General features: G+C 62.3%; 51 protein-coding genes (1 of these 51 running past the window's edge). 24 read left to right on the top strand and 27 right to left on the bottom strand.

The window, feature by feature from the left end:
- A protein-coding gene (locus tag GM668_RS04970; protein ID WP_155437847.1) for an anti-sigma factor crosses the window boundary here: on the top strand, positions 1 to 464 show its 3' portion. Its footprint begins 259 nt before the window's first position; only the last 464 of its 723 coding nucleotides appear in the window; its start codon lies off the left edge, out of view; the stop codon is at positions 462 to 464.
- A gap of 8 nt (positions 465 to 472) precedes the next feature.
- Here GM668_RS04970 and GM668_RS04965 read toward each other — a convergent pair whose 3' ends face one another.
- The 5 genes from GM668_RS04965 to GM668_RS04945 all read right to left on the bottom strand — a co-directional run bounded on the left by GM668_RS04965 (position 473) and on the right by GM668_RS04945 (position 6637).
- A complete protein-coding gene (locus tag GM668_RS04965) occupies positions 473 to 2488 on the bottom strand; it encodes a TonB-dependent receptor (RefSeq protein ID WP_155437846.1) in 2016 nt (671 codons plus the stop codon).
- A 10-nt stretch (positions 2489 to 2498) separates the two neighbouring features.
- Entirely contained in the window at positions 2499 to 3650 is a 1152-nt protein-coding gene (locus GM668_RS04960) for a HupE/UreJ family protein (RefSeq protein WP_155437845.1), read from the bottom strand.
- On the bottom strand, positions 3647 to 4825 hold the full coding sequence (locus GM668_RS04955; protein ID WP_155437844.1) for a hypothetical protein: 1179 nt from the start codon (positions 4823 to 4825) through the stop codon (positions 3647 to 3649). The genes GM668_RS04960 and GM668_RS04955 overlap by 4 nt, the downstream gene beginning before the upstream one ends.
- Before the next feature lie 64 nt (positions 4826 to 4889).
- Positions 4890 to 5132: a hypothetical protein gene (locus GM668_RS04950; protein WP_155437843.1), complete on the bottom strand. Its 243-nt coding sequence runs from the start codon at positions 5130 to 5132 to the stop codon at positions 4890 to 4892.
- 11 nt (positions 5133 to 5143) lie between these two features.
- A complete protein-coding gene (locus GM668_RS04945) occupies positions 5144 to 6637 on the bottom strand; it encodes a DUF4331 domain-containing protein (RefSeq protein WP_155437842.1) in 1494 nt (497 codons plus the stop codon).
- A 210-nt stretch (positions 6638 to 6847) separates the two neighbouring features.
- Here GM668_RS04945 and GM668_RS04940 point away from each other — a divergent pair, with 210 nt between their 5' ends.
- Both GM668_RS04940 and GM668_RS04935 read left to right on the top strand, forming a co-directional pair.
- A complete protein-coding gene (locus tag GM668_RS04940; protein WP_155437841.1) occupies positions 6848 to 7981 on the top strand; it encodes an alpha/beta hydrolase family protein in 1134 nt (377 codons plus the stop codon).
- A gap of 35 nt (positions 7982 to 8016) precedes the next feature.
- Entirely contained in the window at positions 8017 to 8688 is a 672-nt protein-coding gene (locus GM668_RS04935; RefSeq protein ID WP_155437840.1) for an SOS response-associated peptidase, read from the top strand.
- A 10-nt stretch (positions 8689 to 8698) separates the two neighbouring features.
- Here GM668_RS04935 and GM668_RS04930 read toward each other — a convergent pair whose 3' ends face one another.
- The 3 genes from GM668_RS04930 to GM668_RS04920 form a co-directional block, all read right to left on the bottom strand.
- Positions 8699 to 9133, bottom strand: a complete 435-nt coding sequence (locus GM668_RS04930) for a DUF4431 domain-containing protein (RefSeq protein WP_155437839.1) — start codon at positions 9131 to 9133, stop codon at positions 8699 to 8701.
- Positions 9130 to 9834 carry a hypothetical protein gene (locus tag GM668_RS04925; RefSeq protein WP_155437838.1) on the bottom strand — a complete coding sequence of 235 codons (705 nt, stop codon included), beginning with the start codon at positions 9832 to 9834 and terminating at the stop codon, positions 9130 to 9132. The genes GM668_RS04930 and GM668_RS04925 overlap by 4 nt, the downstream gene beginning before the upstream one ends.
- 119 nt (positions 9835 to 9953) lie before the next feature.
- The gene (locus GM668_RS04920) at positions 9954 to 11513 is read right to left on the bottom strand and encodes a S10 family peptidase (protein ID WP_229498944.1); all 1560 of its coding nucleotides are present in this window, start codon (positions 11511 to 11513) and stop codon (positions 9954 to 9956) included.
- Positions 11514 to 11722: 209 nt separating this feature from the next.
- On the opposite strand from GM668_RS04920, the gene GM668_RS04915 reads away from it, so the two are divergent.
- From GM668_RS04915 to GM668_RS04890, 6 genes are all read left to right on the top strand, one after another.
- Positions 11723 to 12238, top strand: coding sequence for a DUF6622 family protein (locus GM668_RS04915; protein WP_155437837.1), 516 nt, complete (start codon positions 11723 to 11725; stop codon positions 12236 to 12238).
- 43 nt (positions 12239 to 12281) lie between these two features.
- A complete protein-coding gene (locus GM668_RS04910) occupies positions 12282 to 12530 on the top strand; it encodes a hypothetical protein (RefSeq protein ID WP_155437836.1) in 249 nt (82 codons plus the stop codon).
- 53 nt (positions 12531 to 12583) lie between these two features.
- Positions 12584 to 13036: a thioredoxin TrxC gene (gene trxC / locus GM668_RS04905; protein WP_155437835.1), complete on the top strand. Its 453-nt coding sequence runs from the start codon at positions 12584 to 12586 to the stop codon at positions 13034 to 13036.
- Positions 13037 to 13316: 280 nt separating this feature from the next.
- Positions 13317 to 15311, top strand: a complete 1995-nt coding sequence (locus tag GM668_RS04900; RefSeq protein ID WP_229498942.1) for a TonB-dependent receptor plug domain-containing protein — start codon at positions 13317 to 13319, stop codon at positions 15309 to 15311.
- A complete protein-coding gene (locus tag GM668_RS04895) occupies positions 15308 to 15871 on the top strand; it encodes a YfiR family protein (protein ID WP_155437834.1) in 564 nt (187 codons plus the stop codon). The genes GM668_RS04900 and GM668_RS04895 overlap by 4 nt, the downstream gene beginning before the upstream one ends.
- On the top strand, positions 15868 to 17736 hold the full coding sequence (locus GM668_RS04890; RefSeq protein WP_155437833.1) for a putative bifunctional diguanylate cyclase/phosphodiesterase: 1869 nt from the start codon (positions 15868 to 15870) through the stop codon (positions 17734 to 17736). Before GM668_RS04895 ends, GM668_RS04890 begins: the two co-directional genes overlap by 4 nt.
- 74 nt (positions 17737 to 17810) lie before the next feature.
- Here GM668_RS04890 and GM668_RS31565 read toward each other — a convergent pair whose 3' ends face one another.
- Complete coding sequence (locus GM668_RS31565) at positions 17811 to 19445, bottom strand: biotin-independent malonate decarboxylase subunit beta (protein ID WP_308506811.1); 1635 nt, start codon at positions 19443 to 19445, stop codon at positions 17811 to 17813.
- A 93-nt stretch (positions 19446 to 19538) separates the two neighbouring features.
- A complete protein-coding gene (gene pdxR, locus GM668_RS04875; protein ID WP_155437832.1) occupies positions 19539 to 20972 on the bottom strand; it encodes a MocR-like pyridoxine biosynthesis transcription factor PdxR in 1434 nt (477 codons plus the stop codon).
- Between the two features lie 117 nt (positions 20973 to 21089).
- On the opposite strand from pdxR, the gene GM668_RS04870 reads away from it, so the two are divergent.
- The 5 genes from GM668_RS04870 to GM668_RS04850 all read left to right on the top strand — a co-directional run bounded on the left by GM668_RS04870 (position 21090) and on the right by GM668_RS04850 (position 24202).
- Positions 21090 to 21539, top strand: a complete 450-nt coding sequence (locus GM668_RS04870; RefSeq protein ID WP_155437831.1) for a carboxymuconolactone decarboxylase family protein — start codon at positions 21090 to 21092, stop codon at positions 21537 to 21539.
- Between the two features lie 9 nt (positions 21540 to 21548).
- Positions 21549 to 21959: a cupin domain-containing protein gene (locus GM668_RS04865; RefSeq protein ID WP_155437830.1), complete on the top strand. Its 411-nt coding sequence runs from the start codon at positions 21549 to 21551 to the stop codon at positions 21957 to 21959.
- Between the two features lie 70 nt (positions 21960 to 22029).
- Positions 22030 to 23259: an MFS transporter gene (locus tag GM668_RS04860; protein WP_155437829.1), complete on the top strand. Its 1230-nt coding sequence runs from the start codon at positions 22030 to 22032 to the stop codon at positions 23257 to 23259.
- A 6-nt stretch (positions 23260 to 23265) separates the two neighbouring features.
- Entirely contained in the window at positions 23266 to 23892 is a 627-nt protein-coding gene (locus GM668_RS04855) for a helix-turn-helix transcriptional regulator (RefSeq protein WP_155437828.1), read from the top strand.
- A gap of 55 nt (positions 23893 to 23947) precedes the next feature.
- The gene (locus GM668_RS04850) at positions 23948 to 24202 is read left to right on the top strand and encodes a hypothetical protein (RefSeq protein WP_155437827.1); all 255 of its coding nucleotides are present in this window, start codon (positions 23948 to 23950) and stop codon (positions 24200 to 24202) included.
- Positions 24203 to 24210: 8 nt separating this feature from the next.
- Here the strand turns inward: GM668_RS04850 and GM668_RS04845 are convergent, their stop codons facing one another.
- The gene (locus GM668_RS04845; RefSeq protein ID WP_155437826.1) at positions 24211 to 24843 is read right to left on the bottom strand and encodes a hypothetical protein; all 633 of its coding nucleotides are present in this window, start codon (positions 24841 to 24843) and stop codon (positions 24211 to 24213) included.
- Between the two features lie 89 nt (positions 24844 to 24932).
- Here GM668_RS04845 and GM668_RS04840 point away from each other — a divergent pair, with 89 nt between their 5' ends.
- Positions 24933 to 25742, top strand: a complete 810-nt coding sequence (locus GM668_RS04840) for a helix-turn-helix domain-containing protein (RefSeq protein ID WP_155437825.1) — start codon at positions 24933 to 24935, stop codon at positions 25740 to 25742.
- Between the two features lie 14 nt (positions 25743 to 25756).
- On the opposite strand, the gene GM668_RS04835 is transcribed toward GM668_RS04840, so the two are convergent.
- On the bottom strand, positions 25757 to 26308 hold the full coding sequence (locus GM668_RS04835) for a DUF1877 family protein (protein WP_155437824.1): 552 nt from the start codon (positions 26306 to 26308) through the stop codon (positions 25757 to 25759).
- 21 nt (positions 26309 to 26329) lie between these two features.
- Positions 26330 to 27517 (bottom strand): multidrug effflux MFS transporter, encoded by a 1188-nt coding sequence (locus GM668_RS04830; protein ID WP_155437823.1) that lies wholly within the window; start codon positions 27515 to 27517, stop codon positions 26330 to 26332.
- Between the two features lie 151 nt (positions 27518 to 27668).
- Between GM668_RS04830 and epsC the strand changes: the two genes are divergently transcribed.
- Positions 27669 to 28598 (top strand): serine O-acetyltransferase EpsC, encoded by a 930-nt coding sequence (gene epsC, locus GM668_RS04825; protein ID WP_155437822.1) that lies wholly within the window; start codon positions 27669 to 27671, stop codon positions 28596 to 28598.
- Between the two features lie 134 nt (positions 28599 to 28732).
- Positions 28733 to 29299: a YceI family protein gene (locus tag GM668_RS04820; RefSeq protein ID WP_155437821.1), complete on the top strand. Its 567-nt coding sequence runs from the start codon at positions 28733 to 28735 to the stop codon at positions 29297 to 29299.
- A gap of 3 nt (positions 29300 to 29302) precedes the next feature.
- Here GM668_RS04820 and GM668_RS04815 read toward each other — a convergent pair whose 3' ends face one another.
- A complete protein-coding gene (locus GM668_RS04815) occupies positions 29303 to 29881 on the bottom strand; it encodes a chromate transporter (protein ID WP_155437820.1) in 579 nt (192 codons plus the stop codon).
- Positions 29878 to 30459 carry a chromate transporter gene (locus tag GM668_RS04810; protein WP_155437819.1) on the bottom strand — a complete coding sequence of 194 codons (582 nt, stop codon included), beginning with the start codon at positions 30457 to 30459 and terminating at the stop codon, positions 29878 to 29880. The genes GM668_RS04815 and GM668_RS04810 overlap by 4 nt, the downstream gene beginning before the upstream one ends.
- An 83-nt stretch (positions 30460 to 30542) precedes the next feature.
- On the opposite strand from GM668_RS04810, the gene GM668_RS04805 reads away from it, so the two are divergent.
- Positions 30543 to 30761 (top strand): hypothetical protein, encoded by a 219-nt coding sequence (locus GM668_RS04805; RefSeq protein ID WP_229498940.1) that lies wholly within the window; start codon positions 30543 to 30545, stop codon positions 30759 to 30761.
- A 327-nt stretch (positions 30762 to 31088) separates the two neighbouring features.
- Here GM668_RS04805 and GM668_RS04800 read toward each other — a convergent pair whose 3' ends face one another.
- Both GM668_RS04800 and GM668_RS04795 read right to left on the bottom strand, forming a co-directional pair.
- Positions 31089 to 31799 (bottom strand): response regulator, encoded by a 711-nt coding sequence (locus GM668_RS04800; RefSeq protein WP_155437818.1) that lies wholly within the window; start codon positions 31797 to 31799, stop codon positions 31089 to 31091.
- Between the two features lie 402 nt (positions 31800 to 32201).
- Positions 32202 to 32831, bottom strand: coding sequence for a phosphohydrolase (locus GM668_RS04795; protein WP_229498938.1), 630 nt, complete (start codon positions 32829 to 32831; stop codon positions 32202 to 32204).
- Between the two features lie 147 nt (positions 32832 to 32978).
- Between GM668_RS04795 and GM668_RS04790 the strand changes: the two genes are divergently transcribed.
- Complete coding sequence (locus tag GM668_RS04790) at positions 32979 to 36089, top strand: NAD(P)-binding protein (RefSeq protein WP_155437817.1); 3111 nt, start codon at positions 32979 to 32981, stop codon at positions 36087 to 36089.
- Positions 36090 to 36101: 12 nt separating this feature from the next.
- On the opposite strand, the gene GM668_RS04785 is transcribed toward GM668_RS04790, so the two are convergent.
- Both GM668_RS04785 and GM668_RS04780 read right to left on the bottom strand, forming a co-directional pair.
- Positions 36102 to 36398 (bottom strand): hypothetical protein, encoded by a 297-nt coding sequence (locus GM668_RS04785; protein WP_155437816.1) that lies wholly within the window; start codon positions 36396 to 36398, stop codon positions 36102 to 36104.
- Positions 36395 to 36775 (bottom strand): YbaN family protein, encoded by a 381-nt coding sequence (locus GM668_RS04780; protein WP_308506810.1) that lies wholly within the window; start codon positions 36773 to 36775, stop codon positions 36395 to 36397. The genes GM668_RS04785 and GM668_RS04780 overlap by 4 nt, the downstream gene beginning before the upstream one ends.
- A 40-nt stretch (positions 36776 to 36815) precedes the next feature.
- Here GM668_RS04780 and GM668_RS04775 point away from each other — a divergent pair, with 40 nt between their 5' ends.
- Entirely contained in the window at positions 36816 to 37742 is a 927-nt protein-coding gene (locus GM668_RS04775; RefSeq protein WP_170305495.1) for an NAD-dependent epimerase/dehydratase family protein, read from the top strand.
- A 12-nt stretch (positions 37743 to 37754) separates the two neighbouring features.
- Here GM668_RS04775 and GM668_RS04770 read toward each other — a convergent pair whose 3' ends face one another.
- The 3 genes from GM668_RS04770 to GM668_RS04760 are packed head-to-tail and all read right to left on the bottom strand — an operon-like array spanning position 37755 to position 42138.
- Positions 37755 to 38081, bottom strand: a complete 327-nt coding sequence (locus tag GM668_RS04770) for a hypothetical protein (protein ID WP_155437814.1) — start codon at positions 38079 to 38081, stop codon at positions 37755 to 37757.
- Entirely contained in the window at positions 38078 to 39151 is a 1074-nt protein-coding gene (locus GM668_RS04765; RefSeq protein ID WP_155437813.1) for a DNA topoisomerase IB, read from the bottom strand. The genes GM668_RS04770 and GM668_RS04765 overlap by 4 nt, the downstream gene beginning before the upstream one ends.
- A 56-nt stretch (positions 39152 to 39207) precedes the next feature.
- Positions 39208 to 42138 (bottom strand): hybrid sensor histidine kinase/response regulator, encoded by a 2931-nt coding sequence (locus GM668_RS04760; protein ID WP_229498936.1) that lies wholly within the window; start codon positions 42136 to 42138, stop codon positions 39208 to 39210.
- 137 nt (positions 42139 to 42275) lie between these two features.
- Between GM668_RS04760 and GM668_RS04755 the strand changes: the two genes are divergently transcribed.
- The gene (locus GM668_RS04755) at positions 42276 to 42860 is read left to right on the top strand and encodes a LysE family translocator (RefSeq protein WP_211923350.1); all 585 of its coding nucleotides are present in this window, start codon (positions 42276 to 42278) and stop codon (positions 42858 to 42860) included.
- A gap of 7 nt (positions 42861 to 42867) precedes the next feature.
- Here the strand turns inward: GM668_RS04755 and GM668_RS04750 are convergent, their stop codons facing one another.
- Complete coding sequence (locus GM668_RS04750; protein WP_371868632.1) at positions 42868 to 43485, bottom strand: YceI family protein; 618 nt, start codon at positions 43483 to 43485, stop codon at positions 42868 to 42870.
- Positions 43486 to 43790: 305 nt separating this feature from the next.
- Positions 43791 to 43982, bottom strand: coding sequence for a hypothetical protein (locus tag GM668_RS04745; protein ID WP_155437810.1), 192 nt, complete (start codon positions 43980 to 43982; stop codon positions 43791 to 43793).
- Positions 43983 to 44025: 43 nt separating this feature from the next.
- On the opposite strand from GM668_RS04745, the gene GM668_RS04740 reads away from it, so the two are divergent.
- Together GM668_RS04740 and GM668_RS04735 are read left to right on the top strand one after the other, a co-directional pair.
- Positions 44026 to 44730: a glutathione S-transferase family protein gene (locus GM668_RS04740; RefSeq protein ID WP_155437809.1), complete on the top strand. Its 705-nt coding sequence runs from the start codon at positions 44026 to 44028 to the stop codon at positions 44728 to 44730.
- Positions 44727 to 45350 carry a glutathione S-transferase family protein gene (locus GM668_RS04735; RefSeq protein WP_155437808.1) on the top strand — a complete coding sequence of 208 codons (624 nt, stop codon included), beginning with the start codon at positions 44727 to 44729 and terminating at the stop codon, positions 45348 to 45350. Before GM668_RS04740 ends, GM668_RS04735 begins: the two co-directional genes overlap by 4 nt.
- Before the next feature lie 5 nt (positions 45351 to 45355).
- Here the strand turns inward: GM668_RS04735 and GM668_RS04730 are convergent, their stop codons facing one another.
- From GM668_RS04730 to GM668_RS04720, 3 genes are all read right to left on the bottom strand, one after another.
- Positions 45356 to 46183, bottom strand: a complete 828-nt coding sequence (locus GM668_RS04730) for a CheR family methyltransferase (RefSeq protein ID WP_170305494.1) — start codon at positions 46181 to 46183, stop codon at positions 45356 to 45358.
- A 30-nt stretch (positions 46184 to 46213) separates the two neighbouring features.
- Positions 46214 to 51106, bottom strand: a complete 4893-nt coding sequence (locus GM668_RS04725; protein WP_155437806.1) for a HAMP domain-containing protein — start codon at positions 51104 to 51106, stop codon at positions 46214 to 46216.
- Positions 51107 to 51407: 301 nt separating this feature from the next.
- Positions 51408 to 53429, bottom strand: a complete 2022-nt coding sequence (locus GM668_RS04720) for a prolyl oligopeptidase family serine peptidase (protein ID WP_155437805.1) — start codon at positions 53427 to 53429, stop codon at positions 51408 to 51410.
- A gap of 178 nt (positions 53430 to 53607) precedes the next feature.
- Here GM668_RS04720 and GM668_RS04715 point away from each other — a divergent pair.
- Positions 53608 to 56321: CHASE domain-containing hybrid sensor histidine kinase/response regulator family protein (locus GM668_RS04715; RefSeq protein WP_155437804.1), on the top strand; the 2714-nt coding region annotated here is incomplete at its 3' end.

Raw genomic sequence — 56321 nt, 5'->3', positions numbered from 1 at the left:
TGCCGGACTGGCTGCTGCGGCTGGGCGATTCACTGGCATTCTGGCGCGGCCTGAGCCTGGTATCCGGCGCTGTGGCGGCCATGCTGGCCGTCACGGTGGCGCTGCGCGGACCGGCTGGGCCCGTGGTGGAACAGGTCGCCACATTGGTGGATGACAAGGCGCAGGCGGCGCTGGTGGTGACGGCCGATACGGCCCAACACACGCTGGCCGTGCGTGTGCTGTCCGGCGCGCCGGTCGCCGGCGACAAGACGTTGCAGCTGTGGGCCATCACAAAGGCCGGCAAGCCCCGTTCGCTGGGCATCTTGCCGGACAATCGCAGCGCCGCACTGGCGTTGACGGCCGCCGCCGTCGGCGACGACGTGGCGCTGCTGGCCGTCAGCCTGGAGCCGAAAGGCGGATCGCCTGACCCGAACGGCCCGACCGGACCGGTGCTGTATAAAGGGACGTGGGTGAAAGTGATGTGATGGGGGCGTCAGAATTGCCGCGCCAGCGTCACGCGCCATGAACGCGGCTCCACCGGGTGGAAGTGGCGGTCTTCCACGCCGCCGTCCGCTTCGCCGGGCAAGCGCGACGCGTAGTAATAATCAATGTCGCTGCCCCGGCGGTTAAACAGGTTGAAGATATCCACCGTCAGCCGGGTTTTCGCATTGAACTGGTAGCCTGCGCGCGCATAGGCCAAGGTCGACGAAGCGGAACGCACACTGTTATTTTCAACCAATGGGCGGGGACCGAAATAGCGCAGGTTGAACGCGCCGAACCATGTAGCCCGGTTGACGGTGGCGCCAAACGACACGACTTTGTTCAACGCGCCCGGGATATGGCTGCCGGCAGGGTCGTGGCCGGCATAGCGCGCGCTGGAAGCGGCCACGTCCAGATCAAACAGCAAGCCTGGCACGGCCACATAGTGATTGTTCCATTCAATGCCATGGCGCCGGCTCGCGCGCGCTGCTTCCGTGTCGCCCGCGTCGCCGGCAAAGACCAGTTCTGAATCCAGTTGCAACCGCCACAGCGCCAGCGAACTTTGCAGCCCGGGGATGATTTCCGTACGTAAGCCCAGTTCCATGCCGCGCGTTGCCGCCAGCGGCGTGGCGCCCGCTGCCCGGGCCACGACGCCGCGCGCATCATTGCTGTGGAAACCTTTGCCGATATTGAAAAAATATTCCGTGCTGTCCCATGGCCCGGCAATCAGCGACAGTTTCGGCGAAAACCGGTTGCCGCCGGCTTCGCTGCCATTGGCGTGGAAGCGGTAGGCGTCGTACCGCAGCCCCGCCACAGTGCGCAGCCATGGCTGCCATTGCACGCTGCTTTCGCCATATACGGCGGCGCTGCCTTCCCGAACCCGGTCTTCTCGCACGGTATCGAGCCGCACCCGCTGCTGCGTGTGATACAGGCCGACAGGCGATAGCCAGTCTTGCCGCAACTGGACGCCGGCCTTGTTACGCAGCGCGATGCCGCCCAGCGTTCCTGGCCAGGCCAGCGATGCGCTGGCGCCCGCCATGGTGCGGCGTTCGCGCTGGTTGAACTGGTCGCCCCGTTCCGTATCATCGAGCCGGTAAGTAAAATCGCTGTACAAATCCAGCATGGAGCGCACCACGTATGCATCGGCTTCCAGCAATGCCGCGCCGCTGCGCTGGTGCAGCGTGGAGGACAGGCTGAAGCGCGACGTACTGCCGCCATCGGTGGGCGCCAGCGAACCATAGCGGCCTATCAAACCGGCATCAACGGCGCGCTGTGGCACCTGGTCGGTGGCGTTCCAGTGGCTGGTGTACGCCATGCCCGTGATGGTGAAATTGCCGCCGCCACGGGCTGCGCTGTAGCGCAGTACGGCGTTGGCCTTGCGCAAGCGTTCCGGGACGTCCCACGGACCATCGTTGCGGCCCAAGTCCAGTGCATAGAGCAGTGCGCCGCCGGCGCCGTTCGTTGAGCCTGCCAGCAGCGCGCGCCGGTAGCCGTTGCTGCCGGCCGTGGCGGAAGCTAAATCCTGTGGCAGCTGGTTGAACAGGCGGAAACGGGCCGACCCTGCGGATGAAAAATCGCCATCGCCTGCAAAATATGGCCCCTTGCGATAATCAATGCGCTGTACCAGTTCCGGTATCAGGAAATTGACGTCGGTATAACCCTGGCCGTGCGCATGGCTGCGCATATTGGCAGGCATGCCATCGACATGGGTGGCAAAGTCCGTGCCGTGGTCCAGGTTAAACCCGCGCAAGAAGTATTGGTTGGCTTTGCCATCGCCGCTGTGCTGCGTAACGATCATGCCGGGGACGAATTCCAGCAATTCACCCGTGCGCAGCGCCGGACGTGCGGCCAGCAAATCCGCATAAATGGCGCCGTGGCTGGCCGCATCGGAAGTGCCGACCGCGTTGTCATAATGGCCCGCGACCGTGATCACTGCGGCAGGCGGCATGTCGCGTACAGCCGCAGCCTGTGCACAGGCAGTGGCCGGGACCGCCAGCGCAGCGAAGGCCAGTGGACGCAGTGGTGCCATGGGGCGCTCCTTATAACAGTGCCTTGAACAGCGGGATATCAAAGGCGCGCTCTGTCAGCCATACGGCCGCCAGTAGTGCAATAGCCAGCGAACCGCCATGCAGCGCAAGCCTGGGATACCACGGGCTGGCCCGCAGATAATAGGCGAGCGGCACGAACAGCGCAACGATGGCCAACTGGCCGATTTCCACGCCAAGGTTGAATCCGGCCAGCGCCAGTGCGCGTGCGCCGGCAGGCAAGCCCAGATCGGCCAGGACACCGGCAAAGCCGAAGCCGTGCAGCAAGCCAAAGCCGCATGCCAGCAGCCAGCGCCTGCCTTGCACCAGCGGGACGACGTTATTGAGCGCGGCAGCAATGACGGAGGCCGCAATGGCCGACTCCACCCAGCGCGACGGCAGCGTGGCGGCGCCCATGGCGGCAGCGCTCAATGTGATGGAATGCGCGGCGGTAAAAGCTGTCACGGTTTTCACGACGTCAGCCAGCGCAGGCCGCAGCGCAGGCGTGGCTTGCCAGCGCTGGCCGCTGCGTACCAGGACGGCGGGCAGCAATAGCGACAGCAAAAATAAAATATGGTCGTAGCCGATCCAGATATGCCACGCGCCGTGCGTCAAATAAGTCTGGAATTCGCGCCATGGATGGGGATGAACCAGTTCAATTGTCTGTTCCGGCTGGTCCGCGCCCAAGATGGCCGTGCGCACGGTATCGCCATATTCGACGCGCAGCAAGCCTTTATGTTGCGCATCGATGTCGGCAAAGGCGCGGTAGCCGATGTGGAGCGCCTGCAGTGGGGCGGCGCACGTTGCCGTGAAGCGCAACACCGTGTAGGCGCCATCCGTGTGCCGGTCGACTTGCTGGCCTTGCGGCGCCAGCCGGCACGGTTGACCGGCTGCCGACAGCTGCAGGCGCGCCATGGCATAGGCGGCGATGGCGCCGTGGCGGACGCGCAATTCATCCCAGGTCAGCTGGCCGTCGCCATCGCCATCGAGGCCGATGGCATCGTCCAGGTCGCGCAGTGCGATATCCCACTGGCCTGCGACATGGCTGCCGTCCACCCGCAGCAGCAGATAGCTGTCGCTGGGTTTGTGCGCGCAGGCCGGCTGGCAAATGCAGCACAGCAGTAAGAGTATCAGTGTGCGCCATGCAGGAAAGCGCCGGGTATTCATGTTGTTTTCCTTAGCTGGCTGGCCAGCGCTTGCAGTTCCTTGCTTTCAAAGCCGGTGCGGACCAGCCATTGCAGCACCGGTTCGGCGGCGGCGGGATTGTGCGCCGCCTGTGCGGCCTGCAGCACGATGCGCGCATCGGCCGCTTCCTTTTGTATGGTCCAGTTTTCCTGCGCCAGCACCAGCGCCTGCTGCGGATTGTTCAGCAAATGCAGCGTAAAGATGGCTTGCTCGCGCTGGTGCACGCGGTCGCCCCGGCGTTGCGCGGCATCGAAGCGGGCCGACAATTCCGTGATATCGGCGCGTAGCCGCTGCGTTTGCCCCAGCTGTTTCAGCGCCAGCGCGTGGCGCAGCAGCAGGGCGTCGGTGCGGACATGGGGGGCGGCCAGCGCCAGCGCCTGCGCGGCATGGCGCTGCGCCAGCAGGAAGTCCGCATAGGCCGCCAGGCAATACGTGTCGCCAGGCGCCGTGGCCAGCGCGGCGCGGTAGCGCAGATCGGCGGCGCCGGCGTTGCCACGCCGCTGCGCCAATTCAGCCGATACGGTTTGCGCCCACGCCATTTCGTCTGCCGGGACGTTTGCGCCGCGCGCCAGTGCGATATCCAGCAACCGTTCGCTGGCGGCAATGCCGGCTGCCGACGTGGCAGCGCCCGCCAGGCATGCCGCCGTCGCCAGATCGTCGGCAAGGGCAGCCAGGTGGGCGCAGCTGGCAGTGGCTTGCGCGTGGTCGCCCGTGACCGCCAGTACGGTGGCGCGCGTCAGCCATGCCTGCGCATTGCTTTTATCCGTTCGTACAATGGCGTCGAGGTCGGCCAGCGCTTGCTGATAGTGATGGGACGATTGCAGCAGCGTGGCGCGCAGCAGGCGGATGGCGGCGGGAGGCGCCGTGTCATGCCACCATGGCGCCAGCGCCGCTTGCGCGTGGCCATAGTGGCGCGGGTCCGCCAGCGCGCGGCCCAGTGCAATGTGCTGCTGCGCCAGTTGTGCGGCCAGCGCCACGTTACGGGGATTGGCGGACAACTGTGACCGTAATGTGTTTAACGCCTGCACGCGCGGATCGGCGCGGCGCGGCAGCGTGGCGATGATTTCTTCACCGGTAGCGGGTGTATACGGCGCCGCAATGGCCGGCAAGGCGGCTGCCGCCAATGGCAGGGCAAGCAGCAGGGTGCTCAGGTTCATGTGGTTCTCCAGGCAGGCTCGCAGGATGGCGGCGCGTGGCGGCGGACGCCACGCGCCGCTGCTGCTACTCGACTTTTTCAGGTTCCGTGTTGTCAGGTTCCGTCACGGAGGCGCCGGCGACGTCGGCAGGTTCCGTATCCGGTGCGATGCCGAGATATCCCTGTACGGCCTTGACGAACGCGTCCAGCATGGTGGCGGGAGGCGTCACCACGGGCGGGTTGGCGGTTGGCGGCGTATCCGTACTGCCACCCCCGCAGGCGGCCAGCGCCAGCAATAAGGCGGCGGCCATCATGTGAAAGATTTTCATGGCAGCCTCCGTTAGCGCTGTGGCGAGCCGGCCAGCGGCGTTTTCAGGTACGGGAAGGCAGCCGTGAAGGCGCTGTCGTCGAGGTAAGCGCCGTCAGTAAAACGGATCGCGCCGGCCGGCGCGTCGGACGGCGCGCAGCCCAGGTTCAGCGTGCACAGCTTGCCCATGACGACGCGCAAGGCAATGTCGACCACGTCGTCGCCAGGGCGGCGGCCATTGGGGAAGCCGGCATTGTCGCCATCGATGACGCCGAGACGCTTTTGCGCGCCCATGGCCACCGGTGCGATGGACGTGTTCAGCCGCAGCATTTCCGATGGCGTGACGGTGGCCGGCTGGTTCAAGCCTTTGACACCCGTGAGGAAGGCCGCCACCAGGTCGTTGCGGGGGAAGTTGGTGGGGGCTTTCGCGCCGGCGGAGCCATACAGCACTTCAATCAGCGCGGGCAAGGTGGGATTGGTCACGTAATCGGCGAATTGCGCATCGCCCGATGGTTTGCTGTGGTTGAAGCGGTCCTTGTCTTTCAAGCCGATCACCACTTCATTCACCAGCGGCATGCCGAGGCGCGACACCTGGGTCCACGCGCCGCCTTCCTTCGATGCACTTGCCGTGGCCGACGGCGTCGGGTTGAGCAGCCGGCCCTGGCGCAGGCTGGCCGTGGTCCAGCCGCCGATGACGGGGTCGCTGCCGCCTGCGGCGGTCAGGCACGATGCGGCCACTTCCAGCGCAATGGTGGTGACGTTCTTGTCGTCCAGGTCATCGCGCGCGGCGCGTTCCGCATTGGCGGCGAATTCCACGGCGGGCGCTTTAATGTTGATCAAGTCAAACGTTTCGCCGAGGTTGACAGCAAACGGGTCCTTGCGCTGGCCGACAAACATGCGGGCCGTCTTGCCGCAGCCGGGAATGTTGACGTCATAAATATGCTTGGCGGCGTACGCGGCGTAATTCGGGATGGTCTTGTTGCCGATGTTGTCGAGCGGTTTGTCAAACGTGGCGCTGCCGCCGCTGGCATTGGTGACGGGGCTGCGCGTGCCGGAACGCCGGTCGCCGCGTACCACGCTGACGGTGTAGGTTTCCCGCACATTGGCGCCGGCAGCGTTGACGTCGGCCACGGCGCCGCCGTTGACCACCAGCGGGATCGACACTTTCTTGCCGCCTACCGTGAATTGCGCATCCTTGTTGGTATTGGCGAAGCGGAACTGGAACGTGAGGTCTTCCCTGGCGTCGCCATTGTTATCGATGTGGATTTCATACAGCGCGTCCGGGTCGAGCTGGAAGAAATTCGGGCCGCCATATGCATCTTGCAGCGGGACGTAGTTGGCGATCAGCGTGACGTAATCGGCGCGTCCCGGCTCATAGCTGCGGAACATGTAGAAATCCGTGGCGTCGGTCTTCGGATGCCGCGTGATGAAAGGCGCTTCGCGGTGGCTGGACGCGATGGCGGCCGGTGCGCATGCAGCGGCCAGTAATTGGGCAAGCAACAGTGCCCGTGCGGTAACTCTGGTCATTTCTACCCCCATGGTGATCGGTGATTGGTCAGGACTGCACCGGCATATACGGGGCGCGTGCGCTACTGGATTCAAAAAAATCAAAATTATTTGTTCGCTATGGCGCGGACATTTTTTTGCGGAACTTTCCCTTCTGGTATTGCCTTGAAAAAAGGCAGGCGGCATCATCGAGACTCTTTGCCTCAATCAATTTCCGGAGCGAATCACCGCATGTTTGCCGCCGTCCGACGCCTTGCCGCCGCCCTGGCCGTGTTATCCGCAGTGCCCGCCATGGCGGCGTTGCCTGCTACGCATTTGAATGAAGAGGTGATCCGTGTTCCGGCAGGGCCGAATCTGGCGGTGTCGCTGGAAACCACCGTGTACAAGCCGGATGGGCCGGGCCCGTTTCCCTTGCTGGTGATTAACCATGGCAAGGCGGCTGGCGACCCGAAATTGCAGTCGCGCGACCGCTTTGTGTATATGGCCAGCGCGTTCGTGCGGCGCGGCTATGCCGTGATGGTGCCGATGCGCACGGGCTTTTCCAATTCCACAGGTAAATACATTGAGCATGGCTGCAACATGACGGCCAATGGCTATACGCAAGCCAATGATGTGCGCGACGTGATCCGCTACGCCAGCCGCCAGGACTGGATCGATGCGCAGCATATCGTGGTGGCGGGCCAGTCGTATGGCGGGCTGGCCACGATGGCGTTGGCCACGCAAAGCATGCCGGGTGTGCGCGGCGTCATGAATTTTGCCGGCGGCTTGAAGATGGTGGGCGGCACGTGCGACTGGCAGGAAGCGCTGGTGCGCGCATTTGGCGAATATGGCCGCCGCAGCAAGGTGGCCAGCCTGTGGATGTATGGCGCCAATGACCAGTATTTCCCGCCTGCGCTGGCTGGCCGCATGCACCATGCGTACACGGGCGCGGGCGGCCGTGCGGAACTGGTGGCGTTTGGCCCATTTAAACGCGATGCGCACACGATGCTGGCCAGCCGCGATGGCGAAGCCGTGTGGCTGCCCGAAGCGGCGCGTTTCATGGAACGCATCGGCATGCCATTCCAGGAGCGCTATGCGCTGGCCGATCCTGGCGCGCAGGCGCCCAGCCATTACGCGGCAGTGGAAGATGTATCGGCGCTGCCTTATCTGGCCGCCAATGGGCGTGTTGCTTATAAAGATTTCCTGAACCGGCAAATGCCGCGCGCCTTTGCCGTGTCGGCCAGTGGCGCGTGGGGCTGGGCGGAAGAGGGCGAAGACCCGCGCCGCAATGCGCTGGCGGCCTGCCAGTCCAAGAGTGCGCAGCCATGCCAGTTATATACGGTGGATGACGCGGTCGTGTGGCAGGGCACGGGCCGCACGGATTAATCGTCACGTTTTTAACATGCTGCTATCATCGCGGCATGTGTGGACGCTTTGATCAAAATGATATCGCGCGGCGCTTTGTCGCCGCGTTCGGCTGGGCCGACGCGGCCATCCGCAGCGAAGCCATGCCTACCGTCAATGCCGCGCCGGGCACCTACCGTCCCATCATGCATATGGAAGACGGGCAACTGGTCGTGGATGATTTGTTCTGGGGCTACCGGGCGCGCTGGGCTGCCGAGAAATTGCCGATCGCCTACAACGCGCGGCTGGAAAAAATCACGAATAACTACTGGGGCCGCTTGCTGAAGACGGGGCGGGCGCTGGTGCCGGCCTATGGCTGGTATGAATGGACAGGCGAAAAAGGCCACCGCCAGCCGTGGCACATCCACCGCAAAGACCGCGAACCCATTTTCATGCTGGCGCTGGCCAACTTCGGGCCGTTCAAGGAACACAAGGCGGAGTCCGGCTTCGTGCTGATCACGGCCGACAGTGCGGGCGGCATGGTCGATATCCACGACCGCCGCCCCGTTTGCCTGAATGCCGCCGATGCGGCCGTGTGGCTGGATCCGGACCTGTCCACCGAACAGGCGGAAATGCTGGCCCGTTCGATGGCGCTGGGGCCGGAAGAGTTTGAGTGGTACAAGGTCAGCCCGGCGTTGAACCGGGCGGGCAATGACGGGGAAGAATTAATTGTGCCGCTGGCGGAGTGAGTGTCCGCTGTTACAGAATACCTTCGATGCCTTTTTGCTTAGCCACGTCGATGTGCTCCACGTCGATTAACACATCGGTATGGTGATGCCCCGTCACGGCCTGAAACAGGCTGCCGCTGGCGGTAACTTTCTTGCCCCGGTAGTGCTTGAGGCTGACTTTTGCCGGCGGGACCATCGTGACCATCGATTGCTGCGTTTCTGTCACCACCCCATCGGCGTCCGACACGCCGATGCAGACAGGCGCATCCAGCTTCAGCAAGCCTTGTGTCTCCCTACGGTCAGTTTTTGGCGTTTCGCCATAGCCCGGCGGACCGTAAAAAGTTTGAATGACGACCATGCCGTGCAATGTGACAGGGTGGTCATCAACGCGCAGGCAGGGAGCTGCCTGCGCTTGAAAAGCCAAGCCCGCCAGCAGCAGGGCGCAAGAGACGGTGAACCGCGTCATGCCTTCGCCGCATTGGCTTCCTTGATCGTCGCTTCCAACGATTTCAAGTTGCTTTGCACCATGCGCAGTTGCGAAGAGTAATCAACGATCAACTGGTACACCTCGCGGTTACGCTCATCGAACGATTTTCCTTTCAGCTGCAGGCGCGGCAGCGCGCCGATGATGGTGGGCCCGTTGACCATGGTGATGCTCTGGGCAATCATCGCATTGCTTTCGCGCTGGTGGGCGTAAATCCCGGAATAGCGATGCAATTCGTCTGCTTCCATCCAGCTGGCTGCTTGGCTGGCCACGGCAACGTCCCACGCTTCGTGCCGGAACGTCGGGAAGGACAACTTGATGGTCATGTCGGCGTCCAACCGCTGCTGCAATTGCACCTTTGTTGCCTGCTCATAGTCAGTCTTGGCCTGGCCGGTTTTGCTCTCGGACTCTTCCAGAATCCCGTGTACATACTCTTTCAGGGCCGCATATTTTTTCAGCTCTGGCTCATTTCCATCAATCGCTTCCCTCAATTCCTTCAACGTGCCGGCTACTTCGGCCTCAATGCGCGCAGCAGCCTGGTGCGCCTGATGCTTGTGGTGCCAGCTGGTCGCGGCATGCTCCAGCCCCAGCGCCGTGAGAATACTGATGACGATCATCGTGTATTCGGCAGTAAATGCTTTGAACGACGCCAGTGCGCCTTTTTTGGGTAATTCCGCGTGCATATTCCATTCCTGATTGTTGCTGCTCAACAATGAGCGGCAACAATCTTACATGAAAGGCATGCAAATTAAGTAATTTTGAGCCGAAAATAAGGGCCGCCGTTGCGGCGGCCCTACGGCAGTCAATATTTGGCAGCTTGGTTGGCCGCTGGCAAGGTCGAGCGGATAAAGTCGCGCAAATCATCCGTGGACTTGGCCAGGTCTTCCGAGCGCAGGTACATCATGTGGCCGCTGCGGTAGCCTTCAAAGCGCAGGCGGTCGCGCAGCTTGCCGCTGGGGTCCAGTTGCCACATCGTGTATTTCGCATCGAAATACGTGGTGGCGCCATCGTAATAGCCCGACTGCACCATGACTTTCATGAACGGGTTCATGGCCATGGCCTTGCGCAAGTTTTCACCGGTGGTATCGTTTTTATTGTCCCACGGGTGCACCGAACCGAACACGTTGTACTTGATGTCCGTCTTGTATTGCAATACGTCGCGCAAGTAATGGTTGATGGCCGGCGTGAACGAATGCAGCCACGACGTCAATTCCGCGTTGTAGTCGACTGTATTGCCGGCGTCGGTTTTATCGATGCCCTTGTAGCGGGAATCGAGGCGGCCCACCGTATAACCCTCGTCGCGCAGCAATTCCTTCCAGAAGAATTCCGTCGGCACCACGAGGTTATGCTGCAGCACGGCTTTTTCACTGATGCCCGCATAGCGTGCGATTTTCGCGGCAATTTGCGCTTTCCTTTGCGCATCGAGGAAGCCGCCTTTGGCCAGCGCGGGGATCAATTCATCGACAGTAAACGCTTCCGCTTCCGGCAACACCTCCTTCAAATCCCTGGCCTGCAAATCGGCTGGCAATTTTTTCTGGTACCACGCGGTGGCCGTGTAGTAGGGCAAATTCAGCGCGTCGCCAACGATGCCGTCGCGCTTCAAGCCCAGTTCGGTTGGTGAAACGAGGATCACGCCATTCAAGTACATCCAGTGTGCATTTTGCAATTCCAGCGCCAGGCCGGCCACGCGCGTGGTGCCATAGCTTTCGCCAATCAAATATTTGGGCGAGGTCCAGCGGCCTTCACGCGATACAAACGTGTCCAGCCATTCCGCGAGATAAGACACGTCGGCATTCACGCCAAAGAATGTGGCGCGGTCTGCTTTCGGATCCAGGATGCGGGAAAAGCCCGTGTTGACCGGGTCAATGAAAATAATGTCGGCCACGTCGAGGATCGAGTGCGGATTGTCACGCACGCCATAGGGCTGCAGCGGATAGCCTTCGTCATCGATGTTCAGCATTTTCGGGCCCGTGTAAGCCACGTGCATCCACACGGAAGCCGAGCCGGGACCGCCATTGAAAGACAGCACCAGCGGGCGCCGCGCCTTGTCCGCCACGTCGCTGCGCTGGTAATACGTGTAAAACAGCGACGCGATGACTTTGCCATCCTTGTCCCACACAGGCTGCGTACCGGCCGTGACTTTATAGGGCACCGCCTTGCCCTTGATGGTGACCTGGCCGGTTTTCGTGACAGCCGATTCCGCTTTCAGCACCCGTTCGAATTGCGCCGGCGCGGCGGGTTTGGCTTCTGCCTTGGTGTCAGGCTTGGTTTCCGGGGCTTGCTCGGCGTAGGCAGTGGATAACGCCATTAACAGGACCGGGAGGACAGGGAGGACAGGGGCGAGACGGGCAATCAGTTTCATGGACAAGCGGCTCCTCGTTGTGAAGCCACGTAGTATTTCACAACAGAAATTGGATAGGTTTCCAATTTACAAACCCGATACATTTTGCCGCAGTGCCCGGCTAACTGGTTTCGCTCCCGTTTTTCCCGGTTTCGTCGCATCGCGGTGGTGGCCGGACGCTGCCGCAGGCAAAGTACACCCATCGCAACCAACTACATACGGAGCACACCATGCTGCAGCAAATCGTCAGCCACACCCCTGTTTATGTTTGGGCCATCCTGGGTTTCCTGGTAGTACGCGGCGTAGCGGCGAGCCGCACCCGCACCGTTACGTACCGCAGCCTGTTCATCATGCCGGCCGTGATGCTGGCGCTGGCGTTGAACAGCATCATGGGGCGCTTTGACGGCGGCGCGCTGCTGGCCGCCGTGTGGTTCGCTGCCATGGCGGTTGGCGCCGCGCTGGCGTGGCGTTTTTCGGATGGCCAGGTGGCTGCCGTGGACCACAATGCTCGCACCGTGCAATTGCGCGGCAGCTGGACGCCGCTGGCCTTGATGATGGCCGTGTTTGCCGGTAAATACGTGGTGGGCGCCGCCATGGGCATGAACCCGGCGCTGGCGCACAACACCAGCTTTGCCATGACGGCGTGCGCCCTGTTTGGCCTGTGCAACGGCGTGTTCAATGGCCGCCTGCTGCGCTGCATGGCCGCCTGCCGTGGCGCCGCTGCCCCGATGGTGCGCGCTGCATGACCGTACAAACCGCTAGACTGGCGTTCCGGATAAAGGAGGCGCGATGGCGGAATGGCTGGAGTGGCTGCAATGGCCGGCAATGGGGGCATCGTTGCTGGCGGCATGGCTGGTGGCGTCAACCAGGGCCCCGCGCCGCAAGGCCGGTTTCTGGGTGTTCCTGGCCAGTAATGCACTGTGGATCGCGTGGGGCTGGCAAGATAGTGCGTGGGCGCTGATTGCGTTGAATGGCTGCCTGGCCGCCACGAATATCCGTGGCATCATGAAAAATGACGAGGCAGGCCAGCGCTGCTGATCGCGGGTTTCTGTTACATTGGCGTCACTTTGTAACAACAAGAATGATTCACCATGGAACCCCAAGTCCCGGAAAACCTGCACATCGTTTGCCCCCACTGCGACGCCGTCAACCGCGTCCCCGCCGTCAAGCTGACCCATACGCCGACATGCGGCGCCTGCCATCGCGAATTGTTTGCCGGCAAACCGGTGGACTTGAGCAGTGCCCGCTTTGACAAGCACATCAGCCGCAGCGACTTGCCCGTGCTGGTGGATTTCTGGGCCCCGTGGTGCGGTCCATGCCGCCAGATGGCGCCATTCTTTGAGCAGGCTGCCATGGGCCTGGAACCCATGTACCGCGTCGTCAAAGTCAATACGGAAGAAGCGCAAGACCTGGCGGCCCGTTATAACATCCGCAGCATACCCACGCTGGCGCTGTTCAAAGGCGGACGCGAGGTCGCGCGCCAGCCTGGCGCGATGGATGCGCGCAACATCATGAACTGGGCCCAGCAAGCCAACCGTTCTTGATATTGCCCCTAGCATATATTCATCAAAAATGCATCTTTGCAACATCCATACCACGTTCTGGATGCTTCTAAGCAACACTTGACCCCATCTTCACGCATTCCCGTGTAACATGCACTTCGCTTGCGGCGGTCTGGCCTGCAGCCCGGCCGCCGGTGCGACGCCACTTGATGGGCGCTTCCAATGCGTCCATTCGGGCTCATCGCAGGGCCGCCAGCTTTCCGCAAACCCTGAAAGAATGGTTATGGTCACGAGGTTGCATATATTGCGAGCCAGTCAGCTGATGCTCGCCTTTGCCGCAGGCGCGGTCGCGTCCTGCGCTGCAGCCAATCCCATTCCTCCGCAAAAAATCAGCCCGGACAGCGGCAGTGATGAACTGGCCGTGCTGCCACTGGAACAATTACTGGAATTGCAGGTTGTCACGTCGGCATCGCGCTTTGCCCAGGCGATTGCCGATGCGCCGGCTGCCGTGGTCGTGGTGACTGCGCAGGATATCCGCGACCATGGCTGGCGCACGCTGGGCGATGCGCTGGCGTCGCTGCCAGGACTGTATGTGACCAGCGACCGCAATTATGCCTACCTGGGCGCCCGGGGTTTCCTGCGTCCCGGCGATTACGACAGCCGTTTCCTGCTGCTGATCGATGGCATGCGCACCAATGATTCCGTGTATGACCAGGCGATGATCGGCACTGACGGCATGCTCGATATGGACCTGGTGCAGCGTATTGAATATGTGCCGGGGCCGGGTTCCGCAGTCTACGGCGCCAATGCGCTGTTTGGCGTGATTAACGTGATTACGCGCAGCGGCAGCAGCGTGGGATCCACGCAGGCATCGGTGGCGGTGGCCAGCTTTGGCGAAAAGCGCGCCCGCGCCACCCATGGCTGGCATGGACAAAACGGCGCCGACCTGCTGTTGTCGGCCAGCGCCTACACGCGGCGCGGCGAAGACTTGTATTTCCCTGAATTTGATACGCCGGACCAGAACCGCGGTATCGCGCGCGGCCTGGATTATGACCGCAGCCACAGTCTCTATGCGAAGGGGACCTATGGCGGCTGGACCCTGTCGGCCGCCTATGTTTCCCGTACAAAAGGCGTGCCGACCGGTTCATTTGGCGCCATCTTCAATTTGCCCAACTACACGCGCGATACACAGGGCTCCGTGCGGGCCGGCTACAGCGCGGAACTGGCGGCGGGCCTGGCGATGTCGGCGCAGGCGTACTGGAGCCGCGCGGATTATTTCAGTATCGGCAGCTATCCGGATGATGCGGGCCTGCCGCAGCTCAACGGCGATGGCGACCATGGCGCCTGGTATGGCGCCGGCGCCCAGCTGACGTGGACCGGCTTGCCGTCGCAGAAAATCGTCGTAGGCGCCGACGCGCAGCGCAACCGCCGGCGCGACCAGTTCAATTACCGGCTGCCATATGTGTCGCAGCTGGACGACCACCGCGCCGATGCGCGGGCCGGCCTGTTTGCCGAAGATGAAGTGCGGCTGGCGCCCGGCTGGATCCTCAATGCCGGCTTGCGCTATGACTGGGACGATACCACCGGCTCCAACGTCAACCCGCGCGTCGCGCTGATCTGGCATGCCAGCGCGCTGGACACGGCCAAGCTGATTTACGGCACCGCCTACCGGGCGCCGAACGCCTACGAACTGTATTACACCTTCCCCGGCGAAGGCGGGCAGCTGGCCAATCCAGCCTTGCAAGCCGAACACATTTCCACCCGCGAACTGATCCTGGAGCACCGCTACGCCGCCCCTGGGTTTGCCCGCCTGTCGCTGTACCGCTATAACACGCGCGATTTGATCGGGCAGCAAACGCTGGCCGACGGCATGCTGCAATTCCTGAACGTGGCCCGCGCCACCGCCAACGGCGCGGAACTGTCGTTCGAGCGCCAGCTGGGCAATGACGTGCGCCTGCGCGCCAGCGGCGCCTGGCAGCACGTGGCGGAAAACGCCGGCGGCATGCCGATTGACGCGCCACGGCGGCTGTTCAAGCTCAATGCCGCCATGCCCGTGCTGGGCTTCCGCGCGCGGCTGGCGGGCGAAGTGCAGTGCATGTCGGCGCGCCGCACGGAAAACGCCATGGTGGGCGGCTATTGCGTGGCCAACGCGACGCTGGGGGCGATCCGCCTGATGCCGAACGCGGATTTGTCATTGAGCGTGTATAACGTGCTCGACGCCCGCTATGCGGACCCGGCCGGCCCCGCATTCCGCCAGGAAGCGCTGGCGCGCCAGAGCCGCACGCTGGCGGTGAAGCTGGTGGGAGGATTTAAATGATGGCTGCCATCCGCCACGCCATGCACCCGCCGCGCCCGTGCGCAGCAGGCGTGTGGCGCGTGGCGGGCTGGCTGGCGCTGGCAAGCGCGTTCAGCGGCATAACGTTGCCTGCAAGCCACGCCCAGGCGCCGGTTCAGGGCGGGGCGCTGAAGGCGGCGTATATTTATAATATCGCGCTGTTCACCACGTGGCCGGTGGCCGCAGGCCCGGACAAGCCGTTTGCCGTGTGCGCAAGGCCGTCCCATGCATTATGGGAAAACTTGCGCAAACTGGAAGGCAAGCATGTCAATGGGCGGCCGTGGACGCTGTACGACGTGGCTGTTGGACCAAAGGTATGCGACATCACGGTACTGCCGGTCGAAGCGGCGCCGGGACGTGCGCCGGATCCGGTTGCCACGCTGTTTGTCGTGGACGGCAGCGCTGCCGGCAAATATGCGGGCGCCGTGACGCTGGTGGATGAGGAGGAGCATGTCCGGTTCGACATCGACACGCGGGAGGCGGCGCGCATGGGATTGAAGTTCAGCTCGCGCCTGTTGCGGCTGGCGAGGAATGTACTGTGAAGAATAAGGAAGCCCTGCAGTTGACGTCGATCCTGGGCGCGGGGCAGATGCTGGCCGCATCTGCCGCCGTGGTGGTGGCGTGCTGCATTTTGCTGGTCTACCAATTGCTGGCGCAGCGCCAGGCGCTGGTCACGGAAAGCCACGTGCAGGCCGCCATCGTGGCCGACAATATTTCCGCCTCGCTGATGTTCCGCGACCGCGACGCCGCGGCCGACATGCTGCGCGCCTTCCGTTCCGCGCCGAATTTATTGCAGGTGGCTGTGTATGACGCCAATGGCGCGCTGTTTTCCGAATACAGCGTGGAAGGCCATGCGGCGCCGCAACACCTGGCGCCGGCCGGCGACGCAGGCTTTAACGAAGTGCGCGTGACGTCGGACATCGGCTACAAGGATGCGCGGCTGGGCAAAGTCGTGCTGGTCAACAGTACGCATGGCATCCGCGACACGATGGTGCGCTATGTCGGCCTGATGCTGGCGGCAGCGGTCGGCGCGCTGTTCGTGGCGCGGCAACTGGTCCGCAAGACGCGGGACCGGGTGGCGCAGGCCGAGCGTGAACTCGACAACCTCGCGCATACGGACCTGGTCACTGGTTTGCCGAACCGCCGCGCCTATTACCGCATCCTCGAACAAAAGCTCGCGGAGCAGCCCACGTCCGGCGGCAGCGCGGCGCTGCTGCTGGTCGACCTGGACAACTTCAAAGTGGTCAACGATACGGCCGGCCACCATGCCGGCGATGAATTGCTGCGCAAGGTGGCGGCGGAGCTGAGTGCGCTGCTGCGCCCCGGCGACGTGGTGGCGCGTATCGGCGGCGATGAATTTGCGCTGGTGGTGTCGCCGGTGCGGCGCGATTTGGCGCATGCGCTGGCCGTGCGGGCGACGGAAGCGCTGCGCAAGCCGTTCAATATCGAAGGCAGCGATATCTTTGCCACCGCCAGCGTCGGCCTGTGCCTGTATCCGGACGATGCCGCCACCCGCGAAGAACTGGTGACGGCCGGCGATACGGCCCTGTACCACGCGAAAAAAACCGGCCGCAACCGGCTGGCCGAATATGTGCCGGAAATGACCTTGCGCACGCAGCGCCGCATCCGCCTGGAGCGCGAACTGCGGCGCGCGCTGGAAGCGGGCGGGCTGGAAGTCCACTACCAGCCGCAATTCGATTGCGGCACCGAACAGCTGGTGGGCGCGGAAGCGCTGATGCGCTGGCGCCATCCGGAACAAGGCTTTATTTCGCCGGCTGAATTCATTCCCGTGGCCGAAGACAGCGGCCTGATCGTGGCGCTGGGCGAATGGGTGTTGCTGCAGGCGTGCGCGGAAGGGGCGCGCTGGGTGCACATGGCGGAACAGGCGGGGACGCCGCCGCCCAGCATTGCCGTCAACGTGTCGGCCCGGCAGCTGCGTGAAAAAGGCTTCCTGGACGTGGTGATGCGCACGCTCGCCGCCACCGGCTTGCCGGCGACCCAGCTGGAACTGGAACTGACGGAAAGCATGCTGATGGAAGATGTGGAATCTGCCGTGCAATTCATGCGCGATGCGCGCAATAACGGCATCCGCCTGTCGATTGACGATTTCGGCACCGGCTATTCATCGCTGGCTTACCTGCAGCGGTTCCCGATCAACCAGCTGAAGATCAACCGCAGCTTTACCTGTTCGCTGCCCAATGACGGCACGACCATCGTCAGCGCCGTGATTTCACTGGCGCGCGACTTCCAGCTGGCCGTGGTGGCGGAAGGCGTGGAAAGCCGCGAACAGCTGGAATGGCTGCGCCGCGCCGGCTGCACGTATGCGCAGGGTTATTTGCTGGGCAAACCCATGCCGGCGGAAGCGCTGCGCCAGCTGATTGAAGCGCAGCGCCAGCCGGTCCACTAACGCCGGCACGCGGTGCGCCACGCCCCGTCATCCCGCATCGGCGGACCGTTGCGGCTGCGAGGGGCCATGGCGGTTTATGCGTGGCGGTTTTCCACGATGGCGTCAATGATGGCGGCAGCCAGTTTGCGTCCGCCGCGCTGGGCGCCTTGCGCGGCGCGGAAATCCTGCTGCGGGCAATCATGCAGCGCCATCGTCAGCTGCGCGTGCATCGCGGGCCGTTCCCAGATGGCCGTCAGTCCGCCCATGCGGCGGAAGTTTTCCGGGCCCGGTGCAAATACCGGATGGTCGGCCGCCAATTGTTCCAGCCGGGCCAGCGGCACTTTGGTAATGCGGGACATGGCCGGCAGCGCCATCACGCGGATCGCCGCTTCCTGCAGCGCATAGCATGCATTGGCCATCAGGCCGGTGGCGACAAAGCCGCCTGACAGCGCCTGGCCATAGACCAGCGCAATGACTTTATGGCCACGGCGCCGCGCCAGGTCGATGCATTGGGCCAGGTGCGCCATGTAACTGTGTATGCCCAGCATTTCATCGCGGCGGCGCAGGCGCTGGCCTTGCGTATCGACCAGCAGCACGATGGGACGGCCCGGATGATGGCGCACGATATCGAGCACGGCGCGGGCTTGCGCCAGCGCGATTTCAACGCCGATGGCCGTGTGGCCGCACGTGCCGGCGACCGCCACCGGCTTGCCATTCAATTGCGCGCTGCCGGTGAGGAAGGCGCCATGCTGTTCAATGCTGTGACCCTGGGGGAACAGGCTGGCCGCCACGGAGCGCCAGTTGTCCGCGCCATCGCCCAGGGGCAGTTGCGGTGCGCCGCCTGCTGGCGGCGCCAGCGCGCCCGCGATGGCGTTGAACGCCGCCGTATCGAGCGCCGGCACGGCGTGCGCGTCGGGCACGCCCAGCGCGGTCCAGATGTCGCGCGCATCCGTCAGGCCGCCAAAGGCTGCGATGCGGCCGGCCAGCAACGCGTGTTTGCCTTCCAGCAAGGATGTGGACAGCGCGGCGCTGCCATGCATTGCACCGATGGCGGCCAGCGCCGCATCGCGGAACGCCGCCACGTCGTCATCGACCAGCATCTGGCAATCGCCCAGCAGGCGGCGATGCTTGCCGCCCGTGGTGCGCCATACGAGGCCGCGGTCGCCCGCATCAAATTCTTCCTCGCCGCAGGCCGATGCAATGACTTCCGGCCCCGACATGGCGAGCCGCGCCTGGGCCGACATGATGACGGCATTGGCGCAGCGCGCAATGATGCCCATGCCGCCAAACGCGCCATTGGCGCCGCCCACCAGCGCGATCACGGGGATGCCGGCGGCCCGTACGTCGAGCACGGCGCGCAGCACTTCGGCCACGGCAATCAAGCCGGCATTGGCTTCGTGCAGGCGCACGCCGCCCGATTCCGCCAACAGCAGCACGGCTTGCGGTTTTTCCACCAGTGCGCGGCGCAGCCATCCCGTCAGCACGGCGCCATGCACTTCGCCGATGGCGCCGCCCATGAAGCTGCCGTCCTGCGCCGCCACGAACACCGGCATGCCGTTCAGCTGCGCGCGGCCGGCCGTCACGCCGTCGCCGGGCAGCGCGGTCACGCCCAGCAGCGCCAGATGCGGGCTGGCCATGCTTGCCGCGGGACCGGCGAATTCTTCAAAGGTGCCCGCGTCGCACAGCAGGCGCACCCGTTCGCGGGACGACGCTTCCAGGTAGCTATTCATCGATGGTTGTGGCTCCGTTTTTTTCAATGCCCGTAGGGTAGCATGGCTTGCCGGGCGCACTGCCATGCGCCGCCGCCATGCCGGCTATTGTGGCTATCGCATTTCGCCGAGGATGTCGCGCACGCGCAGCAAGGCTGCATCGATATCGAGCGTATCGATGGCGCCATAACCCAGCAGCAAGCCTTCGCGGGGCGGGTGGTCGCAATAGAATTTGCCGAGCGTATACAAGCCGACGTCGGCGCGCCGGGCCAGCCGCAGCAGCTGGTCCATGTCCATGCTGTCCTTGCACTGTGCCGCCAGGTGGAACCCCGCCGTGGCCGGCAACAGTTCAAACCATGGCGCCAGCCACGCCGCAAATCCGGCCTGCAGGCGCTCGCGCCGCTGCGCATAGACGGCATGGCAGCGGCGGATGTGCTTCAACAGCGCGCCATCGCTGATGAAGCGGGCCAGCGCGTGCTGCGCGAGTGTCGCGGTATGCCAGTCGCAATAATGCTTGGCGTTGTGGACGGCATTGAGCAGCGCGTCCGGCGCCACCATGAAACCCAGGCGCAATTCCGGCGTCAGCACTTTGGAAAACGTGCCGACATACGCGACCAGGCCATGTTTATCCATGCCTTTGAGGGAATCCGTGGGACGGCCTTCATAGCGGAATGCGCTGTCGTAATCGTCTTCAATGACGATGGCGCCGATGGCGCGCGCCCGCGCCAGTAGTGCGCGCTTGCGCGCCACGCTCATCGGCACCCCCAGCGGGAACTGGTGCGCCGGAGTTACATAAATCAGCCGCGCGCTGGCGGGGATCAGTTCTGGCACGATGCCGTCGCGGTCGACAGGCACGCCCGCCACGTGCGCGCCTTGTCCGGCAAACAGCATGCGCGCGGCGGGATAGCCCGGGTCTTCCACGGCCGCCACGCTGCCCGGTTCCAGCAAAATGCGGCCTAATAAATCCAGCGCCTGCTGGGCGCCGTTGGTGACCACCACTTGCGCCGCCGTGCAGGCGACACCCCGGGTAAAGGCCACGTGGCGGGCAATGGCGTCGCGCAGCGCCGGTACGCCTTCCGCGTCCGTATAGCGGCCCCGCCTCTGCGTCTCCTGGCGCATGCCGTGCAGGATGCAGCGGCGCCAGTCTTCTTGCGGAAACAGGCTGGCGGCCGGCCTGCCGCCAACAAATTCAAAGCGGGAACCGCCTTCCTGCTGCGGATGGCGCAGCGGGGCGGGCAAGGTATCCCAGCGCGCCACGGTGGCGGCGGCAGCCAGCGGCGCGGCATGCGCTGGTTGCGCGCTGCGCCTGGCAGGCGCCTGCACAAAGCTGCCGGCGCCTGCCTTGCCCACCACGAGATTGTCCAGCGTGAGGCGGCTGTACGCGTCTGACACAGTCTTGCGCGATACGCCCAGCTGTTCCGCCAGCAGCCGCGATGGCGGCAATTGCTGGCCATGCGCCAGGCGCCCGCTGCGGATGGCGTCGCCCAGCTGGCGGTAGAGCTGGCCGGCCAGGTCTTTGCGGCCTTCGATTACGATATGCAGTTCCATAGTCTCCCAACCTGCGGCCCATCTTGGCCCCCGTGATTTTGCCAGAATTGGCCACCTTGGGCCGGGCGGGCGCTTCCTACAATGGCTGCATCTTCAACGAAGGCAAGGAGCCATACCATGCAAGCCCATACTCCCCGCATTGATTTCTACGCCGCCGCGCCGGACGCCATGAAAGCCATGATGGCCATGGAAGTGGCGATCGGCAAACTGGGCCTGGAACCCGCGCTGGTGGAACTGATCAAATTGCGCGCGTCGCAAATCAATGGCTGCGCATATTGCGTGGATTTGCATGCCGGCGACATGCGCAAGCAGGGTGAAAGCGAACGCCGCATCACGGGCGTGTCCGTGTGGCGCGAGACGCCGTTTTATACGCCCCGCGAACGGGCCGCGCTGGCGTGGACCGAAGCGCTGACATTGCTGGCGCAAACCCATGCGCCGGATGCGGATTACGCGGCGCTGGCGGAACACTTTACGCCGGCGGAAATGGTGGCCGTGACCATGGCGGTCAATTCGATCAACAACTGGAACCGCTTTGGCGTGGGGTTCCGCAAGCTGCCGACGCTGTAAGGAGACGCCATGCGAAACTTGTTGATGATGGCCGTACTGGCGCTGGCCGGTTTCGGAGCGCACGCGCACGACGGCCATGCGCCGCAGGGGCAGGGTAGCCGCACCGTGTTGCAGCGCCAGCCATTGCCCGATGCACCGGGGCGCTATGGCGTCATGCTGACGGTCAGCTACGCGCCGGGCGAAGCGTCGCCGGCGCACCGGCATCCGGGTTCCGTGTTTGCCTATGTGCTGGAAGGCGAAGTGCAGTCGCAGCTCGGCAATGGCGCGCTGGTGACGTACAAGGCTGGCGATTCATGGGTGGAAACACCGCGCGTCCTGCACGCCGTGTCGCGCAATGCCAGCGCGACGCAGCCCGCGAAATTGCTGGTGTGGCTGATGGCGGGAGAGGGCGAGCAGCCGACCGTAGTGGAAAATAAGTAAACAAAAATATTTACATATTGTAGGGTGGCGCGTATAGTCCAGTGATCCTGTTAAATAAATAGCACGCGCCATGAAAAATGCCCTGCTGATCGCCGCCGCCTGTGCGCTGGCGTTGTTGTCTTCCATCGGGGCGTCGCTGCCGTATCCGATTTTGCCGCCGCTGTTCGCGTCCGGCGTGGAGAACGGCCTCAACCAATTCCTGGGTTTGCCGCCCAAGCTGCTGTTCAGCGTGGCGGTCATGATCAATCCGGTCGGCTTGCTCTTGGGTTCTGCCGTGCTGGGGCCGCTGTCGGACCGTTTTGGCCGCCGCTCCGTCCTGCTGGCGACGGGCCTGGGCGCTGCTATCGGCCACGCGGTGTCGGCGCTGGCGCTGCTGGCCGAATCGTATCCCCTGTTTATTGTGGCGCGTTTTATTACCGGGCTGCTGGAGGGGAATGGCTCGGTGGCGCGCGCCATGCTGGCCGAGCGGATTGACGGTCCGGTCCGTTTGCGGGCCCTCAGCTGGCTCAATGGTTCCGCGTATCTGGGCTGGCTGGCGGGGCCATTGCTGGCCGGCGTGACGGCGGGCTTCGGCGTCACCGTGCCGTTCTGGATTGCCGCTGCCGCGCTGCTGGGCGTGGCGCTGGTGGTGGCGTGCACGTTGCCGCGCGATCCGGCGCCGCAGGGCGGCGCGGGCTCGTGGTGGCAGGTGGCGCGCGAACGCCATGCGCTGAACCTGGTCAAGCATGCGGATTTGCGCAAGCTGTTTATCCTGCACCTGGCGCTGACGTGCGGCGTGACGGCCTTTTATGAGTATTTCCCGCTGTGGCTGGTGGATATCGCCCATTACGATGCGCAGCAAATCGCCATCGCCAACATGGGCTTGTGCGGCATGATGGCGCTGGCTTCCGGCATGGCGGGCCGCGTGGCCGATGGGCCGGCCATGCAGCGGGCGGGTTTCCATGCGCTGGGCATAGCCGGCGCGGTGGCGCTGCTGGGCCCCGGCCATTTGTGGATCGGGCTGGCGGGCATCGTATTGTTCGGGATTCCCAATGCGTTTTATAACGCTGTCGTGCAGCACTGGGCGGCCGATCGTTTTGGCAGCCATGGACAAGGCGCCGTCATGGGCTTGCTGGCGACGACTTTTTGCCTGGCAAATATCTTGATGGCCCTGGCCGGCTCCGTGCTGACCCTGATCGATACGCGGCTGGTCCTTGTGCTGGGCGCGGTATTGTCGGCGTGGTCCGGGTGGAACTGGCTGGCGTGGGGACGGCAGGCGCTGCCGCCCGCATCCGGCGCCGAACCCGGATTGGCGGAGTGACACTGGATGAATACGTTTGACCACATGCTGTATTTGCTGAAGACACGCGGCCCGCAAAGCGCACAAACGCTGGCGCAATTGCTGGGGCTGACGTCGATGGGCGCGCGCCGCCAGCTGGAAGCCGCGCAGGAAAAGGGGTACACGGATTTTGCCGACGTGGCCGACAAAGTGGGCCGCCCGTCGCGCCGCTGGCATTTGACGGCGGCGGGGCACGCGCGTTTCCCGGACCGCCACGCGGACTTGACCTTGCAAATGATTACGCAAGTGCGCGCCTTGTTTGGCGAAGAAGGATTGGACCGGCTGATTACGGCGCGCGAGCGCGACAGCGAAGCGCAGTACCGCAAGCAGGTGGAGCAGGCGCCGTCCGGCCTGGTATCCAAAGCGGCGGCACTGGCTGGCGCCCGCGAAGCGGAAGGCTATATGGCGGAAGTGGAAGTGCAGGATGATGGCAGCGTGCTGCTGGTTGAAAACCATTGCCCGATTTGCGCGGCTGCGGCGGCGTGCCAGGGTTTTTGCCGCTCGGAATTGAACGTATTCCAGCGCGTGCTGGGCGATGATTGCACGGTGGAGCGCGCGGAACATTTACTGTCGGGCTCGCGCCGCTGCGTGTACCGCATCCGTCCTGTGCGCTGAGCTTTCCCGCGCCATCGTACACTGCTGTCAACCGACGCATTGCAAGGAGGACAACATGCTGGACGAACAAATACGCCGCCAATTCATCGGCGAAGTGTGGCGCCGCTACGAAGAATTGCAGAACTGGGCCATTGCCAACTGGCCGGACCCGGAAAATCCGCTGAGCACATCGGACTTCGTCGAAGGACGCAAGGAAATCCTCAACCTGGGACAAGGCCGCGCACGCTGGCGCCAGGCCGTGCAGGCCGGCGCGGAACCGGAACACGGCGGCAAGCAATACGAGCAAGTGACGCCGATGCCGTGGCCGTGAGCGTGCGGTCAGGGCGCTGGCAGTAGCGCGTAAAACACAGCCAGGTATTGGGCAGGAATTTGCACATTGTCGGCGGCCATGGCAGCCACGATCACGGCACCGAGCAGTGCCCCGGCTGCGCCGGCCACCACGGCCGCGATTTTCCTGGCCGGGAGTTTGCGCACCCCCATGCGTGGCGCCAGCGCACTGCCCAGGTGGACAAAGATGGCGGTCAAGGCCAGCACATAGTGCGGCACAAAATACAGCGTGAACGGCCACACGTGCAGCCCGGCTGCGGCAAAGTATAAATTCGTATCGAGATGGTACAAGCCGCGCCCGCCCAGCGTGGCGGCGGTGTGCGCCACAAGGAAATACAGTAAATACATGCCGGCAATGCGGGCAGGCGTGGCCAGGCCATTTGGCGCGCCACGCGTGCGCTTCAGGCGCATCACGCCCGTGACGATTTGTACCAGTACACAGGCCAGCAACAGCGCTTCCACGGGCGGCCAGCGGTAGACCAAGCGCAGGCTGTCCATCACTTGCAAGTGCACGGCGGGACCCTGCAACAGCAGCAGCTGGTTCGCCAGGTGCAGTACCAGGAACAGGCCCAGCACGATGCCGGAATAGCGGTGCAGTTTATAAAGGGTGGCGGTAGTTTGCATGGTGTGTTGGTAAAAATGCTAAGCTGTCAGGGTTATGGCAAGCGTACTGCGGGCCGACTTCCCGGTATTGAATAAATCCGACATGTCCCATGGCTGATACCCACGTGATCCTTGCGCCCGCCGCCTTGCATGGCTGTGTGCGGGCCTTTATTGCACGCGACAAGACGCATGCGCCGCAGCAGCCCGCGCTGAACCATTTTCCAGCGACGCAGTTTTGCACCATCACGTGGTTCCTGCACGGCCAGGCCCATTTGGGCGATTCCGGCGCCAGCCCGCTGCTGGACCGTGTCGTCGTCAGCGGCCCGCTCAGCCTTCCGCTGGTCACGTGGAACCCGGCGCCCGTGCATGCATTCATGGTGATCTTGTACCCGGATGCATTCCGCCAAATGACGGGGATCGACTTGACAGCGATGACCGGCCAGTTGAAGGCGGCCCGCGAAGTGCTCGATGCGGAATGGATGGCGTTTGCCGGCGCGGTGCTGGCGGCGGGCAGCGACGGCGAACGGCTGCAGCTTGCCGGCGGTTTTTTGCGCAAGCAGTGGCAGCCGGCCACGCCGGCAGTACAGGGCGCGTCGTGGCTGCGCTCGTTGTCGGCCCGGCTGGACAGCGTGCAGCGCGCCATCGGCGAGCGGCAGTTCGAACGCAAAGTCAAACAGTTGACAGGGCAGTCCATGCAGACGTTGCGCCGCAACAGCCGGCTGGAATCCGCCCTATTGCAGGCGCGGGCGGCTGTGAACAATGGTTCGCTGGACTGGTCGCAGCTGGCGATGGATGCCGGTTATTCCGACCAGCCGCATTTTTGCCGCGAAGTGCGGCGCCTGTCCGGCGTGGCGCCCGGCGAATTGCTGCGGCGCAGCCAGGATGATGACGGGTATTGGCTGTACCGCTGGTGGCGCTAGGGGCGCTAAGGGCGCTAAGTCATGTGGATGACGGCGCCCAGCTGGTGCCGCGCGGCGAATGCTGCAAAGGCTTGGAAGTCGGCAAAGCAATCCTTCAGGCACGTGGCCAGTTCAGCGCTGCCGGTTTCCCACATGTCGCCCAGGTAAACACCGTCAAAATCCGCCGTCTTCATGGCGGCCACCAGCTGGTCTTCGCTGATGCCGGCGCACGCTTCGGCAATGCGCGCCATGGCGGCGGAACGGTGGTACAGCGCGGGACCATAGCCGACATCGATGTGGCCCAGCGGCTGTGCATCGTCAAAGAAGCATGGCATGCGCGGCGCGCAGGTTTTCAGGCAGGCGCCCAGGCCATCCCACAGGCGGTCCAGGTCCAGCAGGTAGCGTTCGTGGCCGGTGTACACGAGGCTTGGCACGGACGGCGCATGCGCGCAGCTGTCAAAGCCGATTTCCGCAAGGTACAGCGCATCGTCTTCCGGCTCGACCAGGCGCCACACGAGGGGCGGGTCGGCCAGTACGCGGCGGATATTGCCGTCGCTGACGGCGTAAGCAACACAAGAGATTCCCATCCAGAAATCCTAGCACGGCATTTATGTGTTTGCTGAAAACTCTTTATTCTGTTGCGCAATCCCCCACGCTATCAGGCTGACAGTCAGGCAAGCCAGCACGCCGCATGCCAAGTGATAGGCGCTGTCAAACAGCAGCGGCGCCAGCAAGCCGGACACCAGCGCAAATAAAATCATCTGGATAAACGATTGCATCGATGAAGCCAGGCCGCTGTTGTTGGGGAAATGGTTCAGTGCAATCAAGGTCATCGGCGGCATGGAAATCGCCAGCGCGAACGAATACAGGAACAGCGGCAGTACGGCCCACGGCACTTCGGCGGCAAACACATAGTTGTAGGCCACATTGGCAATGGCGGCCGCGGCCATCAGCGCATAGCTGATCCAGATTTGCGTGCTTTGCGCATAACGGTGCGCGAATTTCGACGCCAGCGCGGACCCGATGACCATGCCGCTGATCAGGGGGATGAACAGCCATGCGAATGCGGTTTCCGGCAAGTGCAGGATATTCATGATGAAGTACGCGGCCGAACCGATATACAGCGCGAAGCCGCCAAAGGCCATGCCCACCGCGACCGACAACAGCAGGAACTGGCGGTGGCACACGACTTTCCAGTAATTGCGGGCGATGGCGCCAAAGTGGAACGGGTGGCGCTGCTGCACCGGCAAGCTTTCCGGCAGTGCGCGGTACACGGCGGCGATCATCACCAGGCCGAACGCCGTGAGGAACCAGAAAATCGCACGCCAGCCAAACGACACTTGCAGCCAGCCGCCGAGTATGGGCGCAATGGCGGGCGCCAGGCCGAACACCATCATGACGTTGGCGAGAATCTTTTGCGCCGCCGCGCCACTGAAACGGTCTTGCACGATGGCCCGGCCCACGACGGAGCCGGCGCCGGATGACAGGCCCTGTACGACGCGGCACGCCAGCAAGACGCCAAAGGTGGGCGCCAGCGCCGCGCCGACGGACGCCAGCACGTACAGCGCCAGCGACCACAGGATCACGGGGCGGCGGCCAAAGGAGTCCGACAGGGTGCCGTAAAACAGCATCATGAAGGCGAAGCAAAACAGGAACAGCGACAGCGTTTGCTGGATCGCCATCGGGCTGGCGTCGAACGTTTGCGCGATGGCAGGGAACGAGGGCAGGTAAGTGTCGATGGCCAGCGGGCCCACCATGGTCAGCCCGGCCAGCAGCACGGTCAGCAGAATATTCATTAGCAGTGTATCTTTGTGCGGACCGGTATTTTACGCCACCATGACGAAGGATAGCGATATGCGCTTTTCGCATATCGATGGGTGAATTTATTCTTTCGCGTGGCTTCACCCGCTCATTAAGCTAAACAATTGTTTTGTTTTCATTCTTGCCATGACCATCGATACTTTTGACGGCACCGGCGTGCGCGCATCGCACTGGAACCTGGGCCCTGTGATTGAACAGTTGCGTACGTCGCGCGAAGCGACGCATAACATCCGCCACCAGGGCAAGGTGCGCGAATTGCCATCGCGCGAAGCGCTGGTGGCGATCGTGGACGGCATTTCCGCCGTGCTGTTCCCCACCCATTATGGCCGTCCGAACTTGACCGATGAAAGCATCGATTACTTTGTCGGCGATACGCTGAACACGACCCTGAACCGCCTGTCGGAACAAGTGCGCCGGGGCCTGCAGTTCGATAAGCAGTTTGACGGGCTCGATGAAGAAGCGCTGACGCAAAAAGCGCATGCGATCACGCGCGAGTTCGCAGCCGGTTTGCCCCAGGTGCGGGCGCTGCTGGTGTCGGACGTGCATGCGGCGTTTGCCGGCGATCCGGCTGCCACGTCGATTGCGGAAATCATGCTGTGCTATCCGGGCACCATCGCGATCCTGCACTACCGTATTGCGCACTTGCTGCACAAGCTGGGCTCGCCATTTATTGCGCGCCTGATTTCCGACATTGCCCACACCAAGACGGGCGTCGATATCCACCCGGCCGCCACCATCGGCGCCAGCTTCTTTATTGACCATGGCACCGGCGTCGTCATTGGCGAGACGGCGATTCTGGGGCAGGGCGTGCGCCTGTACCAGCACGTGACCCTGGGCGCCAAACGCTTCCCGCTTGACGCCAGCGGCGCGCTGATCAAGGGAACGCCGCGCCATCCAATTGTCGAGGATGATGTGGTGATTTACGCGGGAGCGACGGTATTGGGCCGCATCACCATCGGCGCCGGTTCCACCATTGGCGGCAACGTGTGGCTGACGCAAAGCGTGCCGCCAAACTCAAACGTGTCGCAAGCGCTGATGCGCAACGAATGCCGTTGACCATCGATTTTTTCGATTGTAATGCGGGAAATTTTCTGTTTTACAATCGAATAGTCGATAGTCATAATCACTCCCACGTAGATGCCCGGCCTGAAGGCCCGGCGCCATGTGTTTAATCATTAACTGGAGTGAATATGAAGAAGATTGTTGCCTTGCTGATCGCCGCTGGTTTTTCGCTGGCTGCCACCGCTGCGCCGGAAACCTATGTGATTGACACCACGCACACGGCGCCCCGTTTCGAATACAGCCATTTCGGCTATTCGAACCAGGTCAGCCGCTTTGACAACACCACCGGCAAGATCGTCATCGACAAGGCTGCCAAGACCGGTTCCGTCGACGTGACCATTGACGCCAAGTCCGTCAACACGGGCTATGCCACGTTCAACAATCACTTGCAGGGCGAAGACTTCTTCAACACGGCCAAGTACCCGGCCATCACGTACAAGTCGACCAAGGTGAACTTCAATGGCGATAAAGTCGCGTCGGTGGACGGCAACCTGACCATCAAAGGCATCACCAAGCCGGTGACGTTGACGGTGACGTCGTTCCAGTGCATGCCGCATCCGATGCTGAAGAAAGACGCGTGCGGCGCCAACGCCGTGGCGAAAATCCTGCGCTCGGATTTCGGCGCAGGCAAATACGCGCCACACGTCAGCGATGAAGTGACCCTGACGTTCGCGATTGAATCCGTCAAGGAGTAAGCGTCAGACCAGCTGGAACCAGCCCAGCACGGCGCCGGCGCCCAGCAGCCACAGCAAGTGGATGCTGGTGCGCCAGATCAGCACGCCGGCCACGAACGACACGGCCCACAGCGGCCACTGTTCGATGGTCTGCGCGCTGGCCGTGGCCAGGATGATGCCGGTGGACACCAGCATGCCCACCACCACGGGCGACATGCCTTGTTTAAACGCCCGCACGCCGCGCTTTTCGCGGTTGCGGTGCAGCCATTGCGACGCCATATACGTCAGCGTCGTGCTGGGCAGCATGATGCCCGTCATGGTGACCGCCACACCCAGCGCGGCCGCTGTATAACTGCCGGCATTCAAGCCGACTTTCCATCCCATCAGGGCGACGAACAGGATGTTGGGACCCGGCGCGGCTTGCGCCAGGGCGATGGCGTCGTTGAATTGCTGGGGCGTCAGCCAGTGGTGCTGTTCCACCAGCAAACGGTGCATTTCCGCCGTGGTGGAGATGGCGCCGCCCACCGACATCAGCGACAGCAGCAAATAGTGGGCAAACAAGTTGAACCAGTCGCTCCACGTCAAGACGATCGTGGCCGTCATTTGTTGAGCCTCCGGTAAGTCAGCAGGCAGCACAACCCGCCCAGTCCGGCCAGCACGTACAGCAGCGGCGCCCGCAGCCCCACCAGCAGCACGACTGCCAGCACGGCAATCCCCAATCCAAACACCAGCGGCAGCGGATGCTTTTTCAGCGACGCGGCCAGTTTTACGCCGGTGGCGGCAATCATGCCGGCGGAAACCGCCGCCATGCCGCGCAGTGCGCCGGCCACGCCCGGATGATCGGCAAACTGTGAGTGCAGCAACGCCAGGACGATGATCAGCAGCAGCGGAATGGCCAGCATGCCGGCCAGTGCGGCTGCCGCACCCGGCATGCCGAAGTAGCGGGCGCCGATTACCAGCGACAGGTTCACGACATTGGGCCCTGGCATGATTTGCGCGACGGCCAGTTCTTCCGTGAATTCTTCCTGCGTCAGCCAGCGCTTGCGTTCGACCAGCTCGCGCTGCACGACAGCCAGCACGCCGCCGAAACCTTGCAACGCCAGGATGGTAAAAGAGAGAAACAAGTCGGCCAGGGATTGCGGCCGCCGACGGTCGCCGCCAGGGTTGTCTTCGGGAATCATCCCAGTATTATCCTTGACTTCGCAATTTATTGTTCGATACTCCCTTCACGGCCGCAGAGACCGTTCACCGCGAAGGAAATGCAATGGAAACACACACCATTATCGACCGGCTGGCCATGCCTCAATCCCAGCAACAGCGCGTGGATGCCCGCTGCAGTGAAATTGTCAATAAAGGGATCGCTGTTCAGGGGTGCTTTTCCACCTTGTGCGCCATTGAGTATTTAAAGTCGAACAATGTGCGGCCGGACGTGATTGAACGGGTGCTGCTGCATCCGGACTTGCGGCGCCGTATTCCACACTGATAGCCGCACGGAAGAGAACCGCAAGTCAGCCATACTTATGCACAAAAATTGCCTTCGCGTAAACCTGCAAAAAATTTTCGCGTTGATTTCACGGCTTCCGCAAGTACTTGATTTTAAAAGAGAGAAATTCTGCTCTTTGAACGGGCAATTTGTTGAAACCCGCATGGTTGCAGGGCGCGCGGGCTGTCAAGAGGGGCTTTTCCACAAAGATATCCACATTGTTTGTGGATATCACAAAAAGCGCTTATCAATCCGCCACTTAGCGTGCCGTCGAAGGAAGTTGACGGCACGTTGCAGTAAAAATCACGGCAAAATCGCGGCAGATGGCTACTGTATGCGTATCCAGTGTTTTGCCTGGGCGGCATCTTCCGCCGAGGCCGGCGATGCGGCGGAAACGTGGGCGCCGGCCAATTCTTCACGCGTGGCGCCCAGCAGGGCCGCAGCTTTGGCGCTGGCGTCGATAATCCTGTTGTCGGCGTCCAGCGTGAAGCCCACCTGGCGGCCCAGCTGCGCTTGCAAACCGCTGATGCGCTGTTCCAGTTCCGCCAGTCCCGCATAGCTGCGCAGCGAGGAAATCACCGTGGTAAACAGCTTGCGCGTCGTCAGGTCGCTCTTGCACCAGAAATCGTTGATGTCGTAATCAAGGATGATGCTGTGTTCCAGCGCCTGGCCCGGCTGGCCCGTGCGCAACACGATGCGCACCAGCTTGTTGTGTAATTCATCACGGATTTGGCGTGCGACTTTCAAGCCGGCGTCGCTGGTTTCCATAATCACGTCGAGCAATACCAATGCCACGTCAGGGTTGGCGCGCAACACAGACAATGCTTCATCGCCGCTATAGGCGTGCAGGAAGCTGAGGCGGCGGCCCTGGAAGCAGGCATTGCTGAGGGAGAATTTGGTCACCACATGGACATCGACGTCGTCGTCGACAATCAAGACTCTCCATGGGGCTGGGATGGCAGCGCCGTTCGGGTCCGCGCCGGCAGGCGCATCTTCTTCTATCATCCAGTCCGGGCTACTATCTTCTTTCACGTCCATGCACATTCCTGTGGCAATTTTGTCGTCGGCGCGTACTGCTTCCAGACACGGGCCTCCCATTCGTGCATCCGCTTCAGCAACACTATTCCTCGGCTGAATATTTGTCAAAGGATTCCGGGCACATTGCACCGGCCTGCCTGTTCTGAAAGCAAATGCCGAACAATTTTTTCAATCGGCAAAAAATAATTTTTTGTGCTGCATTAAGCGATTTGCAAGTATTTGATTTTCTTGATGAAAATTTTTGCCTGCGAAATCAGCAAATTGTTGAAACCCGCTTCATTACTGGGTTTCCGGCCTGTCAAGGGGTGCTTTTCCACATGCTTATCCACAAACGATGTGGATAAGCCTGAAAAGCGCTTTAAATCCACACAATTACGTCACCTGATCAAGCCATCCCGGGTTTTATAGCTGCTGCTTCAATTCATTTAACCTTTCCAGGAAGCGCACACATGCCAGCGACGGCGGCCACGGTTCCCACGGTTGTCCGCCATACACCGCGTGTAGCGGATCCGCATCCAGCGGCTGCGACCGTATTTTCAGCGTTTGCCGCACTTCGTCGCGCGACCAGCCCACCACATGGACAGCTTCGCTGGCGGCTGCCAGGCGGTCCGCGCGTTTATGGATGCGGTGGCCGTCGCGGGTCCAGTGCGGCAAGCCATAGCGCAGAAATACCGCGTCTTCCAGGCGCCGGCTCAATTCCTTGAATTGTTCGCCAAGAAAAGGTTTCAAGACGGAGATACAGTCGAAGCCCAGCAAGCCTTCTTCCGCGTCGTGCAACAGTTCGCGCAATTCCACTTCCGCCGCCAGCACCTCGCCTGCCTGCACGGCCCAGTCGCGCCGCAACTGCAAGACCGTCAGCGAATGCTGCGCGACGGATAACGGCAGCGGCCACGCCGAATGGCCGCCCCAGCGGTAAGTGCGCGCCAGGCCCAGCGCCAGGTCGGCATCGTCCCAGTCGAACGGGGTCGGGTCCAGCAAATCCAGCCGCTTTCCCGATGGCATGCGGACCCAGGCCCGCGCATCGCCGCGCATTGACGTCCTCTTAACAAACAATTTGGAACGCATTGTATTACAAGCATGAAAGCCACTCCAAACTGACAACAATTTCTATTCTTCTAAGCAACATTGCCGGAATCTGAACTACACTAGCTCCACGCATTTCACCTACACGGAGATTCCATGGCGACACGTCCTTCCTACCTGTATCCCGGTGGTTCAGTCATGATGCATTCACCGCTGCAATTGAAGAATTCCGACATGTATGGCTACTTCGTCAAAGGCGACGTGGCCAAATTGCAGCACACGCTCGATAGCACGCTCAATACCGTGGCGGGGCAGCGCATGCGCTTCAAGGCGCTATCGCCGTACGTGATGATCACGTTCACGCGCGTCAACCACGCGGATTCCGCCGTGCCGGTGGACCATGCCAAGGGCTGGATCACGGAAATCGATATCGTCACCTGGGTCATGACGGGCGCAATGGACAAGGATGGCAAGCTGGAGCACATCTATTGGTATCCGTGCCATATCTTTGTCGACGATGCGATGGCGCTGGTCAATGGCCGCGAATTGTTTGGCTACCCGAAATACCTGTGCGAATACGACATCCCCCACGATGGCCAGCCGCCGCTGCGCTGTTCGGTGGCCGCGAAAGGGTTTAAACAGTTTTCGCCGGAAACGCGCATTGCATTGCATCCGCTGCTGGAAGTCAATGCCGTCAATCCGAACGGGAATGAAAAGGTATTGGACGATCTGGGCGACTTGATCGAGGAAGCCATCGAGCTGTTCCTGTCGGTGCCGGACTTTTTCAACATGGACAAGGAAGGGTGGGAAGATATCGTGTCGCTGCTGCGCAACCCGCGCATCGACCAGATCTTCCTCAAGCAATTCCCCGACAGCGCCGGCATCAAGGCAGTTTATCAAGCCATCGTGGCGGCGCCGGCCACCATTGACAAGCTGCACAGCGTGACATTGCTGGGCTATGACTATGAAGCCACCTTGCACGCGTTTGACAGCTTCCCGCTGAATGACACGCTGGGCTTGCAGCTGGGCAGGCAGGCGGCGATTTTGCCGTTCCACGTCAACTTTGATTTCACGGCGCAGCCCGGCGAAGAACTGGTCGACAACTCGCAAGTGAACCCCAGTAAAATCGCCATCCTCGGCGGCGGCGTGGGAGCCATGACCACGGCGTATTACCTGACCAGCCAGCCGGGCTGGCAAAATAATGTCGACATTACCGTCTACCAGCAAGGCTGGCGGCTGGGCGGCAAGGGCGCCAGCGGACGCAATGCGGAACTGGGCCAGCGCATCGAAGAACATGGCTTGCACATCTGGTTCGGCTTTTACGCCAATGCATTCAAGATGATCAGGGAAGCGTATGCGGCGCTGGACCGTCCGCCCGGTTCCCCGCTGGCCACGTGGGAGGACGCGTTCAAGCAGCACGATTACGTGGCGCTGTCGGAAGACGTCAATGGCGAACGGCGCAACTGGTCGATTGTCTTCCCGCCGCTGCCGGGCGAGCCGGGCACCGGTACGGAAGAAATCACGCTGTGGCAAATGGCCGTGGCCATGATCGCGTGGATCGAGCAATGGCTCAAGCAGTTGCGCGATATCGCCAGCGATTTGGAAGAAAAGCATGCGCCGGAACATGCGAGCGGCATCGGTGGCTGGCTGCGCCGCCTGGCCGACGAAGTGACGGACGATATTGCAGACCTGGCGCAAGACGTGGCGGTGGCGGCCGGCGCGCTGGCGGCGCTGGTGGCGAACCTGTCGCCGGATTCGGCCACGCACAGCCAGTCAGAGCACGACATGCTGGCCGGCACGCTGGGCGGCATCCGCCAGTGGGTGCATGCGCGCTACCGCGAAAAAATCATCGGCAATGATGACTTGCGCCGCATGTTCATTTGCCTGGACCTTGGCATCACCGTCATGAAGGGCATGTTTGAAGACGGCGTATTCCGCCATGGCTTTGACGTCATCAACGATATCGACTTCCGCGACTGGCTGCGCAAACATGGCGGCGATGAAGAGTATTGCGTGAATTCCGCGCCCGTATGGGGGTTCTATGACCTCGTGTTCGCCTATGAAAACGGCGACTTCGGCAAGCCGAATGTGGAAGCCGGGACGATTTTGCGCTCGATGATGCGCATTGGCCTGGCCTACAAGGGCGGCATCATGTTCAAGATGCAGGCCGGCATGGGCGACACCATCTTTACGCCGCTATATGAAGTGCTGAAAGCGCGCGGCGTCAAATTCAAATTCTTCCACAAGGTCGATGAACTGGTGCCCGATGGCGATACCATTGCTTCCATCCGCATGACGCGGCAAGTGGAGCTGGCCCATGGCGATTATCAGCCGCTGGTGGATGTCAAAGGTTTGGCGTGCTGGCCGTCGGCGCCGCTGTACGGGCAAATCGATCCGGCCCAGGCCGCGCTGCTGCAACAGCAAAACGTCAACCTGGAATCGTACTGGACCAACTGGGACGAACTGTACCGGGAAGCGTTCGGCCAGCCGCTGCCATCGGTCACGCTGAAAAAGGGCGTGGATTTCGACCAGGTGGTGTTCGGCATTTCCATCGGTTCGCTGCCGGCGCTGTGCCCGCAATTGCTGGCCAAGAGCGCCAAACTGCGCACCGCGTCGGAAAAAGTGCAGACGGTGGCCACGCAGGCGTACCAGGTGTGGCTGAACAAGGATTTGGCGCAAATGGGCTGGACGCATCAGCCGCAAGGCCAGCAACCCGTGCTGTCCGGCTTCACGGAACCGTACGATACGTGGGCGCCCATGGACCAGTTGCTGTGCCGTGAAGCTTGGCCGCCCGCCATCGATCCGAAAAATGTGTCGTATTTCTGCAGCGCGCTGCCGGTGGCAAGCTATCCGCCGCCGTCCGACCACGCCTTCCCGGACACGATGAAAGCCGTGGCGAAAGAGGGCGCCGTCGGCCAGCTGCGCAACAGCATCGCGTGGCTGTGGCCTTCGGCAGGACCGTCCGGCGCGTTCCCGTGGAACTGGCTGGTCGATCCTGCCGAAGGCACGGGCGAGGCGCGCTTCGATGCGCAATACTGGCGCGCCAATGTCGATCCGTCCGAGCGCTATGTGATGTCGGTGGTCAATTCCACCAAATACCGGCTGGCGACGGATGAATCAGGCTTTGACAATCTGTTCCTGACGGGCGACTGGATCAAGACGGGCTTGAACGCCGGCTGTGTGGAAGCGGCCGTGATGGCGGGCATGCAAACGTCGCGCGCGATGACGGGCTACCCGCAAGTCATCCAGGGCGAAAAAGACTTTTGATGGGGGGCGCCGTCAGCGGCGCAGCATCAGGCGCAGCATTAAGCACCTGAGCGACACGGCGGCGGCGCCGCCGGCGCTGGCTGCCAAGGTGACGGCGGCAATGATGGCTGCCAAATCCCAGCGGTCCATCGCGTCCGCCGCCATGATGGCCACGACGGCCATGACCAGTTGCGCGGGCAGCAGCTTGCGCAGCAAGCCATACAGCGCGTCATAGCCTTGTTCCAGGTAGCGGTGCGCCAGGTACAGTGCAGGCCCCCACAGCGCGGCCAGGAACACCAGGACGGCAATGGCCATGATGACGATTCTCATGGCGCATCCTCGCTGTCGCGTGGCGTGGTGGGCAGGCGCAGCAGGTATACGGTGACGCCGCAAGCGATGGCCGCCAGCACGAATTTCACCGCCAGCGGAACTTTCCAGATCGAATACAGCATCGATGCCCACATCATGGCCAATGCCAGGACTTTGCCGCGCAAAGGGATGCCGCGCCCCGCTTCAAAGTCGCGCAAGTATTTGCCGAAGGCAGGGTGGCTGCGCAGCCAGTGGTGCAGGCGCGGCGAGCCGCGCGCATAGCAGGCGGAAGCCAGCAGCAGGAACGGCGTGGTGGGCAGCAGCGGCAGGAAGATGCCGAGGATGGCAAGCAGCACGGCCAGGCTGCCGAGGATGTTGGCGGCGATTCTCATAGCCATTATGATACCGTGGTGCGGACTGCAACAGGAAAGGGCGGCGATGCGGGTGGTAATCATTGGCGGGACCGGCCATATCGGCAGCTACCTCGTACCCATGCTGGTGCGGGCCGGGCACAGCGCCGTATGCATCACGCGGGGCGCCAGTGCCCCGTATTTTGCGGATCCCGCGTGGGAGCACGTGGAGCACTGCCATGCCGACCGCGACGCGCAGGACAAGGCCGGGACGTTTGGCGCGCTGGTGGCGGGCTTCAAGGCCGATGCCGTGATCGACTTGATGTGTTTTACGCCGGACAGTGCGCGCCATCTGCTGGCGGCGCTAGGCGGCAGCGGCACGCATTTGCTGCATTGCGGCTCCGTCTGGGTATATGGCCCGCGCTCCGGCGCGCTGCATGATGAGGCAGCGCCGCGCGCACCGTATGGCGTCTATGCGGAATGGAAAGCGCAGATCGAAGCGCTGCTGCTGGCGCAGGACGCGGCGCCCGCCACGGTGATCCACCCGGGCCAGATCGCGGGCCGCTACTGGTGGCCCATTAATCCGGCCGGGACCCTGCAGCCCGCTGTCTTTGCGCAGCTGGCGCGCGGCGCGCCGGTGGCGTTGCCCGATGGCGGCGGCGCCACCTTGCACTTTGCCCATGCATCGGACATTGCCCGCGCTTTTCTGCATGCACTCGATGCGCGCAGCCTGGCCCGGGGGCACAGCTTCAATGTGGCGTCGCCGCAGCCGGTAACGTTGCGCGATTATGCGCAGGCCGTGGCGCAATGGCATGGCCGGCAATGGCAGCCGGCTGCCGGCGACTGGCGCCGGTATGACAGCCCGCAGCAAATCCAGTTTGCCGAATACATGGTGAAGTACAACACGGGCTGCTGCAGCGGCAAGGCGCAGCGGCTGCTGGGGTGGCGCGCCACGTATGACGGCCTGGAAGCGGCCGGCGAAGGAATTTTGCATTTGCTGGCGCCCCGCGCATAGAGCGCCGGGCGGTCATTTGCCCGGATAGACAACCATGGCGACGAGCGGCAGCAGCAACAGGATATAGACCGCCTTGCGCAGGATGCGGCCTGTCGCCAGTTCCGGCGCGCGGCGCGCGGTCAGCCACGACCAGATGCTGGCCGGCAGCGCGACGGTCACGGCGATCGGCAGCGTGTAGATCATCGCCAGGAACATCGTCAGCGCGAGGGCTTCATGGCGGCTGTCGGCTTTCCAGTCGCTGGACAGGGTCATGCCGACAAAGAGTTCCGCCAGCAGCAGCGGGGCGAGGGCCAGCGCCATGACGATGTTGGCAATGGTGAGTTTGCGTTGAGGGGTCATTTGGCCACTATAGCGGCAGTGGCGGGATTTTGCAGCAAAGTCAGCAGGGCATGTTCTTCCGGCGCGAGCGCATCGGGCGCCGTTGCAGGAGGCAGCGCCAGTGTGGCGCCGGACAAATAGGCGTCGATGACTACCGGATGCACGTAGCATTTCCGGCACACTGCCGGCGTATTGCCCAGCTTGCGCGCTACCGCTTCGATGGCCCGCACGATATTTTTCTTGGCTTCGGCGGCGCTGGCGGCGGGGCCGTATTCCAGCAGCGCCTGCGCCGCCAGCACGCTGCCATGCCACGTGCGGAAATCCTTGGCCGTGTAATCGTCGCCGCTGATGGCGCGCAGGTAGTCGTTGACGTCGCCGGAACCTATGCTGTGCAGCGTGCCGTCGTCATCGGCATATTGAAACAATTCCTGGCCAGGCAATTCGCGCAGGCGGCGTATGTTGCGGGCTACGCGACGGTCGCTGACCGTCACGTCATGCTGTACGCCGCTTTTTCCACGGAAACGGAAGCGCACCTTGCTGCCATCGATACGCACGTGGCGGTTGCGCAGCGTGGTCAAGCCGAAGGAGTGGTTGTTGCGCGCATATTCTTCATTCCCGATCCGCATCATGGTCGCTTGCAGCAAATGCACGACGGTGGCCAGCACTTTTTCGCGGGGCAGGCCGGGCAGGGCCAGCGCCGCATCCACGTGGCGGCGGATGGCGGGCAATGCCTGGCCAAATGCCAGCATGCGTTCATATTTAACGCCATCGCGCACGCTGCGCCACTGGGTATGGTAGCGGTATTGCTTGCGGCCCCGCGCATCGCGGCCGGTGGCCTGCAAATGGCCGTTCGGCGTGGGGCAGATCCACACGTCGCGCCACGCGGGGGGGATGGCCAGCGCGCGGATCCGCGCCAAGGTGGCGGCGTCGCGCACGGGTTTGCCGTCCGCGCCGGTGTAGCGGAAGCCCCCTTTGGTGGGGATACGGCGCAGGCCCGGGCGGTCGTCGTGCACGTGGCGCAGGCCGGCCGCGCGCGCATCAATGGCGGCGGCGGGCATGGCAAGAATGGCTGCGGAACGCTCGCGTTTCATGGGGCCAGCTTACAAATACAGCGCGGCCGGCTCCGTTGACTGACGCACACAGCGCGTCAGTTGGCGGCCAGGCTGGCTTCCTGCGGCTGGACGCCGGCGCGCAAGTCGCTGCACGCCTGTTCCAGCGCTTCCTGTAATTCCGGCAGGCTGGCAATGACTTCTTCCAGCTCGCCCGCGGCCGATAGCTTTTCCATTTTGTGGCACAGCGTGTGCAGCTGCGTGGAACTCAGATAGCCCGCGCTGCCTTTCAATGCATGGAAGGCTGCGGACGCCGCGCCGGCTTTGCCGCCCAGCACTGCGGAGCGCGCCAGTTCCAGGCGGCGCGGCGCTTCGTCGAGGAAGGCTTGCGTGATGCGCTGCATGTGTTTTTGCGACAGGCCCGCCAGCGGCAGGATGCGGATCTTGCCATCGTTGTGGATCGGTTGCGCGGGCACTTCCAGCGGCGGCACGCCGAATTGCGCGGCCAGTTCCGCTTCCGTCGGCGGCGCAGGCGGCATGGCGCCGGCGCCGGCGTGCGCATCCGGCTCGACCAGGCGCAGCGTGCAGCCGCGGGACAGCAGCTGGGCAATGGTTTTTTCAATCTGGTCATACAGCAAGCGTTCATCGACCGGCTTGCTAAGGAAGCCATCCATGCCGACCGCCAGGTAGCGCGCGCGGTCATGGTCGCTGGCATTCGCGGTCAGGGCAATGATGGGCACGCTGGTATCGCGCACGCGGTAATCTTCGCTGCCGCCACGGCGGATCAGGCGTGCAGCCTGTTCGCCATCCATGGTCGGCATGCGGCCATCCATCAGCACCAGGTCGTAATCGTCTTGCGACAGCGCCGCCAGCGCATCGATGCCGTTTTCCACGATGGCGACTTCGTGGCCCATGCTTTCCAGCAAGGTGCTGATGATGATCTGGTTGGTGCGCACATCTTCCGCGCACAGGATCTTCAGGCGGTACGCATGGCGCGCTTCCCGTGGCAGCGCCAGCAAATCATGTTCCGGCGGCATGCCCAGCGCCAGCGGCAACGTGAAATGGAAATTCGACCCCACGCCTGGCGTGCTTTCCACGCCAATGACGCCGCCCATTAATTCCACCAATTCCTTGCAGATGGCCAAGCCCAGCCCCGTGCCGCCAAAGCGGCGCGTGGTGGAAATATCGGCTTGCTCGAATTTCTGGAACAGCCGCGCCAACGTGGACGCATGGATGCCGGGGCCCGTGTCGCGGATGTTGAATTGCACGTAGGTCAAGCCATTGCGGCCCGGCTTGGCGGACGCTTCCAGCCGTACTTCGCCCCGGTCCGTGAATTTGATGGCATTACCCAGCAAGTTCAGCAGGATCTGGCGGATGCGGGTGGGGTCGCCCTGCACGTAGCGGGGCAAGTCCAGCGACAGGTCGACTTTCAGCAGCAGGCTCTTGGCGTCGGCCTGCGCTTGCAGGATGCCGACCGCTTCATCGATCAGCGTGCGCAAGTCCAGGTCGACGGTTTCTATCGACAGCTTGCCCGCATCGATCTTGGAAAAGTCCAGGATATCGTTGAGGATGGCCAGCAGCGCTTCACTGTTTTGCAGGCCGATGCGCAAGTACTCTTCCGTGCGGCCCCGCACGGTCTGGTCGCGCAGCGCGAATTTCAGCATGCCGATCACGCCCGCCAGCGGCGTGCGGATATCGTGGCTCATGGCGGACAGGAAGTCGATACGGTGGCGGCTGACGATTTCCGCGTGTTCCTTGGCTTCCGTGAGTTCCGCCGTGCGTTCCTGGACGCGCTGTTCCAGGTGGTTGCGCAGCAGGCGGATCTGGTCGGCCAGTGCAAAAGCCAGCAGCACGCCGTCGAGCGTGCCGCCCAGCAGGGTGAACAGCTGGGCATTTTCCACGGCGGCCGGGATCAGCCCCACGTTGGCCGGCAAGATCAGTACGCCGGGCAGCATCAGGGCAATAAAGCCCAGGATAAAGAAGCGGGCCGGCTGGTAGCCTTTGCGCCACACGATGATGCCGGTCGTGAGCGCCAGGGTCATCCAGATGGAAATCACGATGGTGGCCAGCGTATGCGCGTACGGCAGCGCGACAAAGCAGCTGGGCAGCAACAGCAGCGGCAAAATAAAATTGATGTTGCTGGCTTTGTACAGCCGTGGCGCCGTCTGTTTCAGGCGCAGGAAGGCGCGGTAAAACAGCGTGCTCAACACCGGCAGCAGGAAGAACGGGATGTAATGGAAGCGCAAGTCATGCCAGTCGAACAGGTCGGCCGGCAAGTGGAAGGTGACGCCCCAGCCCGTCGCATAGCACAGCACATACAGCGAGTAATACAGCGGCGAGCGGTCGCGCGTGTACGTATAAATGAAAAAATTGAAAATGGCGAGCGCCACCAGTGCGCCGATGGAACCAATAATGAGAAAGTTTTCGCGCGCCACCAGCGTGCGGTAAGCGTCTTGCGGCGTGACGGCAAAGACGGGCGTGCGGGCGTAATACGGGCTGGAAAAGCGGATCAGCACATCATACGTTTCGCCAGGCTGCAGCGCCACGTCTTTACCATAGTGCAGCAGGTATTCATGCGGTGCGCGGTAGCCGGTGGACAAATGCTGCAGCGCCGTGTCCGGGCCATAGAGCCGTGTTTCAACCCGGTCGATCAGCGTATCGTTGGGGTCGATGACCCAGCCGCTCTGCCGCGTGTCATTGCGCAGACGCGCGTGCAGCCAATAGCTGCCGCCCAGCAAATCGACCTTGGCGGCAGGCTTCAAGGCCGCGATAAAGGCAGGCAAGTCGGCCGGATCGGACGGAAAAGCGCGGCCATTGTCTTGGTACAAGGTACCGTGTTTCAGCAAATCCAGGGTGGTGGCTTTGGTCAGCACGGCCTGGCCTGCGCGGGTATCGGCTTCCGGCGCGGCCTGCGATGGCGCACTGATCAATGCCAGCGGCATCAGCAAACAGGCTAGCAGCCTGGCCGCCGGGCCGGCCACGAGGTAGCGGAGTGCGCTGGCAAGCAGGGCGATGGGTGGTAGGAACATCGTGTGGTCCGGACTGCCGCTGGACGGCTGCGCAGTGATAGTAAAATATGTGGCTTGCCATATTTTAATCGACTCTTCCCGGAATCCCTACCTTGCTGATCTCTGCTCAACAATTCTTTGGCTTTCTTGCCGCCGCCATGCTGATTACTGCCTCGCCCGGACCGGATAACTTGATGGTATTGGGCGTGGGCATGTCCAAAGGCCGCGCGCGCGGCATGGCATTCGGCCTGGGCTGTGCACTCGGCTGCCTGACCCATACGTTGCTGGCCACACTGGGTGTCAGTGCCCTGATTGCCGCGTCGCCCACGGCATTCACCGCCCTTAAAGTGTTTGGCGGACTGTATTTGATTTGGCTTGGCTGGGGCGCCTTGCGCAGCAAGGGCGGCGCGCAGGTCAAAGCGGATGGCGTCCCGGATGAATCGCTGGCGAAATTATTCGGCAAAGGTTTATTCGCCAACAGCATCAACCCCAAGGTCGTGCTGTTTTTCCTGTCCTTCCTGCCGCAGTTCGTGGTGGCGGAGCGCGGCGGCGCCAGCTGGCAGACCGCGCAGCTGGGGCTGATCTTTACGCTGCAAGCATGTGTGCTGTTCGGTTTGCTGGGTTATTTCTCCGGCGCGATCGGCAAGTGGATCAACCGCAGCCCCCGCGCCGGCCTGTGGCTGGACCGTATTGCCGGGACCATTTTCGTGGGCCTGGGCCTGCGCCTCATCATTGCCCGCTAATTGTCCGCTAATTGGGAATGACGGGCGTCCTGGATGGCGCCGCGCGGATGGCGAAGCGCAATTCCAGCTGGTCTTGCACGGCCAGCGCGCCGCCCAGCACGGAAAACGGCGTGATGCCGAAATCACTTTGCAGTAATGTGAACTTGCCGGTGGCGCTGATACTGCCGGCCTGCCGGTCGATGGCGGCAGGGATCGTATAGCGGCGCGTCACGCCATGCAGCGTGATGTCCGCATTCAGTGCGCCGGCGCTGCTTTGTTCGGCCTGCACCAGCACTTCCGGATAGTGTTCCGCATCCAGCACTTTTGTCAGCATATTGCGGCGTGTGCCCGCAATCGCATCGGCCGACGGCGTATTGGCCAGCCCGGCCTGCGTGCGCAGCGCTTCGTCATCGACCACCATGGCGTCGAGCCGGAAAGTGAAAGCGGCCCGTGCCGGTTCTGTTCCGGTTCCCGGATAGGCCCAGCCCCGCAAAGTGCGGGCCGCCACCACGTGGTCATGGCCGAGGCGGGCGAGGGCGCCGCCGCGCCGCACCGTCACGGCAATCAGCGCATCGCTGTCAATTTTCCATGCTGTGCCGCTCGGCTGCACCCAGGCCGGTGGCGGTGCGGTGGTTGCCTTTTGCACAATAGGTGTTGGTAATTGTGCACAGCCATACACCAATAGTAGCGTGGAAATTGTGGTTAGCCGTAAAAAATGTCGCATTGTGATTATTGGTGAGAATTAGGTCTATTTCTTTGTACTAATCTACGTCCTGACAGCAAGGATTTCAGAGCACCACCATAGCAATAGATGACTGTCATCAAGCAGTCATCGAACCGTGCGATGATGATACCGCTCTTTCAAATCTCTCCCGATTTGAATCCCTTCGCCCGCGACACGTCGCGGGTTTTTTTTGCCTGTTGCAATTGTTACAGATTCTCCGGCCATTCTTAATCAATCCCTAAGCTTACCTGCAGGGAATACTGGCACAGTAACACCTGTAGCGCGCAGCAATCACTGCGCGCCGGGTTGCCGTATCCCCCAGACGCGGCACGATTATCCCCGCGCTCCAAAAGCGTTTTGACCGGCCCCTCCTCCAAGTCGCCGGTCTTTTTTTGCCTGCAGTGTTTGCCGGTATTCATTTTGATTTTCCCCTACACTGGCATTTTTTCGGGGGGGGAATAAATGATCGACTTATATACTGCCGCGACGCCGAATGGCCACAAGATTTCCATTGTGCTGGAAGAATTGGCGCTGCCCTATACCATGCACGTGCTGGACCTTGCGGCAGGACAGCAAAAGGAAGCGTGGTTCCTGTCCATTAATCCCAATGGCCGTATTCCCGCGATAATTGACCGCGCTGCCGATAATTTCGCGGTATTTGAGTCAGGCGCCATCCTGATTTATCTGGCTGAAAAAACCGGGCAATTGCTGCCCGCTGACGCCCAGGGACGTTCCCGCGTTTTGCAATGGCTGATGTTTCAAATGGGCGGCATTGGGCCCATGATGGGGCAGGCCAATGTGTTTTACCGCTATTTCCCGGAAAAATTACAGCCGGCAATCGACCGCTATCATGGCGAATGCAGCCGCTTATTCCGCGTGCTCGATAGCCATTTGCAGCACCATGAATATCTGGCCGGCGAGTATTCGATCGCCGATATTGCCAACTGGGCGTGGGTGCGGACGCACAATTGGTCGGGGGTGGCCGTCGACGGCATGCCGTATTTGCAGCGCTGGCTGGCGCTGGTGGGCGGGCGGCCCGCCGTGCGCAAAGGGATCACGATGCCGCCGTCGCAGCTGGACCGCCACGCCAGTCCAGACAAGGCCGAGCAATTCGCGCAGGAAGCGCGCAAGATGCTGGAAACCGGCCAGTCGAGGGGGCATGCATGAAACTCTATACCAGCGCCAGGGCGCCCAATCCCCGCCGCGTCACCATGTTTATCGCGGAAAAGGGGATCACGGGCATGGACACCCAGCTGATCGACCTGGGCGCGCTGCAACACCGCAGCCCGGAATTCCTGGCTGTCAATCCGTTCGGCCGTGTGCCGGCGCTGCAGCTCGACGATGGCCGCGTGCTGGCCGAGACGCGCGCCATTTGCACTTACCTGGAAGGCTTGTATCCGGAACCGAATTTAATGGGCGACGGGTTTGATGACCGCGCCTTCATTGAAATGACGGACCGGCGCGTTGAACTGCACCTGTTCTTCGGCTTTGCCAACTGCATCCGCCACACGCATCCGGGCCTGGCCACGCTGGAACAGCCGCAGTTTGCCGATTTTGGGGCGTCGCAGGGTGTCAAGGTGCGGGACACGGCGCGCTGGCTCGATGGCGTGCTGGCGGCGCAGCCGTTTGTGGCAGGGCAGCGATTCACCATTGCCGACATCACGGCCTTCTGTGCGCTGGAATTTGCGCGGGGCCTGATGAAATTCCGTCCCGCCGCCGAAGGCTTGCCGCACCTGCAGGCGTGGCGGGACAGGATGGCCGAACGGCCCAGCGCCACAGCAGGGTAGCCCGGTCACGCGATGCGGCGGCACCAGCCTGGCTGCGGCATTTCAGCATATTGCGCAGTCAGCGCATCCGTTGCATCGATCGCGCGGTCCAGGCCCAGGATGCCGAACGGCGCCAGGCTGGCGTGGAATAAATGCAGTACGCGCTGGCGCAGCAGCGGCCCGAAATCCGGCAGTGCGCGGCGGCACACGATCATGTTGAATTCGTTGAACGATGCATCGGTCACGAGGTTGTATTGCGCCCACGTGATGTGCGAGCGCAGCGGTGCGGCCAGCGCCAGGCGCTTGCCGCTGGCCGTGAAAAAGCGCGACAGCTCGCCCTGGCCGCCGCTACGCACGTAGGCGGCCTGATAGCGCGCCATTGACTCCGGCGCGATCGATGCATCCTGCGCTTCGGCCAGCAATTCATCGCTGGCCACGGTCGCGTGGATTTCCGTCTGCTCCAGCAAGCCTTCCTCGGCCAGGATGATGGCCAGGGTCCACGCCTGTTCCGCGCCCGCGCAATCGGCCAGCCAGATGCGGGGCAGGGCGGCGCCCCGCAAGCCGGCGCCCGCCAGCTGGCGCAGCTGGCGGGCTTCGTCGGGATCATCAAACAAGGTGGCGGGCGGCACGTGCAGCGCGCGCAGCGCTGCCGATGCCGCGGCCGGTTCGTGCAGCACGCGGTCCTGCAATTGCGACAGGGTACGCAAGCCGCGCCGCTGCATCACGGCGCGCAGCTTGCGCCGCAGCGCCGCGCGCTCATGGCCACGAAAATCATAGCCATAGCGCTGCAGCAGCGCTTCCAGCAGCAACTCCAGTTCCAGCGCTTCGACTTCCGGCGCGGCTTCACGCAGCATTGGCGTCACATTTCCCATCGGCGCAGCCAATCAATGCAGCCAGACACGCATCAGCGACAGCAGCTGCGCCACATCGACCGGTTTCGTAATGTAGTCGGACGCGCCGGCCGCAATACACTTGTCGCGGTCGCCCTTCATGGCTTTCGCCGTCAGCGTAATGATCGGCAGCGACTTGAATTTCGGGATGCGGCGGATTGCCCGCATCGTGTCGTAGCCATCCATCTCCGGCATCATGATGTCCATCAGCACGATTTCAATGCCGGGGTCGCGCTCCAGCACTTCAATGCCGTCACGCCCGTTTTCCGCAAACAGTACGTGCATTTGCTGGCGCTCCAGCAGTGACGACAGCGCAAAGATGTTACGCAAGTCATCGTCGACAATCAGCACTTTGCGTCCCGCCAGGCCCGAATCTGCCGCGTGGATTTCTTCCAGCATGCGCCGCTGCAGTTCCGGCAGGCTGGCCTGCGAACGGTGCAGGAACAGCGCGGTTTCATCGAGCAGGCGTTCCGGCGAACGCGCATCCTTGATGACGATGGTTTTCGCATAGCGTTTGAGCTTCGTGACTTCCTTGCGGTTCAACTCCTTGGCCGTGTTGATCACGATCGGCAAATCGCGCAGGCTGGAATCTTTGCCGATAATGTCCAGCAAGTCGAAACCGCTGATGTCGGGCAAAGTCAAGTCCAGCACCATGCAATCGAAGTGGCCTTCATGCAGTTCCTTCAGCGCGGCTTCACCGGTACCGACCGCCACGATATGGATGTCGGCGTCGCCGATCAGGTGAATGATGGCGTCGCGCTGCTGTTCTTCATCGTCGACCACCAGCAGGCTGCGTTTGCCGCCCAGCAGGAACTTCTGGATACGGATGAATTGCTCTTGCAAGTCATCCTTGCTGACCGGCTTGTTCAGGTAAGAAATCGCACCCTGGCGCAGCGCCCGTTCCCGCTCGCGCAGGCTGGACATCACGTGTACCGGGATGTGGCGCGTGCTCGGATCCCGCTTCAGGCGGTCCAGCACGGTGAAACCGTCAATGTCGGGCAAGTCGATATCGAGCAGGATCGCGGACGGCAGGTAATCGCGCGCCAGCGACAGCGCCGAGTCGCCCTGGTGCGTGACGATGCCCTTGAAATTCTTTTCACGGGCAAAGTCCAGCACGACTTTGGCGAAGCGTTCATCGTCTTCAATAATCAGCACCGACGGGTCGCCCGGCGCCACGATGCCCCGGTCATCCAGCGTGGAGCTGTATTCCACCAGTTCCGCATCGACATCCACCACGTCGTGTACGGCGGCCGGCGCGGGTTCCGGCGGCGGCGTGTAGACGATCTTTGGCGCCTGCACGGGCGCGCGCGTGGGCGCCTGGCGGCCCAGGTCATAGTTGATGAAGCCGGCGCGGTTATACGGCAGGAACAGCGTAAAGGTCGAGCCGCTGCCGACCACGGATTCCACGCGGATTTCACCGCCCAGCAAGCGCGCCAGTTCTCGGGAAATCGACAGGCCCAGGCCGGTGCCGCCGTATTTACGGGCAGTGGAACCGTCGGCCTGCTGGAATGCCTCGAAGATCAGCTGCAGCTTGTCGGCCGCGATACCGACACCGGTGTCGGACACGGCAAACGCCAGCACGGCGTCCGCATGCACGAGGTTGGGGTGGTCGCTGGTCCAGCCGGTGTTGACCAGGCCGATGGTCAGCGACACCTGGCCGTGGTTGGTGAATTTAAATGCGTTCGACAGCAGGTTTTTCAACACTTGCTGCAGGCGCGTCACGTCCGTCATCAAGGCGGTCGGCAAGTTGTCGCGCAATTCCACGGAGAAGCCCAGGTGCTTGGCTTCGGCCATGTGGCGGAACGTGCGGTCCACATAGTTGCGCAAGTTGGCGAAGCGGTATTCCGACACGTCCAGCGTCACGGTACCGGACTCGATCTTCGACAAGTCCAGAATGTCGTTAATCAAGGTCAGCAAGTCGGAACCCGAACCGTGGATGGTTTTTGCGAATTCCACCTGCTTGTTCGACAGGTTGCCTTCCGGGTTGTCGCCCAGCTGTTGCGCGAGGATCAGCAGCGAATTCAATGGCGTGCGCAATTCGTGCGACATATTGGCCAGGAATTCCGACTTGTACTTGGACGACAGGGCCAGCTGCGTGGCTTTTTCTTCCAGCGCCAGCTTGGCCTGTTCCACCTCGCGGTTTTTCCGTTCCACCTCGATATTCTGTTCGGACAGCAGGCGGGCTTTTTCCGCCAGCTCCTGGTTGGTTTGCTGCAGTTCCTGCGCCAGCGATTGCGACTGGGTCAGCAAGGACTCCGTCCGGCTGTTTGCTTCAATCGTATTCAGCACGACGCCGATCGATTCCATCAGCTGGTCGAGGAACGACAAGTGGGTTTCCGTGAAGCGGTCCAGCGACGCGATTTCAATCACGGCCTTGACCTGCTGTTCAAACAAAATCGGCAGTACGACGATGTTGTTCGGCGGCGCGGAACCCAGGCCGGACGACACGACGATGTAGTCGCGTGGCACGTCCGTCAGCCAGATCCGCACTTTCTCCAGCGCGCACTGGCCGACCAGCCCTTCGCCCGGCAGGAACGACGTCGGCAGCTTGCGCGACGAGCGGTAGCCATACGACGCAATCATGCGCAGGCGGGCGTCGGATTCCTGCGAATCCATCATGTAGAACACACCGTGGTGCGCGGACACCAGCGGCGCCAGTTCCGACAGAATCAGTTTCGTCACGGCCTGCAAGTCGCGCTGGCCCTGCAGCAGGCGGGTGAAACGCGCCAGGTTGGTTTTCAGCCAGTCCTGCTGCGCATTTTTCTGCGTGGTTTCCTTCAGGTTGCGGATCATCTCATTGATGTTGTCCTTCAGGTAGGACACTTCGCCGCGCGCTTCCACCTGAATCGAACGCGACAAGTCGCCGCGTGTCACCGCGGTCGCCACTTCGGCAATCGCGCGCACCTGGTTGGTCAGGTTTGCCGCCAGCTGGTTGACGTTTTCCGTCAAGTCTTTCCATGTACCGGCCACCCCGGACACGTTGGCCTGTCCACCCAGCTTGCCTTCGGTACCCACTTCCCGCGCCACCCGCGTCACTTCCGATGCGAACGACGACAGCTGGTCCACCATCACGTTGATGGTGTCTTTCAGCTCCAGAATTTCGCCTTTCACGTCCACCGTGATTTTCTTCGACAAGTCGCCGCGCGCCACGGCGGTCGTCACGGCCGCAATGTTACGCACCTGGCCCGTCAGGTTGGACGCCATGAAGTTCACGTTGTCGGTCAAGTCTTTCCACGTACCGCCAACCCCCGGCACATACGCCTGGCCGCCCAGCTTGCCCTCGGTACCCACTTCCCGCGCCACGCGGGTCACTTCCGATGCGAACGACGACAGCTGGTCCACCATCACGTTAATGGTGTTTTTCAGTTCGAGAATTTCGCCTTTCACGTCCACCGTGATTTTCTTCGACAAGTCGCCGTTGGCCACGGCCGTCGTCACTTCCGCAATATTCCTCACCTGGCCGGTCAGGTTGCCCGCCATCGAGTTCACGCCGTCGGTCAAGTCTTTCCACGTACCGGCCACGCCAGGCACGTTGGCCTGGCCGCCCAGCTTACCCTCGGTACCGACCTCACGCGCCACGCGGGTCACTTCCGATGCAAACGAGTTCAATTGGTCCACCATCACGTTGATGGTGTTTTTCAGTTCAAGAATTTCGCCTTTCACGTCCACCGTGATCTTCTTCGACAAGTCGCCGTTGGCCACGGCCGTCGTCACGTCGGCAATGTTACGCACCTGGCCCGTCAAGTTACCGGCCATCGAGTTCACGGAGTCGGTCAAGTCTTTCCACGTACCGGCCACGCCTTTCACTTGCGCCTGGCCGCCCAGCTTGCCCTCGGTGCCCACTTCCCGCGCCACGCGCGTGACCTCGGACGAGAACGACGACAGCTGGTCCACCATCACGTTGATGGTGTTTTTCAATTCGAGAATTTCGCCTTTCACGTCCACCGTGATCTTTTTCGACAAGTCGCCGTTGGCCACGGCCGTCGTCACGGTGGCGATGTTGCGCACCTGGCCCGTCAAGTTCGACGCCATGAAGTTCACGTTGTCGGTCAAGTCTTTCCACGTGCCGCCCACGCCCGGCACATACGCCTGGCCGCCCAGCTTGCCTTCGGTCCCCACTTCCCGCGCCACGCGCGTCACTTCCGATGCAAAGGACCGCAACTGGTCCACCATCACGTTAATCGTGTCTTTCAGCTGCAGGATCTCGCCGCGCACGTCCACCGTGATCTTTTTCGACAAGTCGCCGTTGGCCACGGCCGTCGTCACTTCCGCGATGTTACGCACCTGCGACGTCAGGTTACCCGCCATCGAGTTCACCGAGTCGGTCAAGTCTTTCCACGTACCGGCCACGCCTTTCACTTGCGCCTGGCCGCCCAGCTTGCCTTCGGTCCCCACTTCCCGCGCCACCCGCGTCACCTCGGACGAGAACGACGACAGCTGTTCGACCATGGTGTTGGCGGTCATTGCCGCGCGCAGGTATTGGCCCTTCAATGGGTGGCCGTCCACTTCCAGCGCCATGGTTTGCGACAAGTCGCCTTTTGCCACGGCGCCGATCACGCGCGCCATTTCCGTGGTCGGGCGCACCAGGTCGTCAATCAGCGTGTTGACGGAACTGATGATGGTGGCCCAGCCGCCGGACACGTGCGGCACGGACGCCCGCTGCGTCAACCGGCCTTCGCGGCCCACCACGCGCGACACGTCGGTCACGGCCTTGACCATTTTTTCTTTGGTTTCAATGATGTCGTTCAGCGTGTCGGCGATCTTGCCGGACATGCCCGTCCAGTCGGATGGCATGCGCGCGGTAAAGTCGCCCCGCTTTAGCGCCATCAACGTCTGCAACAGCAGTTTGACGTCGAGTTGGTCGGCGAGTTCAGTCATATCGTTCATCGGGACGTCCTCTTGGGAAGATGCAGGGGCACGTAAAAGATACTCTTACAAGCCGGTGAGTCAAGATTTAAATTGCGAAATTGCATACTGTATGAAAAATGTTACTTTGCGGATTTTACAATTACACTCGGCAACTTTTTTCTCTACGATACGACGATTATTCTTTCCGGTGCGCACGATAGCCCCGCGGCTGGTCCAAAAAAAAGCCCGCTGAGAGCGGGCAGAAGAGGGAGTTTCAAATACCCGTAGCGGCTGCTCGTGGCATTTCAGACATTATTGCAAGAAAAATATGTAAATTCAATCAATATTTTAATTGTTGTAACAAGAACGCATAAGTCAGCGCCCACATCAGCGCTTGCTGGTCATTATTGGCCGCGCCTGCATGGCCGCCCTCCGTGTTTTCCCAGTACAGCACGTCGTGCCCCTGTTCCAGCATCAGCGCCGCCATTTTGCGCGCGTGGCCGGGGTGGACGCGGTCGTCGCGCGTGGACGTGGTCAGCAGCATGCGCGGATAGGCGCGCTGCGCGCTGACATTGTGATAAGGCGAATAGCGGGCGATATAGGCCCACTGGGCCGGATCGTCCGGATCGCCGTATTCCCCCACCCACGACGCGCCGGCCAGCAGCTGGTGGTAGCGCCGCATGTCCAGCAGGGGCACCTGGCACACGACCGCATTGAACAATTCCGGCCGCTGCGCCATGACGGCGCCGACCAGCAAGCCGCCATTGCTGCCGCCCATGATGCCGAGGTGGCCGGCCGACGTCAGGCCCCGCGCGATCGCATCTTCGGCCACGGCGATGAAATCGTCGTACGCGTTCTGGCGGTTTTCCTTCAGCGCAGCCTGGTGCCAGCGGGGGCCGAATTCGCCGCCGCCCCGGATGTTGGCTAATAAATATATGCCGCCATGCTCCAGCCAGCCGGCGCCGGTCGCGCCGCTGTAATACGGCTTCAGCGACACTTCAAAGCCGCCATAGCCATACAGCAGCGCCGGCAGCGGGCCGCAAGCATGGCGCGGCAGCACGGCAAAGTAGGGTACTTGCGTGCCGTCGCGCGAGCGGGCGCTGAACTGGCGCACTTCATAGGGTTCGGCGTCGAAATAGGCGGGCAGGCGCCGCAGTACGGTGCGTTCATCGCTGCCCGCGCGGCACAGCGCCAGCGTGGTCGGCGTGAGGAAATCCGTCACGGTGAGGAAATATTCATCGCTGTCGATGGCGTCCAGCGGCGACGCTTCCAGCGAACCAAACGCGGGCACGTCGACGTTGCGCGCGCGCCACCCGTGTGCGCCATGTGTCAATTCCACCAGCCGGTTTTTCACATTGTCGAGGATATTGAGCAGCAGCGTGGAGCGCGTCACGCACACGCCATCGAGCGACGTGGTGGGCGAGGGTTCGAACAGCACCGCCATCTGGCGTTCACCGCGCAGGAAGGCGCGGAAATCCGTGGCCAGCAGCGCCCCCTGCGGATAGACGGCGCCGCCGGTTTCCCAGGCCGAGCGCAATTCGATGATCAGCTGGCCCCGCACCGTATACGCGTTGGCGTCGTCCGGCTTGGCGATGCGGGTCAGCACGGGGCCTTCGCGCAGGTACAGTTCGTTGGTATAAAACGTCATCGAGCGCCAGATGAATTCATGGCGGTGGCCCGGCGTGAAGTCCATGCAGGCGCCGGCGCCCAGGTCGTCCACGGCGGCTTCGAACAGCACGGGGGAATCCAGCAGCGCCGCGCCGCGCCGCCATTCCCGCACCGTGCGGGGATAGCCGGACTGCGTCAGCGTGCCGGGACCGCAATCGGTGGCGACAAAAATACTGTCGCGGTCGCGCCAGGCCGCCTGGCTTTTCGCTTCCGGCAGCATGAACCCGCCTGACACGAACGCTTTTGCATCGAGGTCGTATTCGCGCAGCACGTGGGCGTCGCCGCCGCCGCGCGACAGCGACACCAGGCAGCGGTCGCCGTGATGCAGGAATACTACGCCGCTCCACACCCAGTTTTCATCCTCGACATTGGCCAGCACATCGAGGTCGATCATGGTTTCCCATGCCGGATCCGCGCTGCCGTATTGCTGGGGCGTGGTTCGGCGCCAGATGCCCCGCACATGGCTGGCGTCGCGCCAGAAGTTGTAATACCAGCCGCCATGCACGGTCACATAAGGAATGCGCTCCTGCGAATTCAAGATCGTGCGCAGGCGGCCATGGATGGTGTCAAACTCGGGGTGGCGCTTCAATTCCCCTTCCGCGATGGCGGCCTGGCGCTGCACCCAGTCCAGCGGCGCGTCGCCGCCGACGTCTTCCAGCCACAAATAGGGGTCGAGTTCGGAATTGATCAGCATTGGCGTCTCCGTTTTTTGCTCATTGTGGCATGAATGCCATCGTTGTTCCGCCACTGCGTGTATGATGCGGTCCCCGCCTTGCAGATCAATAGGCTGATTGGATTAAAACTGGTTGGCCACTGTGTTTAATAGTATGCTGCTGCAATGCAAAACTTCTTCTGGCGTAGCGTGAGTGCCGATGCGTAAACTGGGTGCCTGGCTAAAAAGCTTGCTCAACCTGCGGACCTTGCTCTGGGGCATAGGTTTGTCGCTGTCGGTCGCCATTGGCATGGTCTTGTACGCCAACGCAGCCCGCGTGGTGGATGAAGATGACCGCCAGCGCTTTGATAATCTGGCGCGCAGCACACAGTACAGCATTTCCGCCCGCGTCAAAGCGTATTCCGACGTGGTGCGGGGCCTGGTGGCGCTGTTCCAGACGTCGGACAATTTGACGCGTTTGCAATTCCACCAGTACGTCAGCAGCCTGAATTTGCCGCTGCATTTTCCGGCAATTGAAACGTTGAATTACGCCGTGCCGGTCACGGAAGCGGAGCGGGCTGCTTTCGTGGCCGCCGTGCGCGCCGATAAAAGCCTGGATCCGGCCGGCTATCCGAATTTCGATATCAAAAAGCCCAGCCCCAGCGGCCAGTACACGGTGCTGCTGTACATGGAACCCATGGATATCGTCAAAGAGCGCTTTGGCGTCGACATTGGTTCCGTGCCGGCCATCGGCAAGGCGCTGGAACAGTCGCGCGACACGGGCCAGGTCAGCGCATCGGGCCAGCCTATCCTTGTGAAAAAGCCGGTGCCGCACATCGGGCTGGGCATGCGCCTGCCGGTGTATAAACGCGGCATGCCCATCAATGACGTGGCCAGCCGCCGCGCCGCCTATGTCGGCACGGTGGGCATCGGTTTTTCCGTCTCCAAGCTGGTGCAGGGCGCCATCGATGAAATGGCGCTGCGCCAGGTCCATATGCTGCTGTATGCGGACAGTTCGACCGATGCGGAAAAGCGCCGCCTCACCATCGAACCCAGCGACCGGCTGCTGTACAACGACAATGGCTCGCTGGAAGGGGAGCCGGCCAAGCTGGACAATCCGGACGATTACCTGGAAACCGTGCTGCCGATTGATTTCAATGGCTCGCTGTGGAAAGCGCTGTTCCGCGTCAAGAAAACCGATATGCACACGGGCCTGGATGCATACTTCCCGTGGATCGCGCTGGCGACGGGCTTTATCGGCACCATGCTGATTTACAGTTATCTGCTGACCCTGTATTTTTCGCGCCGCAGCGCCGTGGAACAGCGCCAGTTGCTCGACAGTGTGCTCAACAACATCGATGCGCGCGTATTCATGAAAGACCAGCACCGCCGGTATATCTATGCCAATGCCAAGATGGCGGAAATCATGGGCCGCCCCGTCGACGAGATTGTCGGCCGCAGCGACCATGAATTGATGCCGCGGCAAGAGGCGGACGCCGCGTGGGAACAAGAGCGGCGCATCTTTTCCGACGGCTTGAAGCGGGCCGGCGAAGAGCGCTACGTGGACCGGCGCGGCGGCGTGCACCACCTGTGGTCCGTGAAAGCGCCCGTGCTTATCGATAACGAAGTGGCGGCCGTGATTTCGCTGGCCACCGATATTACGGAATTGCACAACCTGAAAGAACAGGCGCAGGCCGCCAACCAGGCCAAGAGCGACTTCCTGTCGAATATGAGCCATGAAATCCGCACGCCGATGAACAGCATCATCGGCATGGCGCACCTGGCGCTGAAATCCGTCACGAATCCGAAACAGCGCGATTACCTGCAAAAGATTTTCCACTCAGGCCAGCACTTGCTGGGCATTATTAACGACATCCTGGACTTTTCCAAGATCGAAGCGGGCAAGCTGGAGCTGGAAGTGCTGGACTTTTCCATCAATACGCTGATGGGCAACGTGGCCAACCAGCTCAGTGACAGCGCGGCCCGCAAGAACCTGGAACTGGCGTTTGAAGTGTGGCCTGGTTTGCCGCCGCAATTGCGCGGCGACCCGCTGCGCCTGGAACAGATCCTGCTGAACTTCACCAGCAATGCCATCAAGTTTTCCGAGAACGGCAAAATCCACATCCGTGTGCGTCCGGTGGAAGACCGCGACAATTATTGCGTGGCGCGCTTTGAAGTGCAGGATAACGGCATCGGCATGAGCAAGAGCCAGATGGCGAATCTGTTCCAGTCGTTCCAGCAGGGCGATACGTCGACCACCCGCAAATATGGCGGCACCGGCCTGGGCCTGGTGATTTCCAAGCAGCTGGCTGAACTGATGGGCGGCACGGTCGGTGTCGACAGCGTGGAAGGACAGGGCAGCACGTTCTGGTTCACGGCGCGCCTCGTCAAGGGCACGACCTTACTGGAAGCAGGCGTGGCCAAGGTATTGCAGCCCGATGTCATGGAATCGTTCAAGGGGGCGTCCATCCTGCTGGTGGAAGACAATATCTTCAGCCAGCAGGTGGGCCAGGAATTGCTGGAAGATGCGGGCGCCACCGTGTGTATCGCCAATAACGGCAAGGAAGCCATCGACCTGCTGTTGAAGGAACACTTCGATTGCGTGCTGATGGATGTGCAAATGCCGGTCATGGACGGCTATGAAGCCACGCGCATCATCCGCGCCCACCCGCGCCTGGCGGGAACGCTGGTGATTGCCATGACTGCCAATGCAGGGCGCGATGACCAGGCGCGCTGCATCGCGGCCGGCATGGATGAATTCATCACCAAGCCGATTGCGCCGAACTTGCTGTTCACCGTGCTGTCGCGCTGGATGAACCAGCGCGCCGCCGGGGAAAAGCCGCCGCGCATGGCGGCGCGGCCCACCGTGTCGGCAGCGGCCGGCATCGGACCGTTGCCGGGGCCGGCTGCCGGACCAGCGCCATCGGCGGCGCT

It is taken from the genome of Pseudoduganella ginsengisoli (assembly GCF_009720865.1).
GTDB classification, from domain to species: Bacteria; Pseudomonadota; Gammaproteobacteria; order Burkholderiales; family Burkholderiaceae_D; genus Rugamonas; species Rugamonas ginsengisoli.
The sequence above is the reverse complement of the archived record's forward strand: the minus strand, read 5'-3'. Positions and strand labels throughout refer to the sequence as shown.

What these genes read in the sequence shown, in the direction of transcription:
- GM668_RS04965 (WP_155437846.1), bottom strand. Translation starts at nt 2,488, where the DNA reads ATGGCACCACTGCGTCCACTGGCCTTCGCTGCGCTGGCGGTCCCGGCC.
- GM668_RS04960 (WP_155437845.1), bottom strand. Translation starts at nt 3,650, where the DNA reads ATGAATACCCGGCGCTTTCCTGCATGGCGCACACTGATACTCTTACTG.
- GM668_RS04955 (WP_155437844.1), bottom strand. Translation starts at nt 4,825, where the DNA reads ATGAACCTGAGCACCCTGCTGCTTGCCCTGCCATTGGCGGCAGCCGCC.
- GM668_RS04950 (WP_155437843.1), bottom strand. Translation starts at nt 5,132, where the DNA reads ATGAAAATCTTTCACATGATGGCCGCCGCCTTATTGCTGGCGCTGGCC.
- GM668_RS04945 (WP_155437842.1), bottom strand. Translation starts at nt 6,637, where the DNA reads ATGACCAGAGTTACCGCACGGGCACTGTTGCTTGCCCAATTACTGGCC.
- GM668_RS04940 (WP_155437841.1), top strand. Translation starts at nt 6,848, where the DNA reads ATGTTTGCCGCCGTCCGACGCCTTGCCGCCGCCCTGGCCGTGTTATCC.
- GM668_RS04935 (WP_155437840.1), top strand. Translation starts at nt 8,017, where the DNA reads ATGTGTGGACGCTTTGATCAAAATGATATCGCGCGGCGCTTTGTCGCC.
- GM668_RS04930 (WP_155437839.1), bottom strand. Translation starts at nt 9,133, where the DNA reads ATGACGCGGTTCACCGTCTCTTGCGCCCTGCTGCTGGCGGGCTTGGCT.
- GM668_RS04925 (WP_155437838.1), bottom strand. Translation starts at nt 9,834, where the DNA reads ATGCACGCGGAATTACCCAAAAAAGGCGCACTGGCGTCGTTCAAAGCA.
- GM668_RS04920 (WP_229498944.1), bottom strand. Translation starts at nt 11,513, where the DNA reads ATGAAACTGATTGCCCGTCTCGCCCCTGTCCTCCCTGTCCTCCCGGTC.
- GM668_RS04915 (WP_155437837.1), top strand. Translation starts at nt 11,723, where the DNA reads ATGCTGCAGCAAATCGTCAGCCACACCCCTGTTTATGTTTGGGCCATC.
- GM668_RS04910 (WP_155437836.1), top strand. Translation starts at nt 12,282, where the DNA reads ATGGCGGAATGGCTGGAGTGGCTGCAATGGCCGGCAATGGGGGCATCG.
- trxC (WP_155437835.1), top strand. Translation starts at nt 12,584, where the DNA reads ATGGAACCCCAAGTCCCGGAAAACCTGCACATCGTTTGCCCCCACTGC.
- GM668_RS04900 (WP_229498942.1), top strand. Translation starts at nt 13,317, where the DNA reads ATGCTCGCCTTTGCCGCAGGCGCGGTCGCGTCCTGCGCTGCAGCCAAT.
- GM668_RS04895 (WP_155437834.1), top strand. Translation starts at nt 15,308, where the DNA reads ATGATGGCTGCCATCCGCCACGCCATGCACCCGCCGCGCCCGTGCGCA.
- GM668_RS31565 (WP_308506811.1), bottom strand. Translation starts at nt 19,445, where the DNA reads ATGAATAGCTACCTGGAAGCGTCGTCCCGCGAACGGGTGCGCCTGCTG.
- pdxR (WP_155437832.1), bottom strand. Translation starts at nt 20,972, where the DNA reads ATGGAACTGCATATCGTAATCGAAGGCCGCAAAGACCTGGCCGGCCAG.
- GM668_RS04870 (WP_155437831.1), top strand. Translation starts at nt 21,090, where the DNA reads ATGCAAGCCCATACTCCCCGCATTGATTTCTACGCCGCCGCGCCGGAC.
- GM668_RS04865 (WP_155437830.1), top strand. Translation starts at nt 21,549, where the DNA reads ATGCGAAACTTGTTGATGATGGCCGTACTGGCGCTGGCCGGTTTCGGA.
- GM668_RS04860 (WP_155437829.1), top strand. Translation starts at nt 22,030, where the DNA reads ATGAAAAATGCCCTGCTGATCGCCGCCGCCTGTGCGCTGGCGTTGTTG.
- GM668_RS04855 (WP_155437828.1), top strand. Translation starts at nt 23,266, where the DNA reads ATGAATACGTTTGACCACATGCTGTATTTGCTGAAGACACGCGGCCCG.
- GM668_RS04850 (WP_155437827.1), top strand. Translation starts at nt 23,948, where the DNA reads ATGCTGGACGAACAAATACGCCGCCAATTCATCGGCGAAGTGTGGCGC.
- GM668_RS04845 (WP_155437826.1), bottom strand. Translation starts at nt 24,843, where the DNA reads ATGCAAACTACCGCCACCCTTTATAAACTGCACCGCTATTCCGGCATC.
- GM668_RS04840 (WP_155437825.1), top strand. Translation starts at nt 24,933, where the DNA reads ATGGCTGATACCCACGTGATCCTTGCGCCCGCCGCCTTGCATGGCTGT.
- GM668_RS04835 (WP_155437824.1), bottom strand. Translation starts at nt 26,308, where the DNA reads ATGGGAATCTCTTGTGTTGCTTACGCCGTCAGCGACGGCAATATCCGC.
- GM668_RS04830 (WP_155437823.1), bottom strand. Translation starts at nt 27,517, where the DNA reads ATGAATATTCTGCTGACCGTGCTGCTGGCCGGGCTGACCATGGTGGGC.
- epsC (WP_155437822.1), top strand. Translation starts at nt 27,669, where the DNA reads ATGACCATCGATACTTTTGACGGCACCGGCGTGCGCGCATCGCACTGG.
- GM668_RS04820 (WP_155437821.1), top strand. Translation starts at nt 28,733, where the DNA reads ATGAAGAAGATTGTTGCCTTGCTGATCGCCGCTGGTTTTTCGCTGGCT.
- GM668_RS04815 (WP_155437820.1), bottom strand. Translation starts at nt 29,881, where the DNA reads ATGACGGCCACGATCGTCTTGACGTGGAGCGACTGGTTCAACTTGTTT.
- GM668_RS04810 (WP_155437819.1), bottom strand. Translation starts at nt 30,459, where the DNA reads ATGATTCCCGAAGACAACCCTGGCGGCGACCGTCGGCGGCCGCAATCC.
- GM668_RS04805 (WP_229498940.1), top strand. Translation starts at nt 30,543, where the DNA reads ATGGAAACACACACCATTATCGACCGGCTGGCCATGCCTCAATCCCAG.
- GM668_RS04800 (WP_155437818.1), bottom strand. Translation starts at nt 31,799, where the DNA reads ATGGACGTGAAAGAAGATAGTAGCCCGGACTGGATGATAGAAGAAGAT.
- GM668_RS04795 (WP_229498938.1), bottom strand. Translation starts at nt 32,831, where the DNA reads ATGCGCGGCGATGCGCGGGCCTGGGTCCGCATGCCATCGGGAAAGCGG.
- GM668_RS04790 (WP_155437817.1), top strand. Translation starts at nt 32,979, where the DNA reads ATGGCGACACGTCCTTCCTACCTGTATCCCGGTGGTTCAGTCATGATG.
- GM668_RS04785 (WP_155437816.1), bottom strand. Translation starts at nt 36,398, where the DNA reads ATGAGAATCGTCATCATGGCCATTGCCGTCCTGGTGTTCCTGGCCGCG.
- GM668_RS04780 (WP_308506810.1), bottom strand. Translation starts at nt 36,775, where the DNA reads ATGGCTATGAGAATCGCCGCCAACATCCTCGGCAGCCTGGCCGTGCTG.
- GM668_RS04775 (WP_170305495.1), top strand. Translation starts at nt 36,816, where the DNA reads ATGCGGGTGGTAATCATTGGCGGGACCGGCCATATCGGCAGCTACCTC.
- GM668_RS04770 (WP_155437814.1), bottom strand. Translation starts at nt 38,081, where the DNA reads ATGACCCCTCAACGCAAACTCACCATTGCCAACATCGTCATGGCGCTG.
- GM668_RS04765 (WP_155437813.1), bottom strand. Translation starts at nt 39,151, where the DNA reads ATGAAACGCGAGCGTTCCGCAGCCATTCTTGCCATGCCCGCCGCCGCC.
- GM668_RS04760 (WP_229498936.1), bottom strand. Translation starts at nt 42,138, where the DNA reads ATGTTCCTACCACCCATCGCCCTGCTTGCCAGCGCACTCCGCTACCTC.
- GM668_RS04755 (WP_211923350.1), top strand. Translation starts at nt 42,276, where the DNA reads ATGCTGATTACTGCCTCGCCCGGACCGGATAACTTGATGGTATTGGGC.
- GM668_RS04745 (WP_155437810.1), bottom strand. Translation starts at nt 43,982, where the DNA reads ATGAATACCGGCAAACACTGCAGGCAAAAAAAGACCGGCGACTTGGAG.
- GM668_RS04740 (WP_155437809.1), top strand. Translation starts at nt 44,026, where the DNA reads ATGATCGACTTATATACTGCCGCGACGCCGAATGGCCACAAGATTTCC.
- GM668_RS04735 (WP_155437808.1), top strand. Translation starts at nt 44,727, where the DNA reads ATGAAACTCTATACCAGCGCCAGGGCGCCCAATCCCCGCCGCGTCACC.
- GM668_RS04730 (WP_170305494.1), bottom strand. Translation starts at nt 46,183, where the DNA reads ATGCTGCGTGAAGCCGCGCCGGAAGTCGAAGCGCTGGAACTGGAGTTG.
- GM668_RS04725 (WP_155437806.1), bottom strand. Translation starts at nt 51,106, where the DNA reads ATGAACGATATGACTGAACTCGCCGACCAACTCGACGTCAAACTGCTG.
- GM668_RS04720 (WP_155437805.1), bottom strand. Translation starts at nt 53,429, where the DNA reads ATGCTGATCAATTCCGAACTCGACCCCTATTTGTGGCTGGAAGACGTC.